Raw genomic sequence first — 52020 nt, 5'->3', positions numbered from 1 at the left:
GTCGCACGGCCTCGCGCACCGCGGCGTCCTGCGCGGCCGCGCGCAGGGCCGCGGCGCTGAGGGACTCGTCACGCTGGTACGTCGTGCATTTGGGCCCGCTCATTTCTCCCCCAGAACGTGCGGCTGCTGTGCCTGGTGCGCGGTGCGCCACTCCCGGTACCGGAGGAACGTCCAGAACACGTATCCCGCCGCGACCACCAGGGTGACCGGTGACCAGATCTCCAGCGTGACGATCACCCAGATCACGGTACCGAGGACCAGGTAGACGACGCAGCCCCCGCCGAAGGCGATCGTCCGCTTGCGCATCGGCCGCAGTCGGGTGGCCAGCGCCTCCCGCCCGCCGGACAGCCGGCGGCCGAGGTCGGCGAGGCGGGACAGCAGGGACCACCGCGGGTGGTAGACCTGCCCGAGCTTCGCCGCCAGCACCAGCTCGCAGACGAGCGGAACCCCGCAGGTCACCGTCGCTGCGGGGATGAACCGCGACAGGAACTCCTCCTCGCCGACCAGGGTCCCCAGGACCAGCGGCACCCCGACCGGCAGCGCGAACAGCAGGGCCACTGCGCCGAGGGCGCGCAGCACCGCCTCTCCGGTACCGGACAGCCGGCGTTCCTCGTCCTCCCGCCACTCGCGCTCCCGGGCCGACGCGGCGGCCTCGTTGGCGCGTCGCACCTCCTCCAGGCGGCGGGCCTCGGCGACGGCGGACGGCAGCGTGCGGACGGCCGCCAGGTGACGGACCGGATCCCCACCGTCGGCCAGCAGTGCGTCGAACCAACCGATGCCGCCCGGTACGGACGCCGCGGCGGACTCCACCCGCTGTCGTAGCGCCCGGGCCCAGTCCGGGGCGACCGCGATGGCCAGCGCCTCCACTCGGATCTCGGTGCCGACGAGTTCCTTCCGGATCCTGGGCGGCAGCGCGGTCGACTCCCGCAGTCCCTCCCACCGGGCGTTCAGATCGCGCCAACGACGGTTGACGTCGGCGAGCTGGTGGGCGCCCTCGCCGAAGGTCGCCAGGGCGGTGAGCAGGTCATGGTCGTACAACTCGTCGACGAGCTCCCGCGCGGTGCGGTGCCCGTCGTCGTCGTTCTCGTGGTCCTGGGTGGACAGGGCGTGTTCGGCGAGGGTGAGCAGATCCTCGGGAAGCATGCGCTTGCCGCGGTAGACGGGCGGCATCGTCGGGTCGAGCCAGTGCAGCAGCCGCAGCAGCTTCGCGTCCGGCGCGTCGGTTCCGGGGAGGTGGACGTCGATCAGGTCCACGAGCTCCTCGGCGCCGTCGTGCTCGGGATCGTCGAACTGGGCCAGCCAGTTGCGCAGTTGGCGCCAGCCCTGGCTGGGGTCGGCGCGTTCCCCCATGGACACGAAGAACCGGCGGGCGGCGGTCGCCCAGTCCGCCGCCAGCGCCCGGGCCAGGGCCGTCTTCTCCGTGTACCTGACGCCGTTGAACCGCAGCGGCCTGCGGCCGGTGGTGCTCGCCGGCTCAGCGCCCCCACCAGGTGAGTCCTCCGGCACCTCCGGGGTGCCGCCCTCGAGCCACCGGCGCACCTCGGCGGCACCCCACCGGCGGCCCGGATCCCTGACCAGCAGCCCGGCGCACAGCAGCCGTACCCGTTCGTCCGCCACATCCGACACGTCGACCGGTCGGGTGGCCAGATGGTGCCGGACCGCCTGCTCCGACAAGCCCTCGAACGGCACGCGGCCCGTGGCCAGTTGCCGGGCGATCACCCCGACCGCCCACCAGTCCTGAGAACCGGACACCTCGGCACTGAACAGGTACTCCGGCGCCGAATACGCCAGCGTCCCGAACACGCGCTGGGTGAACCGGGACGTCGCATCCAGTGACTTGCTCACGCCGAAGTCCGCCAACGCCAACTCCAGCGGCTCCCGCCGGCGCAGGAGCACGTTCGACGGCTTCAGATCGCCGTGCACGATCCCCGCGTCGTGCAGCTGCGCCACCGCCGCCGTCAGCTGGGAGACGACTCCGGACAGGACGGCCGGCGACACCACCGTCCCAGCCTTGACCAGGTCCTCCAACGACCCCCCGGGGAGGTACTCCGACAGCTCGAAGTCACGCCCGTCCGAGAAGCCCGTCTCGACCACGCGCACCACATGGCTGGTGTCCAGTCCCCGCAGACGCTCCCAGACCTCGGGCATGACCCGGATCCCACTGCGGTACACCTTCGCGACGAACTCACCCCCGGCCGCGTCGCGGACCAGCAGCACATCCGCCTCGCGCCCCTGGTGCGGTAACTCCCCGACCACCACGAACCGTTCGGCCAGTGCCGAGGGCAGCCGCAGCAGGGCCGCCGAACCACTACCGCCGTCACGACGCGTCACGGCGGGATCGAGAACGCCACCACCAGAAGTGGCATCGTCACGACGCGTCACATCAGATGACATAGCCGACTCTTCCAAAGCGTCACCCCCGCCTCAGAAGTCTATCCGGCTGGGGCCAACTCATAGTACTCCAGCCGTAGTTCGCGATCTTCGCGGTGGAGGGCCGTCGAGCCCCGCAGTGAGGTCGGCCTGACGGCAGGGTCGGGCGGATCGTCCGCTGCCGGCCGCCCCGGCCGGCAGGCGGCCGGTCGGGCCGGCTCGGGTCAGGCGAAGGACAGGAGCATGACCGGCGTCGTGGTGGGGTGCGCGGAGCCGCCCGCCGGTTCGACGGTGACGCCGATGCCGCGTGCCCCGTCCGGTGGCCCGGTCAGCAGGAGGACGCCGTCGCCGGTGGGCAGCAGGCCGGCCGGGCGCATCGTCCCCGCGTCGTTGAACCACAGCTCGTACGTGCTGCCCTCGGCCGGGGCGGGCATGCCGGAGGCCAGGAAGCCGGCCTGGCCGCGGCTGTTCGACCACACCACCGTGCCCACGCCGGTGCCTCCAGTGGCAGCACCGGTGGCGGTGCGGGCGTCGGGCGCGGTGAGGAGGCCGGCGAAACGGTCCTGCTGCTGCTGGAGCGCGGCGGCGCGGGCCCGTGCCTGTTCGGCCTGCTGGTTCTGCTGCACGGCCACGGCGCCGGCGCCGACGGTCAGCGCGAGACAGGCCGCCAGGGCGAGCTTTGCCCAGCTCCTGGTGAGGCGGCCGCGCCGGCGCCCCGGGGCGGGAGTGACGTTCGGGGCCTCCTGGCGCAGCGTCGGCAGCGCGGCCATCACCCGGTCCTTCAGGGCCGGTGGGGGGAGGAGGGCCTGGGCGGCGCCGAGCCGGGCGAGGGTGGCGGCGAACTCGGCGACTTCCTGGGCGCAGGCCGCGCAGTTGGCCAGGTGGCGTTCGAACTCGGCGCTCTCGGCGGGGTCGAGGGAGTGGGTGGCGTAGGCGCCGGTGAGGGTGTGCAGGTCGGCGGCGCTCATGTTCCTACCCCCAGGCAGTCGCGCAGGCGGATCAGTCCGTCGCGCATGCGGGTCTTGACGGTGCCCAGCGGGGCACCGAGGACGTCGGCGACCTGGGGGTAGGTGTAGCCGCGGTAGTACGCCAGCGTCAACGCCTCGCGTTGGAGTTCGGTGAGCGACTTCATGCATCGCCGCACCTGCTCGCGTTCCAGTCTGCTCTCGACCTGTTCGGCGACCTCGTCGAACTCGGCGGTGCCGGAGGCGGCCGCCGCGCGCCGGTCGCGGTCGGCGGCGGCCTGCGCCGAGCGGACCCGGTCCACCGCGCGCCGGTGGGCGATCGTCAGCACCCACGCCATCACCTCGCCGCGCTCGGCCCGGTAGCGGGCGGCGGTGCGCCAGACCTCCAGCAGCACCTCCTGGGCGACCTCCTCGGACTGGGCGGGGTCCCGCAGCACCCGTCGCACCAGGCCCAGCACCGGGGCGGCCACCGTGTCGTACAGCCGGGAGAAGGCGTCCTGGTCGCCGCGGGCGACTCTGGTGAGGAGCTCTTTGAGGTCCGGGCCCGGCCGTCCGGGGCCCGACAGGTGGACGACGGCGCTCATCCGACCGCTCCTCGGGGGCAACGGGCGGGCGGCGAGCCCCACGGACGGACGGCGGGCATCATGAGCCTCCCCACGACGAGGCCGGGGACGGACCACCGGCCAGGTGTACAGAACTGCGGGCACGTGGTCTTCGGTGCCGACGGGCCGTCGGATTGGTCCCGGCTGTCGCCGGTTTCGCCGCCGGTGTGCGCAGCGGAGATCGGAGCCCCCCTCCCGTCCGGGCCGTTCCTCCGGCAGGGCCCGTCTCCGGGAGCGCGGCGGCCGGAGCGGTGGCGGCCGGAGCGGTGGGTGCTGCGGACCGCTCACCACCGGGGATGGGGCCCTCGGCCCGTGGCGGAACTCGGGCCCGGCGCCGCCGCTGTCGCTGTCACGTTCGGAGCAATCCCCTCCCGGGTGTGCTCCGAAGACACAGTGAGCACAGGTCGGCGGGCCCTGAGGAGGGCCGCCCGTGACGGAGGGCGCACGTGGTGTTCGCAGTGGAAACGTGGCGGGCGGGCGTGCCCGCGGGGCGCCCCGGTGGCGCGGGAGGCGGCACGGTGGCCGTGGTCGGGGCCGGAGTCGCGGGCCTGACGGCTGCCTTCCGGCTGCACCGTGCGGGCCGTGCGGTGCAGCTGTTCGAGGCCGACGAGCGCCTCGGCGGGCACGCCCACACCCAGCGGGCCGTCGGCGCCGACGGCCGCCCGGTGGCGCTGGACACCGGGTTCCTGGTGCACAACGAGCGGACCTACCCGCATCTGGTGGCGATGTTCCGGGAGCTGGGCGTTCCCACCCGGGCGAGCGACATGAGCATGTCGGTGTGCTGCGACGGCTGCGGGCTGGAGTACGCGGGGGCGCGCGGGCCCGGCGGGCTGATCGCACGGCCGGACACGCTGCGGCGAGGCCGGTACCTGCGGATGCTGGGCGAGGTGCCCCGCTTCCACCGCCGGGCCCGCGCCCTGCTGGCCGACCCGGGGGCGGGGGAGCCGACGCTGCGCGAGTTCCTGGTGGCCGGCGGCTTCTCCCGCTACTTCACGGGCCACTTCATGACCCCGCTGGTCGCCGCCGTCTGGTCCTGCGCACCGGACGCGGCCGGCGACTACCCCGCGCGGTACCTGTTCACGTTCCTGGCCAACCACGGCCTGCTGTCCGTCACCGGATCACCGCGCTGGCGCACCGTGGTGGGTGGCTCGCAGGCCTACGTGGCCCGGATCGCCGGGCAGTTGCCCGTGGTCCACCGCGCGGCGCCGGTGCGGGCGGTGCGCCGGCACGGCGACGGCGTGGCGGTGACCACCGAGGACGGCCGTACCGCCGACGTCGACGCCGTGGTGATCGCCACCCACGCGGACCAGGCGCTCGCCCTGCTGGCCGACCCGAGCCGGGCCGAGCGGGAGGTGCTCGGCGCGTTCGGCTACTCACGCAACCCCGCCGTGCTGCACCGCGACGCCTCCCGGCTGCCCGGCGCCCCCCGGGCCCGGGCCTCCTGGAACTACCGGATGGCGCGGTGCTCGGACGGCGCCGCGGGTGTGCGGGTCAGCTACCACCTCAACCGGCTGCTCGGACTCGACACGGCCGAGGACTACCTGGTGACCCTCAACGAGGACCCGGACCACCCCGTCCCGGCCGAGCACGTCATCTCCCGCACCGTGTACGAGCACCCGGTCTACACCCGTGAGAGCGTCGCCGCCCAGGCCGGACTGCCCGCACTCACCACCGGGCGGACCGCGTTCGCCGGCGCCTACCACGGCTGGGGCTTCCACGAGGACGGCTGCCGCTCGGGCCTCACGGCCGCCCACGCCCTGCTCGGGGTGAGCACACCATGACCGCGAACCCGGCAGCCCCGGCCGACGCGGCCGCGCCACCCGTCCTGCCGGGGCCGTGGGGCGCGGCCCTGTACGAGTGCCGGATCTCCCACGTGCGCACCGGCCCGGTGCGCAACGCCTTCACCCACCGCACCTATCTGTGGCTGGTCGACCTCGACCGGCTGCCGGCCATCCCCTGGCCGCTGCGGTTGCTCGCCTCCTTCCCCGCCCGGGAACGAGGGGTGTCGCTGCGCCAGGACCTCGACCGCTACCTGCGCGGCGAGGGCATCGACCTGGCCGGCGGCCGGGTGCGGATGCTGGCCCACGCCCGCTCGCTGGGGTACGTCTTCAACCCGCTGACCCTCTACTGGTGCCGGGACGGCGCCGGCCGCCCGGTCTGCACGGTGGCAGAGGTCCACAACACCTACGGCGGCCGCCACCGCTACCTGCTGAGCCCCGACGAGCGGGGCCGGGCCGACGTGGCGAAGGAGTTCTACGTCTCGCCGTTCTTCCCCGTCGACGGCCGGTACCGGATGACGCTGCCGGAACCGGGCGAGCGCCTCGCCCTGTCCGTCCGACTGGAGCGCGAAGGCGGGCGCCCCTTCACCGCCACCGTGCGCGGCACCCGCCACCCGGCCGGTGTCACCCGGCTGCTGCGGGCCGCGGCCCGCCACCCCCTGTCGACCCTGGCGGTCAGCGCCCACATCCGCTTCCAGGGCATCCGGCTCCTGCTGCGCGGCCTGCCCGTCCATCCCCGCCCCACCCACGCCCCTCATGAGAAGGTTCCCGCCCCATGACCCTGCCAGTCCGGTTCCTCGCGCCGTCGGCGCCTGCGGCGGTCGATGCGCGGCAGTGGCCCGACGTGGCCCGCCTCCCGCACGTCCCGGCCCGCGCGGCGGTGGCCCAGCGGCTGCTGCGCCGCATCGCCCGCCGACGCGGCCTGCGCGTCGAGCTGCCGTACGGCCGTCTGCTCGCCCCCGCTCCCGCCGAAGCCCCGGTGCTGCGCCTGCACCGGCCCGGCGCCTTCTTCCACCGGATCGGGGAGAGCGGGCTGATCGGCTTCGGCGAGTCCTACCAGGCCGGCGACTGGGACTCACCCGACCTGGTCGCGCTGCTCACCGAACTGGCCACCGCCCCCGAGACGCTCGTGCCCACCGGCGCGCACTGGCTGCGCCGCCTGTACGTCAAACGGCCGCCCGCCGCCGAGTTGAGCACGCCCGGCAACGCCCGTGCGAACGTCCACCGGCACTACGACCTCTCCAACGACCTGTTCGCGCTCTTCCTCGACGCCACCATGTCCTACTCCTCGGCGATCTTCCCGACCGGACCGGGCGGAGCGCCGGCCGCCTCCTGGGACCTGTTGGCCGCAGCCCAGCACCGCAAGATCGACCGGCTCCTCGACCTGGCCGACGTGGGGCCGGGCAGCCGGGTGCTGGAGATCGGTACCGGCTGGGGCGAACTCGCGATCCGCGCCGCCACCCGCGGCGCCCGGGTGGTCAGCCTCACCCTCTCCGAGGAACAGCAGGCACTCGCGCGCCTCCGGATCGCCGACGCCGGTCTCGCGGAGCGCGTCGAGGTACGGCTGTGCGACTACCGCGCGGCCGAGGGCGAGTACGACGCGGTGGTGAGCGTGGAGATGATCGAGGCGGTCGGCCGGCCGTTCTGGCCCGTCTACTTCGCCACCATCGACCGCGTCCTGGCACCGGGCGGACGGGTGGCCGTGCAGGCGATCACCATGCCGCACGAGCGGATGCTGGCCAGCAGCGGCACCTACACCTGGATCCTCAAGTACATCTTCCCCGGCGGCCAGATCCCCTCCCTCGATGCGATCCGCCAGGCCACCAGCCGCCACACGACCCTGCGCGTGACGGCCTGCGACCCGTTCGGCCCGCACTACGCGCAGACCCTGCGGCTGTGGCGCCAACGCTTCACCGAACGGGCCGACCTGGTCGACGCCCTCGGCTTCGACCAGGTGTTCCAGCGGATGTGGGAGCTGTACCTGGCCTACTCCGAGGCCGGCTTCCGCACCGGCTACCTCGACGTCCAGCAGATCCTCCTCACCCGTCCGGAGTCCACCCGATGACCCCCGCCCAGTGTCCGGAGGTGCGCAACGCCGAGGCGCTGCGCGAGCACTACGCCCGCACCATCGACGCCTGGCACGACAACCTGCGCGACCAGCGGGCCGAACTCACCGCTCTGGTGGGCGCGGCGACGGTACGGCTGTGGCAGCTCTACCTGGCCGGCAGCTCACCGGCCTTCGCCGAGCGCAGGATGGGCGTGGACCAGATCCTCGCCGTCCGCCCCGCCGCGGACGGCACGAGCGGCGCCCCCGCGACGGCGGGCCGGTGGTACCGGGGGCAGCCGTGAACGGCACCGCCTTCGCCGTCAACCTGGCCGCCACGGCCGGTGTGGCCCTGGCCGTCCTGCTGGCCGCCTTCGTCATCGGGGTGCGTGCCGGCCGCCACCGCGGTGTCGACGTCGCCTGGGGCCTGGCCTTCACCGCCGTCGCCTGGACCGGCTGGGCGCTGTCCGCCGGGCACGGCGACGCGGGACGCCGTCTGCTGGCCACCGCCCTGGTCACCGTGTGGGGGCTGCGGCTGTCGGCGCACATCCGGTCGCGTTCGCGCGGGCACGGGGAGGACCCGCGCTACGACCGGATGCTCGCCAAGGCCCCCGCCGGACGCCGCGACGGCTACGCCCTGCGCGTGGTCTACCTGTTGCAGGCCGCGATCGTCTGGTTCGTGTCCCTGCCGGTGCAGGCCGCCCAGTACCTCACCGCGCCGCTGGGGCCGCTCACCTGGGCCACGCTCGGCCTGTGGGCGGTGGGGATGTTCTTCGAGACCGTGGGCGACTGGCAACTGGCCCGCTTCAAGGCCGATGCCGCGAACCGCGGCAAGATCATGGACCGCGGCCTGTGGGCCCTCACCCGCCACCCCAACTACTTCGGCGACGCCTGCGTCTGGTGGGCCCTGTTCCTGCTCGCGGCGGCCGACCCGGTCGGCTGGGCGTTCGTGCTCAGCCCGGTCCTGATGACCTACCTGCTGGCGTTCGGCAGCGGAAAGCCCCTGCTGGAACGCCGGCTCGGTGCCGACAAGCCGGGCTGGGACGCCTACGTCGCGCGGACCAGCGGCTTCCTGCCGCGCAGGCCACGCCGGTGAACCCGTCGCGGCGAGCGCCCGGTGGGCCGACGGCGGCGCCGACGACCGTCCGCCCCGGCACGGAGAGGCTTCATGTGCAGCGCCTGCCCGAGCGGCCCGCCGCCGCGGTCCTGCTGCTGCACGGCGGCCGCGCGGACAGCATGCGGCCGGTCTCCCGGTTCAGCCTGGCCGCGCTGCGCATGTGCTTCTTCGCGGCGGAGATCGAACACCGCACCTGGGGCGGCGAGATCCTCCTCGCGGCGGTCCGCTACCGGTACCGGGGCTGGAACGGGCACCGCGCCGATCCCGTCCGCGACGCGACCCAGGCCCTCGACGCGCTGTCCGCCCTCGCTCCGGGGGTGCCCGTGATCCTGATCGGGCACTCGATGGGAGGGCGCGCGGCCCTGGCCGCCGCAGGCCACGACACGGTGCGCGGGGTGATCGCGCTGGCGCCCTGGTGCCCGCCCGACGAGCCCGTGGCCCAGTTGCGCGGCAAGGCCGCCGTCTTCCTGCACGACGACACGGACCGCGTCACCTCCGCCGAGCAGACGCGGGCCTTCGCCCGCCGGGCGGAGGCGGCCGGAGCCGACGTCCAGGTGGTGGCGCTGACCGCGGGCGGCCACGCGATGCTCCGCGGCGCCCGCCGCTGGCACCGGCTGACCGCCGACCACACGGCCGCGATCCTGACCAGGGGCCCACACCCGGCGGACACCGCCCGCCGCCCCGGCGGCAGCGGGCGCCGGCTCGGGGCAGACGAAGGGGCCCGCCGTCACCCGGACGGGTGAATCACCGGGTTCCCGGGCCGACCGGGCAAGCCGACGGCCGGGCGGCGCCGAAGGCATGACGTACGAGCCCGCGAGCCGCGGGCTCCGGCATGGGACTGGAGCATGATGCCTGCAGAGCGCATCGACACCCGACTGCTGGAAGAACTCACCGAGCAGTCACAGGACTTGAACAGCGACGCGGCGCGGATCACGCGCGGGGCGCTGGCCGACTTCGGGCAGGCCACCGAGCCCGTCCGGCGTCGCTGGTGGCAGCGCGGCGGGTTCCTGGCCGGCGTGGCGGGCACGGCCGCGCTGCTCGGCGGTACCCGGGCCTTCGCCGACAGCGCGTCGCCGTCCGGATCCGTGGCGGACGACATCATGGCGCTGCAGACCGCCGCGTCGATCGAGAACCTGGCGGTGGCCGTCTACCGGACCGCTGCCGGGCTGCCGTTCATCAAGGACGGCAACAAGACGGTGGCCGCGTTCATCGCCAAGACGACCGAGCAGCACCAGGCCCACGCCAAGGCGTTCAACGCCGCCGCCACGCAGGCCGGCGGCAAGGCCCAGAACGACCCGGACCCGAAGTACAAGGCTGTCGTCGACCAGGCGCTGCCCACCATCAAGGGCCCGGCCGACGTGGTCAAGCTCGCCATCACCCTGGAGGACGTCGCCGCGCAGACCTACACCAAGAACGTCGGACAGGTCTCCAACCCGGACCTGCGCAGGCTCTTCGCCTCCGTCGCCCCCGTGGAGGCCCAGCACCGCGCCACCCTGCTGGCCGTGCAGGCCCTGCTGGCGGGCAACGCCCCGGACCTGATCACCATCCCGGTCGACCCGGCGAAGCTGCCCGCCGCGGCCGGCAGCGTCGGCTTCCCCGACGCCTTCTACCAGACCGACAGTGCTTCGCCGATCAGTGAAGGGGCCGTCAAGTGACCGCGCACGACTGGGAGCTCCAGATCAGCGAAGGCGAACTCGCCCGCCTCACGGCGGACATGGAGGAGGCGCACCGGACGACGCTGCCCGCGATGCGCGCGAGCGCCGTCGACCTGGGTGAGGAGATCCGCGCCCGCCGGGGCGGTGAGCCGCGCGACGCCGGGCGGCGGCGGTTCCTGCTCGGCGCCGGCGGCGCCGCGGTCGCACTCACGCTGGCGGCCTGCTCCAGCAGCAAGTCCACCACCAGTCCCCCCGCCCCTTCCGGCAGTTCCTCCATGCCGCCGTCCGGCTCCGGGTCGGGGCAGTACACCGGCGACCTGTTGGTCGTCGCCCTGGCCGTCGCGCTGGAGAACCAGGCCGTCGGTGCCTACCAGGCCGCCCTCGACGCCGCGAAGGCGGGCAAGCTCGGCACCGTCCCCCCGGCGGTGGCCGCCTTCGTCACCACCGCGATGGGCCAGCACACCGACCACGCCAAGGCGTGGAACGCCGTCCTCACCGGCGCGGGCAAGCCCGCGATCACGAACGTGCCGCTCTCCAACCAGGCCGACACCGCCGAGGCACTGGGCAAGGCCGCCAGCGTGGGCGACGTCGCCAAACTCGCCCTGATGCTGGAGGACCAGGCCGCCCAGACCTACCTCTTCGCGACCTACAACGTCACCAGCCCCGCCGGCATCGCCACCGCCGCCACCATCGCCCCCGTCGAGGCCATGCACGCCGCCATCCTCAACTACGTCCTCGGCCAGTACCCCGTCCCCGACGACTTCCTGCCCACCGACAAGGCCGCCAGCCCCACCCTGCTCACCGTCTGAGCGGCGCCCGGACCGGTGCGTGCCCGGGAGACACCCCCGAGCCCGGGCACGCACCTCCCCGCTGCCCCGGAACGGGCGGCAGATCAGGCCGAGCGGGCGGCCCGCCCGTTCACTCCACACCGCTGTGTCACCCCCGACGCCGCGACCAGTGCCATCACCGACGGACTCACCCCCGCCGACGTCAAGAACCCCTGTCCCACCACCTTCCCCCTACCTCGGCCTGCCCGACGACGGCTACCACCACCCGTCCACCTGACCGGCCGACTGCCGCGGCGCGGCGTGCACGACACCCCGTCCCGCGGCATGCCCACGGCGCCCAACTCCCGGACAGACGAGCGAGAACGAGCCCATGACCCACCCCCGCCCCCACCCCCGTGCGCCGCTGGCCGCCCCCCTCCCGCGAGGGCAGCGCCGTCCTGGAGATCGGCGGCACCCTCGGCGCCCTGATCATCCACACCGACCCGGCCGACGACCGCCGGGAGATCGAGGTCGGCCGCACCGACGACGAGACCACTCGCGCCCACGCGGCCGTCCCAGCCCGCCACCTGACAGCACACACCACCCACTGCGCCGTCGCCTCCCGGCTTCCGCCGGCCGCGGTGCGACGCCAGCCGCGGCGTTCTGCGCATCGACATCGGTGGAACGGCTGGCCGCTGGCCTCCGCTCCCTCGTGGTCACGCCCGCGCCGGTACTGGCGGCGATGGCGGAGGCCGGGGCCGCGACGGTGCGCGAGCGGTTCGGCATCGATGCGATGGCCGCGTCCCCGGCCGACGCCTACCGGGCCACGTGCCGCGAGGACCACCCTGCGGATCAGCCGCGCCACACGGAGCGAAAAGGCGGTGAGTGGGATGTCACGGAACGCAGCTGAGGTGATCGTCGTAGGGGCGGGCCTGTCGGGCCTCGCCTGCGCGTCGGACCTCACCGCCACCGGCCGCGACGTGCTGGTGGTCGAGGCCGGTGACGTCGTGGGCGGGCGGATGCGCACCGACGTGGTGCGGGGCTTCCGCCTCGACCGCGTCTGACCGCCGCACGGTGGTGACCCCCCAGCCGGACCGCAGCAGAGCCCCAGAAAACGCTGCACAAACGATTCGACTGGGCCTCCGGGACCGCATCGCCGCACCGTGGAGGCGTGACTTCGCACACCAGGATTGACAGCGGTCTGAGCTCGGCCGGCACCCGGGTGCCGGTGGCCGAGGACCTGCGTCGCCTCCTGAACCTCGCGGCCCGCGGTGACGAGGCCGCGTTCGAGGCGCTGTACCGCGCGGTCGCCGGACCGGTGTACGCAGTCGCGCAGCGGACGCTGCACAGCCCGGCCCACGCCGAGGAGGTCGCCCAGGAGGTCCTCCTGGAAGTCTGGCGTACCGCCGCCGCCTACCGGCCCGAGCGCGGGTCGGTGATGACGTGGGTGCTGACCATCGCGCACCACCGGGCGGTGGACCGTGTGCGCTCCGCGCAGGCGTCCGCCGAGCGCGATCAGCGGGCCGGCTCCCGGGAACCGTCGCAGGACGATCCGCCGGACGAGCAGGCGGTGCGCTCGCTGGAGCGGCAGCGGGTCCGGTCCGCCCTCACGCACCTGAGCACGGCCCAGCGGGAGGCAGTTGTGCTGGCCTACTACGGCGGCTACACACAGCGGGAGATCGCCCACCGGGTGGGCGTGCCGCTGGGCACCGTCAAGACCCGGATCCGCGACGGCCTCATCCGGCTCCGGACGGCGATCACGCCCGACGGCGATCGTCCCCGGCCGAGCGAGACCGCGTCTCGATTCCTCGAACTTCCCAGCTGCGGGAGGACATCATGACAGTCGACCAGCAGATCCCCACCGGCGGGCGCCCCGCACCCGCGAGCCCTCCCACCGAGACGCCCGAGTGCGAGGCGTCGACGTGCTCGGGCATCTCGACTCCGGAGTCGGTCGAACTGCACACAGCCTGGCCCGGCTGGATTCCCCTGCTGGTGATCGCCGTCCTGGTGCTGTGCTGCGTGGGGTTCGCCGTAGGGAGGATCGCCGGATGGTGACGTCGTCCGTTACTGATGACTCACGGGTGAGCCGTCGTGCTGCGGGTGTCAGCGGCCGGCGACAGTTCCCCGGGTGTGGTCTGGCTCTGCACGGTTTCCGGTCACCGGGCCGTACGCTCATCTGCGGCTGAGCCGAGTGCGGAGACGGCGTCGCCCGTGATGTGCCGGTGGTCCTTGATGCCGGTGGCATCTGATGACCGGGGCTCCAGCCGCGGCTACGAAGCGACCGGCTCGGGCCGGAAGGCCTGGTCGATGTTGTCCTCGACCCAGGCGCGGAGTGCGTTGAGCGGGACGGCGGCGCTGTGGCCGAGCGGGGTGAGGGAGTACTCGACGTGCAGGGGGACGGCGGGGTAGACCGTGCGGTCGAGGATGCCGACGTCCTCCAGGCGGCGGAGTGCCTGGGTGAGGACCTTGGGGCTGACGCCCTGGAGTTTGCGCTGGAGTTCACCGAAGCGCTGGGGGCCGTCTTCGAGGGCGCCGATGGCCAGGGCGGACCACTTGTTGGCGAGCAGGTCGAGCAGAGCGCGGCAGGGGCACTGGGCGGCGTAGACATCGTGGTGCGAGTGCTGGCCGCTCGGGCAGGTGGTCGTCATGCTCACTCTCCTCACCAGGTCACTTCCCTATGGGAAGTAAGAGACCTTGAAGGTAACTATACCCACGGGGATAGCGTCGTGGACGTCATCGAGGGCCGCCAACGGGCCCCCGAAGGTTACTGGTTCAGGGAGATTTCGCATGTCCGCAGACACGATGCGCGCGGTGGTCCAGGACGGCTTCGGCGGGCCGGAGGTGCTGACGGTACGGCAGGTGCCGCGCCCGGTTCCGCTGCCGACCGAGGTGCTGGTGCGGGTGCACGCGGCCGGGATCAACCCGGTGGACTGGAAGACCCGCGGCGGCACCGGCATGGCCGGTCTGCTCGGTGAGCCGCCGTTCACCCTCGGCTGGGACGTGTCCGGCGTGGTGGAGGAGGTCGGCTTCGGTGTGACCACGCTGAAGGTCGGCGACGAGGTGTACGGCATGCCGTGGTTCCCCCGCGTCGCGAACGCCTACGCCGAGTACGTCACCGCCCCGGCCCGCCAGTGGGCCCGCAAGCCCGCCACCCTCGACCACGTGCACGCCGCCGCCGTGCCGCTGGCCGCGCTGACGGCCTGGCAGGCCGTCAGCGACACCGCCCACATCACCGCCGGCCAGCGCGTGCTGGTCACCGCCGCGGCCGGCGGCGTCGGCCACTTCGCCATCCAGTTCGCCAAGCACCTGGGCGCCCACGTGATCGCCACCGCCAGCGCCGCCCGCCACCCCTGGCTCCGGGAACTCGGCGCCGACGAGACCGTCGATTACACCACCACCCGTTTCGAGGACGCCGTCTCCGACATCGACGTCGTCATCGAGCTGGTCGGAGATCCGGTCGACGGTTCCAGCTCCCGCTCGCTCAAGGTGCTGCGCCCCGGCGGCCTGCTGGTCACGATCCCGGCCGGCGTCTCCCCGGAACTCGCGCTGGCCGCCGAGGCCGTCGGGGTCCGAGTGACGCCGTTCCTGGTCGAGCCGGACGGCACCGCGCTGACCACGATCGCGGGGCTGATCGACGCCGGCGAGGTCGCCGTCGAGGTCGAGGAGACCTTCCCGCTGGAGCAGGCCGCTCGGGCCCACGCCCGCGGCGAGGCCGGTCGCACCCGCGGCAAGCTGGTCCTCACCGTCGCCGACTGACCGCCGCCAACTGACCGTCACCAACTGACCGTCACCGCAATCGCTTCGGAGCATCACATGTACTACGAGATCCGCCGCTACCAGGCCCAGCCGGGGCGCCGCGACGACTGGGTGCGGTACATGGAGGACGTGGTCATCCCGTTCCAGGCCTCCCTGGGCATGGACGTGACCGCCTCCTTCGTCGACGCCGAGGACGAGGACGGCTACGTCTGGGTCCGCCGCTTCGAGGACGAGGCCCAGAGCGAGGCCGTGTCTGCGGCGGTCTACCAGCACGACCGCTGGAAGAACGAGATCGGCCCGGCCGTCCACGGCCTGCTGATCCCGGAGAAGTCCGTCGTCACCAAGGTCCTCCCCACCCCCGCCTCTTCCCTGAAGTAGCGGCCGCCCCACCGCAGGCAAGGAACTCCGCCATGAGCAGCGACATCCTCCAGAAGTCCACCCCCGCCTCCTCGATCAGTCAGGCCGCCGCCGGCGCCCTGATCGCCGCCGTGCACGCCGCCGCCGCCCGGATCGGCTTCACCGCAGCCGTCGCCGTCACCGACCACGGCGGGCACCTCAAGGCGTTCGACCGGGCCGACGACGCGCCCTTCCTCACCGCCGAGGTCGCCCTCGACAAGGCCTGGACCGCAGCCGCCTTCCACACCCCCACCCACGGGTGGAACGACTACCTGGCCAACCCGAAGATCGCGCCGCTGGGCGGCCATCCCCGGCTGATGGCGGTCGGCGGCGGCTACCCGATCACCGAGAGCGGCCGCTGCGTCGGCGGCCTCGGCATCTCCGGCGGCAGCTACGAACAGGACCGGCAGGCCGCCGAGGAGGCCCTCGCCGCCCTCGGGTTCGAGCTGCCGGCCCGCTGAGACCGCGTCGGGCACCGGTGCCCCGCGTCCGCCTCCGGCCGCCGCCCGGCCCGCGCCGACAGGTCGGAGGCGGGCACGTCGATGCGGCGCTGCACGACCACTACGGCTTCGACACCGCGGTCGGCCGGGTCATCGTCACCCTGGAACTCCACGCCGATCAGCCGGCCTGACACACGGCCACCGTCTGGGGCGGCTGCCAGCCGGGCGCCCGCCGCGACGGCAGGCCTGATCTCCTCACGAGACGGCGGCCTTCCAGACCCACGAGGTGACGCGCGGCCGGTCAGCGAGCTCGCCCCGGCCGGTGGACCACAGGAGGACCTGGACAGGGTCACCAGCCGGAGCACCAGGGAACAACCGGCTGAGCACCCCGGCACACAGATCCTGCGGGGGCCGCCACGCAATCCCCAGCCCCCGGGTGATGTCATGCGTGTGAAGGAGCGTCTCGGCGACCCCCATCGCGGCGAACCCCGCAGGATCACACGGCCCCCAGTGCCAGGCGCGATCACCGGGTGCGGCTGCGGCGACCGCAGTGCTCAGCAGTCTTCCGCAAGCGGTCACCACCCCGAGCACCTCACGCGCCGGCGCATGGGCGTTGACGACGAGGTCAAAGGGCAGATAGGCCTCCGCCGGACGGGCCGCCAGCTGTCCGGCATAGGCCAGCAGGTCGTGCGCGACGTGCGCGGCAGTCTGCCGGCAACTCCACTCCAGCGCCCCTGCGCGGGCCTGCCAGTCCCCGGACTCGTGCGGGCCGAGCACCCGAACCATCTCGTCCACAGCCCGGTCGACGTCTCGACTGCCGATGCCATCCATGCCGTGATCGTCGCAGCGTCGGCAGCCAACAACAAGCGCAATCCGACCGCTGACGAAAGCCGCCCGGACGCATCCTGCCGGGGAGGTCGAAGGTGACGTCGATCAAGGGCACGGGCAGGCCGGCGGTGGCTTGGGCGCAGGCGTTGGCCGTTGTCCTGGGTGGTGACGGCCCAGGACAACGGCGGCGTCGACGCGCCGGAGCTCCCGCACCGCGGTACCGGGGCTGGCGGTGGGGAGGGCGGCCGTCAGTCCGAAGCGGGTGAACGTCTCACGTCGCATCGCCTCCCGCGTTGCTCGGCGGGTCTCGGGCGTGCTCGGTGAGGAGACGTGGGCACGGACGTCGATGGGGCCTGGTGCGGTCGCGGTCAGGCGGCGCCTGCGCGTGTGGTGAAGGTGCTCACGGCGGCGGACAGCGCCGCGAACGCGCGGGCCAGGTCGTCCTGGGTGGAGGGGACGGCTCGGCGCATCAGGACGAAGCCATGGACGTGGCCGACGGCTTCGAGGAAGGTCGTGGGCACACCAGCCGTGATGAGGGCGGCCGCGTACGCGCGGCCCTCGTCGCGGACCGGGTCCTCGCCCGCGGTGAGTACCACGGCCGGCGGCAGGCCGGCGAGGTCGCCGAGCAGCGGGGAGGCGTGCCGGTCGTGGACGTCGGCGCGGTACTGCTCGTAGTACCAGCGCCGCCCGGCCTCGGTCAGCACGCGCCCTTCGGCGAACTCGTCCTGTGACGGGTAGGTGCGCGAGGAGTCGGTGGCCGGGTAGACGGCCATCTGCGCGAGCACCGGTACGTCGGCCGGGGTGTCGCGCAGGGTCGTCGCCGTCACGATCGCGAGGGTGCCACCAGCGCTGTCGCCGCCCAGCACCAGGGAGGCTGCCGCGCGGCCGAGTTCGGCCGATTGCGAGGCGACCCAGCGGGCGGCGTCCTCGGCGTCCTCGACCGCGGCGGGGTACGGCGCCTCCGGGGCGAGCCGGTAGTCGACGAGCACCACCGGGAGGTCGAGCTGCCGGGCTGCCTCGGCGGCGAAGGCGCGGTGGGTTCCCAGGTCGCCGGTGACGAACCCCCCGCCGTGGTACCAGAGGACGACCGGTCCGGCTTCGCGGGTGGCTCGCGCATCGAGCAGGAGGCCGGCGATCGTGCCGGAGCGGGTCGGGATCGCCAGCAGCTGCTGCACCGCGATCTCGCCGACAGGCAGGTCCGCGGCGTCGACCGATGCGCGCAGTCCGGCCCGTGCCTGTTCAGGAGTCTGTGTCTCGACTCCGGGTGCACCGCGGGCGGAGATGTACGTCAGAAGAGCCGCGACGTCGGGACGGGGCATGGTCGCCTCCCAGTGATGTCAGATTATGACATCACTCAGCCTAGCAGTCGATGTCAGAATCTGACATCACTGGTATGATCACGCCGTGAGCCGATGGGAACCGGGAAGTCGCCAACGACTGCAAGCCGCCGCTCTCGACCTGTTCGTGGAACACGGCTACGCCGCCACGACGACTGCGGCCATCGCCGAGCGGGCCGGGGTGACCGACCGGACCTTCTACCGCCACTTCAAGGACAAGAGCGAAGTGCTCTTCGGTGCCGAGAGCCGGATCGAGCAGCTCCTGGTCGACGCCGTCACGGCCTCGAAGTCCCCGGCCGCTGGCGCCCTGCGCGAAGCCCTGCTCGCACTCGGCCGGGACTTCCAGCCACGCCGAACCCAGGCTGCCAGACGGGCGGCGGTCATCGAGACCGTCCCCGACCTGGCCGAGCGCGAGCTGTGGAAACTCCGCAGCTGGTCGCAGGCGCTGACCCGGGTATTCGTCGCGCGGGGCGAGAGCGCCTTCACGGCAGGCGCCCAGGTCGAAGTCGCCCTGGCCCTGTTCCGCACCGCCTTCCACCACTGGACGCACGAGGACGACCCGCCGAACCTCGACGACCTGATCCAGGACGCCTACACCGCGGTCGGGCTCAACTAGCGCTGTGGCCACATAGGTTCACCGAGGTGGCACCAGCGAACTGACTGGATACCCCACGACGGTCCGTCCGAAGATGCCAGAAGCCGTGCCGGACTCGCTCTGCCCGCAAACGGCCGCCTCGGCTCGTTGTCCGGTCAGTGGGTGAAGCGCGGGTCCGATGTGTCGTACTGGTATCCCCGGGACAGAACCCCCGCAGAGCGGAACGACGCCTTCTCGAAGAAGGTCCACCCGTTCGAGCGCGGCCGGTCCGAAGGTGCCTGCCGGCCTGCCAGAACGGGCGGGTTCCGAGAGTCCTGAGCGCCAAGCGGCTCGAACGCGCACGATCGGTGGATCCTGTCATGACCCGCGTGCGCGGGTTTCACCGTCGGACGAGCCGTCAGACGGCCTGAGGGTGCCGGCGAGGCGAGCCGGGCTTCGCTCCGGCTGAGATATCGCCATTCGTGTGGCGCAACGCGGCGCGCGTCGGCTTGTGTGAACAGGTCGCGCCGGATTGTCTGTGTCGCGTCAATCAGCATGTCCGCCGTCAGCCAGAATGTCCTCTGGCGGGATTCCAGGAGCCATCATGCGTACACGAAGCCTGTCTGTCGCGGCCGCAGCCGCCATTCTCGCCCTGGTTCAGCCGGGCATCGCCACCGCGAACGGCGACCCCAGCACCACAGTCACGTTCACCGTCACGACCGGCGCATTGTCGCTGTCGGTACCGGCGAGCGCCAGCCTCGGCTCGGGAGCACCCGGCACCACGATCAGCGCACCGATCGGCGCCTGTACCGTCACCGACGACCGCGCCCTCCTCTCGGCCTCCTGGACGGTGACCGCGGCGGAGACGGACTTCGCGAACGGATCGTCGACCATTCCCGCCACCAATGCCACCTACTCGCCCGGGACGGTGACGACGACCGGCACCATCACCGTCACCACGACGAACGTGACGCTGAGCAACTCCGCGCAGACGGTGCTCACCGGGAGCGCCGGTGTCGGAGACAACACCGCGAGCTGGGACCCGACAGTCGCCGTGAACGTGCCCGCCGGCGCCGTCGGCGGAACCTACACCGGAACGCTGACCCAGTCCGTTGCCTGACGGAGTGAAGGGTGTGCGCCGGTACTGGGTCCTCCTGCTGATGCTGGCCTTCGTGCAGGCCGCCGGGGTGATGCCGGCGGCGGGGCAGGAACCCGGGGCACCCTCCCCCCGGGACCCGGCTGCGGGCAGGAGCATCGCCATCAAGCTTCTCGACGCTCCGGAGAGCCGCCGTGCCGATCCCAGAGCGCATGCCTACATCGTCGACCATCTCGCACCCGGCTCGACCATCGAACGGCGGGTGGAGATCACCAACGAGTCGTCCACACCGATGCACGTCGACGTCTACGCCGCGGCAGCCACCATCGCGAAGGGTGAGTTCACCTTCGCGCCGGAGCGCACCCCCAACGAGCTGACCGGCTGGACGTCATTCGATGCGGCGGACCTTGAGCTGGGAGCCTCCGAAACGGCGCGGGTGCGCACCACCATCCGAGTGCCCGGGGATGCCGCCGCCGGGGAGCGATACGGCGTCATCTGGGCGCAGACGAGCGCCCCCGCGGATCGCTCGCACACCCTGACGGTGCTGGGCCGGGTAGGCGTCCGCATGTACGTCGATGTCGGTCGCGGTGACGAGCCACCCTCGGACTTCACGATCGAACGGCTCTCTCCGACCCGAGCCGGCGACGGGCGTGGAGAGGTTCACGCCCGGATCCACAACACGGGGGGTCGCGCCCTGGACATCAGCGGGACACTGTCCCTCCTCTCCGGGCCGGCCGGACAGCACGCCGGACCGTTCTCGACCGCCAAGACGGGCGCCACACTGGCTCCGGGTGACAGTGGAGAGGTGGTCGTCCCACTGGACGCAACGCTGCCGAACGGCCCGTGGGCCGGGGAGCTCACGCTCAGAAGCGGCCTGGTCCAGCACAACGCCCGCGCCACCATCACCTTCCCATCGACTCCCGGTAGCGTCGGAGCGGCCGCCGTGTCGGTCGCCCGGCCAGGGAGCTTCCCCACCTCGGTGGTCGCCTGGCTCTCAGCCCTCGTCCTCGCCGCTCTCTGCCTCCTGCTCGCCAGGTTCCTCCGGCGCCGTCGATGACGACTCCGACCATGACCCGCCCTCGCGGCCGGCTGATCTGCTCCGTGAGCGACGTATGACGGTCCTTGTCGAGCGCGTCACCGCTCCTTCTGTACCGGCGCCATCCTCGCCGGCGCGCCGACGTCGGCACACCTCTCGTCCGCCCCCAGCCGTGCGGATGCTTTAAGTAGTGTTCATGTCACTATGAGTATCCACAGCTTGTTCTCGACGGTTGGAAGCGGAGATGCCGGTGTTCAGACACGAGAGAGAGCGGGCCGGAGCAAGCCGCCGCACGGGAGGTGCGGGCGGCATGTTCCGATCCTGGCTGAGGGTGCGGGCCCGGAGGGCGGGGGCGGTCACGCTGACCGGGCTGGCCGTCCTGGCGATCGTCCTGGCCACAGCCTGGACCGCGACGGTTCAACCCGCCTACGTCGCCCAGGTCGGCGATGCGACGCCGGTGGTCGAGCCTTTCGCCGCCATTGGCCTCACCGAACCCAGTGGCACCACCACTGGCCCCGGCAGTACTGCCAGAACCAGCAGTCTCGGCAATACCGGCCTCACGTTCACGGTCATCCCGGTCAGCCTGACCATCGCCAAGAGTCACTCGGACCCCTTCATCCAGGGCGAGGACGGCGTCTACACCATCACTGTGGGTAACCTCGCGACGGCCAGCCCGACCAATGGCACCACGGTCACCGTCCACGACCGCCTCCCCGAAGGTCTTCGGGCCGACAGGATCAGCGGCGCGGGATGGACCTGCATTCCGGCCACCCTCACCTGTACGCGCAGCGACATCCTGCCTGCCGGCCACAGCTACCCACCCATCACCCTGAACGTCGATGTCTCCTGCCACGCCCGTGAGCGGGTCACCAACACCGCTACCGTCACTGGAGGAGGTGACAGCACCACCCACACCGCCACCGACCCCACCACCATCAAGCGCCACGGGCATGACGGCGACGGGCATGGCGGCCACGACGGGCATCATGACCACTGCGACGGCCACGACCACTGGTAGCACTCAACCTGCGTGGACATAGCGGGAGGTGGCGGAGGTCCTCCGTCTCTGCGGAGGACCTCCGCCACCTCACCGGTCGGGTCGCCCAGTTTGCTCGGACCGGCTGCGGCGGCGGTTCTACACCGGGGTTTCCTGTCGGTGGGTACCAGCCGTCAGCGCCCAGATGATGAAGATGTCGATGGCGATCATGACGATGGACCAGAACGGGTAGTAGGGCAGCCACATGAAATTGGCGATCATGTTTAGCCCTGCGGCAATCACACCGAGGATCCGTGCCCACATCGCACCGGTGAAGAGCAGGAAGCCCGCCACCACGATCACGATGCCGAGGATGAGGTGCAGCCAGCCCCAGCCGGTGACGTCGAACTTGTAGACGTAGTTGCCGGTGATGATGTAACGCTCGTCGTTGACGATGGCGCCGATGCCCTCGAGGATGGCCATCGTTCCGCCGAAGATCATCATGCAGGCCGCGAAGAGCGTCCAGCCGGTGGCGAAGTGCTTCCGGCTGACGTGAGCCCCCGCTGGTGCTCCGCTGACGTTGCTGGCCATGTTCGACTCCTCGGGAATTGACCTGTTACCCGTACCCGCAGGAAGCGGGGAAAGGTCCCCTTCACCAACGTCCCACGACCTCCGCGAGGCTGCTACTCGCGCCTGTCCTCGGCTCCGTTTGCCCGGGCCCAGGAGGCCATGGGCCGAAGCCGGGTCACTCTCCCTCGGACAGGGCCCTGGTCGGTCCACTCGGGTGGCTCACTGTTCATGCGATCACCCCGGCAGGTACCTACGGTCGGACCGGGGCGGCCTTCCGGCCGCCCCGGTCCGCGCACGCAGCGTAGACCGAGCCCACACCAAGGGAGACGGCAGATGTCCACCACCTCCGAGACGCCCGTTCTCGACACGCTCATGGCCATGACCGCCGATTCGCTCGAGCGGTGCGGCCTGGCGCCGGACATGCTCATCCTCACGCGGATCGCGGCGCTGGCGGCGATGGACGCACCAGCGGTCTCCTATCTCGCGCATCTCGAGCCGGCGATGCAGGAGCACATGACCGCTGCTCAACTGCAGGACGTCCTGGTGGCGATCGCGCCGATCGTCGGCACCGCCCGGGTGATGTCGGCCGCGACCCACATCACCGAGGCACTGGGGATCGCCATCGCGGTCGCCGACGCGGGGATCGAGAACCAGAACACCAGGTAGTCGCACATCCGGTCGCCGCCTCCGTGGCCCGATCGCCGTGGCCGGTGACTCCCTTCGGGCGTGGGGTCATTGGCCACTCCGGGACGGAAGCGGCCACTGACGCGGAATCAGGAAAGAGGATCGGCGCGAAGGGCTGCAAAGGGAAGATCGCTCTGGACATCCGGGAGTCGGTGCCGTACTGGGAGCCGTTCCTGGCGCCGAAGGCCCCCAAGGGTCGATGAGCGCCGACGGGATGTCCCGAGGGGATCGCCGCCCGCACCCCCGCTGGTCGCGGTGCGTTGCAGGCCACGCGTCGCCGCCGCTGGTCAGGGGGTGGCGGTGAGAGGCTGATGGCTGTGGAGGATCCCCCCGTCGAGGCCCCGGCTTCCGCGCTGTCCCGCTTCGTACTGCGCGCGGCCCTGGCCGACCCCGGTCACTTGCCCGAACTCCTGGCCAACTTCGCCGTCCACCATCTCGGGCGGCGTGCCGCCACATGGGTCGCCCGCGCACGCGAGGAGCACCCTGGGGCCGGGAATGCCGAACTGTCCGCCATGGTGATCACCCGTGGGCGGCAGGTCAGCGAGAGCGAGGGCGCGTTCGTGGGCGGCCCGTTCATGGTGCTCGTTCCGTTCGCGTTCTGCACCGCGCTGCTCACACAGAGCCGGATGATGCTGGAACTCGCGGCGGTGTCGGGGCGGGAGCCCACCGAGGGCGCGCGGGCGGCCGAGCTGCTGGTGATCCAGGGCGTGTACGGGGACGAGGAGCAGGCCGCCGCCGCACTGAAGGCCGCGGCGGCGGCGCGGCCCGACGCTCCTCCTGGCCGTATTGCCGCCCTGTTGCGGGTCGTGAAGCGGATGGCCCACCTGCTCGGCGTGGTGACGCCCGAGCGACGGCCGGTGTCGACCGTCTTCCGCGTCGGGCAGTGGGTCCTGCTCGTCGGGGTGCTTCTGATCGGCCTGGTCGCCCCGCTGGTCTGGCTGCCCTACCTCGGCTACTCCTACCACAGGGCGGGCCAGCAACTCGGCGAGCGAGCCTGGGCCTACTACCAGGGCGAGGCCACCGCCTGGCCGTCGCGGCCGGCCCGGCCCGTGCGGGCCCGACCCGCACAGGCCGCCGCCGCCCTCGGGACGCTGCTCACCCTGCTGCTGCCGATCGCCGCGGTGCTCCTCGTGGTCGCCACCGACGCGAAGCTCGTGGGCAGCCGGTACCCGCTGCTCGCGATCGTACTGGTCATGCTGTCCACCGCGGTCGGCACGATCTGGTACCTGCACCGTCGCCGTCGGCGCCGGGCGGCGGACTGACCCGCTGCCCGGCCTGTCTCGATCGACCCCCCGCTCCGTGCGTCCGTCGGGGCGGCCGGCGGGGAGGGACCGGCACAACCCAGCTGGGGCGGTCCCTCACGCGTGGGCCGCCGGGGGTGCGCCGGGGGCTGGTGGGGGTGGTGTGCGGTCGCCGCCGGGGCCGGTGTCGAGGAATTCGCGGATAGCGAAGGCGAGGGCGACGAAGAAGGTGATCCACAGGACCACGGCCCAGGTCGGGTAGGACCAGGTGGCCAGGATCACGGCGGCGACCAGCAGGATCGCTGCGCCGATCCAGCCCTTGAAGCGGTGCACGAAAGGTCCGACCGGGCCGAGCTTCATGCCGAGCGAGTACAGCGCGCCGCGCAGGGAGCCGATGATGCGCCGCCAGGCGGTGCGCACCGCGACGGCGGGCCGGGACGGTCCGATCAGGAAGGCGCCCGCGGCGGTGACCACGGCGACCGCGCCGACCGCCCGGACGGTGGCCCGCATGAAGCGGATGAGGGTGTCGTAGAGGGTGCCGGCGGCCGCCTGATTGGCGCCCGGTGGCAGGTGGTCGAGGTAGAACGCGCGGAAGACGGTGAGCACGATGCCGAGCAGCAGCATGGCCAGCGCCACCCCGACGGCGGCGCCAATCAGCGCGCGGCGGCGGTTGACGGCCAGGAACACGGCGCAGGCACCGATGAGGACGGTGATGATCGGCAACCAGGCGCCCATGATCTCCAGCAGCCGGAAGTACGTTTTGACCTTGCCGACGTCCTTCGAGGAGAAGACCACGAAGTTGGTGTGGACGTCGGGGATCTTGGCGGCCGGGCCCAGGCCGGCGTTGACGAGTTCGTCCTTCACCTTGGCGACGATCGGTGCGATGTCGATGGAGACCTGGTTGTTCTCGATGACGACCGCGCCGCCGCCCTTGCCGGTGAGCGCCTTGTCGAGGGCGGTGTGGATGGCCCGGTTGGCCTCGACCCAGAGGGTGGCGAACTGCTCGCTGGTGACGACTTTGTTGACGGCCGTGCTGACCAGTTGGGTGAGGCCGCTCTTGATCGGCGCGCTCAGGTTGTTGATCAGGTTGGCGGCGTTCTGTGGCACGCCCTGTTCGGCGGCGGCGTCGGAGAGCTGCTTGACCAGGGCGTTGACGTCGATCTGGTCGAGGACGACGGTGGTGACGCGGTTGGTGACGGCCTGCTGGATGTCGGCGTCGGTGGCGAGCGGAGCCATGGTCTGGACGTAGCGGTCGGTGTTGCCGACGAAGTCGGACGTCCAGACCGCCAGCACGGACAGCAGGGACAGCAGGGAGGTGATCACGATGAGCACCGCGGCGCCCGAGGTTCGCCACCGGTGGTGTTCCTTCTTGCGCGGGACGGCCTCCAGTGCGGCGATCCGCTCGTGCAGCCGGGTGATCTCGTCGGCGTCCCCGGCCGCCGCGACCGGGGGCCGGCCGGGTTCGGGCGGTGTTGCGGGACGGCCGGGGGGAGGCGGCGGTACCGGGGGCTGCTCGGGGGGACCTGCCTTGCCGGGCCCCTCGCCGCCGGCGGGTTCGCTTGAGCCGGGCTCGGGTGGGGTCGCCGCCATTGCTCCTCCTCGGGTGGGCGGCCGGCCGTCGGCTGCCGCATGCCGTTCCAGGAGAAGCGCCGAGCGGCGCGCGTACCACCGGGAGTCGGCGGTGCGGGTGGGTGCACCCGGCTGACAGGGTGACAGCACACACGTCGGTGCATGATGGCGCCGCCCCCTGCCCGCCGCCCCCGCCATGGCCGAGGGCGTGGTCCGTGTGCCGCGATGCCGTTCACCCGCGTGGCGTTTCCGCCGTGACGGACGCCGCCGGCATCCCGATGATCGGAGGGACGCCTGCCGCCCCTGAGGGGCAGGCATCGCCGGCGCCCGGCTCCCGGGGCGGGCCGAGTGCCGAGGAGGCGATACGCATGCCAGCCGACCCTCCCGCGCCTGTCGAGCCGGCGGTGCCCGCGATGGCGTCGCAGGATCCGTTGGCGATCGTCCGCAACCGCAGCTACGTCGCGTTGCTGGTGATGGCGGCGGTGCTGGGCGTTCCGATCTCGGCCGCCGCGTACGGCTTCCTCGCCCTCGTCTCCGAACTCCAGTCCCTGGTCTACAACGACCTGCCCAAGGGCCTCGGCTTCAAGACCACCCCCAACTGGTGGGCCATCCCCGTGCTCGCCGTCTCCGGCGTCCTGGTCGCCCTCACCATCCAGTACCTACCCGGCCGGGGCGGGCACGAGCCGGCCGACGGGCTCAAGACCGGTGGCATCCCATCCCCGGCCACGGTGCCAGGGGTCGCCCTCGCCGCGATCGCCTCGCTCAGCCTCGGCGTCGTCCTCGGCCCGGAGGCCCCCCTGATCGCGCTCGGCGGCGGCCTGGCCGTCGGCGCGATCCGACTGCTCAAACGCGACGCCCCTCCCAACGCGCTCGCCGTCATCGGCGCGGCGGGCAGCTTCGCGGCGATCAGCGAACTCCTCGGATCGCCCGTCCTCGGTGCGTTCCTGCTGATGGAGGCCTCCGGCCTGGCCGGGCCGATGCTTGGCGTCGTCCTGGTGCCCGGCCTGCTCGCCGCCGGCATCGGCTCGCTGATCTTCACCGGCCTGGACTCCTGGACCGGCCTGGGCACCTACTCCCTGTCACTGACTCACGTACCACCCGCCGACCGGCCCACCCTCGCCGCGTTCGGTTGGGCAGTCCTCGCAGGCCTGGCCGCCCCGGTCCTCGGCGAGGCGATCCGCCGCTTGGCCCTGCGCCTGAGAACACACGTCGAGCCGCGAAGGGTGCCGATCACCGCGCTGATCGGCGTCCTCATCGGAGGACTCGCCCTGCTCTACGCCAGCATCACCGACAAACCGATCTCCGGAGTGCTGTTCTCGGGCGAGAGCACCATCGGCCCCCTCCTGGCCGACCAGGCCAGCTACTCCGTCGGCACACTGCTACTGCTGGTCGTGTTCAAGTCGCTCGCCTACAGCGCGTCGCTCAGCGCCTTCCGCGGCGGCCCGGTCTTCCCGTCCCTGTTCGTGGGCGGCGCGGGCGGCCTGGCCATGTCCCACCTGCCCGGCCTCGACACCACCACGGGCTTCGCCATCGGGGTGGGCGCGCTGGGCGTCGCCATGCTCAGACTCCCGATGACCTGCGTCCTGCTGGCCACCCTGCTGCTCGGCTCCCAGGGGCTCACCGCGATGCCACTGGTGATCGTCGCGGTGGTCGTCGCCTACGTAGGGACCCTGCGCCTCGCACGGCGGAGCGCCCCGGCCACCGCCGAACCCGAGCCCACCGGGGCTCCCGCCTCGTGACGCGATCGGTCCACGGCCCGCTTCCCGGTGGCCGTCAGCCCGAGGAACCCGGCCCGGCGGTGCCGTCGTCGGTGCCCGCACCGCCGGGAGGCGGGACGATGTCGGAGAAGGCCGGCCGGTTGCCCCGGCCGAGCCCTCCGTTGACGGCACCCAAAATCACGCGTGCGGCGATGCCGACGAACACCAGGTCCCCGAGCATCTGCACGACGACCAGCACTCGGGGCTCCGTGCCATGAGGTAGTAGGCGGCTGCGAACAGAAGGATGAACAGCGGGACGCTCGTGGCCAGCTACATCGCCCTGTAGTGGGTGGAGCGCAGCCTGAAGGACGATCTACAGGGCTCGCCGGCCCGTCGGCTGGGACGCCTACTTCGAGAAGATCATGTCACCGCCTTGTAACAGTCAGTGATGATCAAGGAGCGGCACAGGATCGGGCCCACCGGCCGGGACCGCGCGGCGAAACCCCGGACGGGCATCGCTCCGGGTGAGAGGTTCGCCTGTTCGGCTCAGCGAGGATGACGGCCAGGAGACGGCGCCCGGAGACCTTTCTACCGTTGGACCCCGGGAGGCTGAATCCCCGCGGAGCCCGGCCGAGGACCTCTCGCCCGTCGGCCACCGCTCACGCCGAACCCGGCAGTCGACTTCCACCGTGACCACGCAGGGTCCGGGTCGAAGGAGATGAAGGACATGTACACCACGCGCACCGCCCGCACGCCCGCGACACCCGCACTGAACGGGTGCCGGACATCACGCCGCCGCTTTCGGGCACGGATTGGGCTCGCCGCGACCGCCACGGCCCTGTCGCTGCTGCCGATCGCCCCGTCCGCCGCCAGCGCGGCACCCCACCTCCCGCTCACACAGATCGTGCGGGAGGCCAAGGTGAAGGCGCAGCAGGAGCACCCCGGCTCGCAGTTCTACGACGCGGACGCCGTCCTGCTGACACCCACGACCAACCCCAATGACGTCCAGGCCTGGTGGATCCGCTTCCGGGCCAAGGACTCGGAGCCGTCCTTCGAGTACAAGTACTCGACCACCGGTCAGTACCAGAGCACGCAGCCGTGGAGCGTCCCGATCGGGATCCAGGCCATCTCCCCGTTCACCATGACGGAGGTCCAGGCCCACGATCTGGCCGTCAAGGCCGGGCACACCGGCGCGTTCAAGCCCCTGTACCTCAATGAGCCCGTCGTGCAGAACCCGCACCCCACCTACTACTTCTGCATTCCCAGCGAGGGCAGGACGGTGGCGGTGGACACCGTGACGGGCCACGTCACCACGCCGTGGTCGTGCTAGGGCCTGTGTGATGTTGTGATCAATACTGCGATTTCGCGCCGGCCTGAAGGCGCGATCCGGTAGAAGCCGTCCGTGACGCGCAGGCAAATCACCGACAGTCAGTGGGCGTTCATCGGCCCGTACCTGCCGATCGGCAGGTACGGGCCGTACCCCGAGAGACTGAGGGATCAGTTCGAGGGAATGATCTGGCGGTTCCGCTCCAGCGCCCAGTGGCGGGAGATGCCCTCCGAGTTCGGTCCGTGGCCGACTGCTCCACTGCTTGATCGCCAGCGAGACCACGGCCGCCGCCACCAGGATGATCTGCATGTAGCTGCGGTACTGGTCCAGGAAGCGCAGCAGGGCCGGCCTCGCCCCCTCCTCCGGCAGAGCGTTCGGGCCGCGCGCCGCCAGCAGTTCGGCTGCTCGCGCGGCCGGGAGGCCGACATCCGGAACCACGCCGAGGGCGCGCGCCACCTCCTCCGGTGAGCGCGCGTACCAGTCGGTCCGCTCCGGCGGCTCGGCTCGCGCAGGGTCTGGTTCGACCGTCACTTTCTTCCAGCCTCCGCTCCGGATGTGACAGCTCTGCCGACTGCCCCGCGCGCTCCGTGCCGTGTGCGGTCACGGAGCGCTGCTGCTTGTCGCCGGCTGGGTCGTCTCACTGCTCGTCACCCCCGTCGGGGAGGCCGTGTTCGGCCTTGTACGGGTCGGCCGGCGCACCCTCGGGCGCCTCCTCCTCCAGGTCCCGCCTGGTGGCCAGGAGATCCCGGCGGGCTTGGTCGCCGACCACCGGGTAGTGGGGGTCGATCTTGATGAGTGTGTGTGCGAGTACCGCCCCGGCGCAGATACGCGCGAACCACTTCCGGTCCGCCGGCACGACGTACCACGGCGCCCACGGGGTGCTGGTGGCCGAGAGCATCTCGGAGAACGCCTCCTGGTAGTCGTCCCAGTAGCGGCGCTCCCGGACGTCGGCGGCGGAGAACTTCCAGTTCTTATCCGGGAGGTCGATGCGCTTGAGGAAGCGGGTACGCTGCTCCTCCTTGGAGAGGTTCAGGAAGATCTTCACCACCGTGAACCCGTTGTCGGTGAGGTAGCGCTCCCAGTCGTTGATCTCGCGGTAGCGCCGGTCCCAGATACTCGCCCCGAGGGCGGATTCCGGCAGGCGCTGCCGGTTGAGGTTCTCCGGGTGCACCCGTACGACGAGGACCTCCTCGTAGTGCGAGCGGTTGAAGATCGCGATCTCTCCGCGTGCGGGGAGCTTGCGTGCGTAGCGCCACAGGTAGTCATGGTCGAGTTCCTCGGTGGACGGCACCTTGAAGCTGGTGACATGGACGCCCTGGGGGTTGACGCCGCTCATGACGTGGCGGATGGTGCCGTCCTTGCCTCCGGCGTCGAGCGCCTGCAGGCAGAGCAGTACCCCGTGGGTGTCCTGAGCGGCCAGCCGCGCCTGGTATTCGGCCAGCAGCGACACGCCGGTCTGTAGCAGTTCGATGCCCTCGCGCTTCTTCATCCCCGCCTTGTACCGGGGGTCGAAGTCGCACAGGTCCACCTGAGACCCCGGCTTCACCCGCAGCGGTTTGATGAACTTCGCGATGCGCTTGGCTCGCTTGTCTGCCATTTCGGACCATCTCTCTTCCCGCCGCCGTCACGGCCACGACTGCCGGGCGCCGGGGGCTGTTCTTCGCCCACTCCGGGCCTCGCCCCCGTGACTGGCCGCGTCGTGGCTCCGGCCGCGCCCGGGCGTGTATCCGAGCGTGTGCGGCCGGGCCCGGGACTGCAACTCGGTCCACGGCACAGTGCATTGATCGGCGTAACACGTGTGCCCCAGCGGCTGGCAGGCCATCAGGCCGCCGGGCGGGGGCGTCACGCATCCGCATCGTCAGCGGTTCCTCCGTACCAGGACCGGTATGCCGCCACGGCCATGGGCAGCGTGGGGAAGACCCGGTCCTCGCCGATGGACTCGGTGAGTCCGTAGGCGTCCAACTCGTCGCGCAGGTCCTGCTTGACCCGCGCCACGGCGAAGACGATGCCGCGGTGGACCAGCTCGTCCCGGAGGGCCTCCAGCGAGTCCAGCCCGGTGATGTCCACCTCGACGTTCGCCTCGGCGTTCAACACGAACCAGCGCACCGGCTCCGGCTGCTCGTCGACGACGGCCAGCGCGCGCCGTCGGAAGTCCTCGGCATTGGCGAAGAAGAGCGGCGAGTCGTATCGGTAGATCAGCAGTCCGGGGATGGTACGGGCCTCGGGGTAGTCGTCGATGTCGTGCATGCCGGCAACCCCGGGCACCAAGCCCTGCACCGCGTCGTGCGGCCGCGCCACCCGGGTGAGCAGCTCCGCCACCGACAGCCCGACGGCCACCAGCACGCCGTAGAGGATGTCCAGGGTCAGAACGCCGACCAGGCACCCGAGGCCGAGCAGCAGTTCCCGGCGTCGGAACGAGGCCAGCCGTCGGAAGCCCGCGATGTCGATCATCCGGACCGCGGCGAAGACGACCAGGCAGCCCAGCACGGCCGACGGCGTGTGGGCGAGGGCCGGGCCGAGGAACAGCAGAACGCCGACGACGACTGCGTCCGCCGCCAGTCCGTACAGCTGGCAGTGGGCGCCCGCCGACTTGGCCAGGCTGGTTCGGCTGGCGCTGCTGCTGACCGGGAACCCGTGCAGGACGCCGGTGCCGAAGTTCACCACGCCGAGCGCCAGAAGCTCCTGGTTGGCGTCCAACCGCTCGCCGCTGCCGCGGGACTCGAAGGCACGCGCCGTCAGGATCACGTCCGTGTAGCCCACCAGGAGCACTCCGACGGCGGGCAGCACCAGCTTCTTGAACTCACCCATGGACGGGAACGAGAAGTCCGGAAGCCCGGTCGGGATCTCTCCGATGACGGCGATGCCGTGTGCTTCCAGGTCGAAGGCGGCGACCACCGCCGTGGCCAGGACGAGCGTCAGCAGCGGGACCGGCACGCCACGCGGCAGGAACGCTGCGACGAGGAAAAGGAACAGCAGCGTCACCACGCTGAAGACCACCGTCGCGAGATGGGCCTGGGAGATGTTCCGCAGGAAGGAGACCAGCTGCGGGAAGAAGCGGGTGCCCTCGGTCTCGACGCCGGTGAGCTTGGTCAGCTGGTCCACCATCATGATCAGTGCGACCCCGGCGAGGTAGCCGATCAGGACGGGCTGCGAGAGCAGGTCCGCGACGAAGCCCAGCCGGGCGATCCAGGCCAGCACGAACATCATCCCGACCACGACCGCGAGCGCCGCCGCGAGGACGGCGTAGTGCTCCGGGTTCCCGGCCGCCAGCGGCCCGACCACGCTGGCCGTCATCAGGGCGGTCGTCGACTCGGGCCCGACCGACAGAAGCCGGGACGAGCCGAGGAAGGCGTAGACGACGAGAGCGGGCAGGATGGCCCACAGCCCGGCCACCGGGTCCAGGCCCGCGACGGTCGCATTCGCCATGACCTGCGGCACCAGGTAGGCGGCGACCGTGACACCGGCCAGCAGGTCCGCGCGCAGCCAGCTGCGCCGGTACGACCGGAGCAGCGCCAGGCCCGGGAGGAGCCGCGCGACACGACGCCGACCGCTTGCGACCGAGTCGGTCGGCGGACTCATTGGCTCTCCTTCCGCTCGAGCGGCGACGGGGATTCAGCGTCCGTCAGGAGCCGACGCCGGGCCGGAGATGGGCCCTGGCAACCGGGCAGCCGGTACGGACGCTTTCGAGGTGGCAGCCCGGTTCGACGGCGCCGACTCAGCCGGCCTCGGGCTCCTCGGAGAACGCCTCCCGCAGTCGGGACTCCTCCTCCGCAGAGAGGTTCGTCTGGATCAGTTCCGCGTCCCGGCCCTCGAAGGCGAGCCTGACCCGGTCGAACACGGCGTCGGAGCTGAGCACGAACAGCGCGGAAGTCCCGGGAGTGACGGTCTCACGCACCTGCCTGACGAAGTCGTCGTCGATACCGCTGGCCTGGGCGAGCGAGCCCCCGAGGGCACCGAAGGCTGCGCCGACGGCCATGCCGAGGATCGGCACGAGGAAGATCAGGCCGAAAAGCATCCCCCAGAACGCCCCGCCGAGGGCGCCGGTCCCGGTGAGATTGGCCAGGTGATGTGTCTTGGGCTTCCTGGCGCCCACGGGCCAGGTCACCACCGCACCGTCCTGCACCGTGATGAGCTCGTGCTTGTGCAGGTCCTTGAGGGTGTCCAGGCCGGCTTCGGCTCCGGTCGGGGTGGGGAACCGCCACACCGTCAGGGTTGCCATCACGGTCTCCGATCTCTTGGCGGGCTTGCGTCCGCGCCCTTCATCGTCAGAGCCCGGAGGGGCCGCCGCCATGCGCGAAGCCCGAAAGGGTGAGTGGCGGGAGCGTCGGCGGTCCGGAGCCCGACCGGCGGCGGTCAGGGATATCGGGCGCGCGGCGGCAACGGGCTCGTGGTGGGGTCATGCAGTCGGACTATGTTTCGATCGGTCAGTCCCTCCTGGCCACCTGGACCGGCGCCTGCTCGATATGCGGCCAACCCGCCCCAGAACCCGAACCACACCACCGCACCTCATGGGACTCGACGGGCTGTGAGGGAGACTACGGTCCGTAGCCGCCGGTAGGTGAGCACTATTCTCACCGGAGCCAGTTGAGCTCTTCTTGTCGGACCGTGCCCCTGCTGGTCGGCCGGGAGGCCTGACTTCTGATGGGATGGCGTGCCCGCCGGGTGGTCGGGCGTGAGCACTGGATCCATTAGGGCGCGAGCCGTGCCTTCCGCAGGCTGCGCATCATGACTGGAGGAGGGCGAAGGGGCGGAAGCTGGCGTTGTTCATCGGTGACGACTGGGCCGAAGATCAAGCCCGGGACCTGGACTACCACCCCGCTCTGCGCCAGCTCGGCAACCGCCTCGTCGGCATCCTCCACGGCCGCCTCAAGACCCGCACCCTCTACGACGAGGCCACCGCCTGGTCACACCACGCAACCCTCTCAGCAGCAGCTTGACACCGTTACGGCATGGGATGTCTGACAAAGCCCTACTAGGCGGTTCCCGACCATGGAGTTCATCGGCTGCCGGGGCTTCGCGGTCACCGCAGCGAGCGGATCGCCGGACTGGTGGCGACCAGGCCGGCACAGACCAGGACGGCGCTGCCGCAGAGCAGGAACAGCGTCGTCGTGCCGTACGGGAGCAGGGCGCCGGCCAGCACGTAGGAGAACGGTTCGAACGCCACGGTGGCCAGCACGACGAGGCTGAGCACCCGTCCGAGCAGGTGCTCGGGCACGCGCTCCTGCAGGGTGGCCACGACGACCACGCCGAGGAACCCGGAGCCGAGGCCGACGAGGGAGACGACCGCCGTCGCGGCGGCGACGTCGCCGGCGGCGGAGAGCCCGACCATGCCCGCGCCGATCGCCGCGACACCGGCGACCACGGCCCGGCCGCGCCGGGCCGGCGGCCGCCACCCGGCCACCAGGGAGCCGGCCACCGAGCCGGCGCCGAAGCCGGAGAGTACGACGCCCAGGGCGCCCGCGCCGCCGAGGCGTTGGTCGGCGAGCACCGCGCCGCCCACGAGCACGGGGCCCACCACCGCGATGTTGATCAGGGCGATGGCGGCCAGCAGCCCGCGCACCAGTGGGTCCCGCCAGGCGTACCCCAGGCCCGCGTGCAGGGCGCGGGCGCTGCTGAACGCCTCACCGTCGACGGCGCCCGGCACCGAACCTCCGCGCCGTACCGCCCGGACAAGCGTGCCGAGGGCGACGGCGGCCAGCGCGGCCATCGCCACGATCCCGCCGAGCGTCGCGGTGAAGCCGACCGCGGCGACGCACCCGGCGGCCGCCGCCGGGCCGACCAGATCGCCCGTGGACTCCGCGCCCTGCACCAGCCCGTTGACCCGGGCCAGCTTCTCGGTCGGCACGAGGGCGGGAAGCAGCGCCAGCGCTGCGGGGAAGTACGCGGCGTCGGCGGCGCCGAACAGCCCGCCGAGCACCGCGACCGTCGGCACCGAGGGCGAGGCGCCGGCGACCGACGCGGCGAGGGCGAGCAGGACGGCGACCCGGAGCCAGGCGGCGCCGGCCACCACCCGGGCGGGACCGAGGCGGTCGACCAGTACGCCCCCGGGCGGCAGGAGCAGCACGCGCGGCAGTGCGACGGCCACGAGCACGAGCCCGGTGGCGAAGCCGGGTTCCGACCGTTCCAGCACGTAGAGCGTGAGCCAGACGATGAACAGCGCGTCGACCACGGCCGCCAGCGCCTGGCCCACGATCAGGCGGCGCAGGTGCGCAGCGCCGAGCGGTTCGCGAGGATGACCGCGTGGCTCACCGATCAGCACCGTGAACACCTCCGCTCTCAGGTTCAGACCGGGCGCGCCGGCTGTGGCTAGGCGATGTGGGTACCCCCGTCGACCGTCAGGGTGGCGCCGGTGATGTAGGACGCGGCGTCGGAGACGAGGAAGACCAGGGCTGCGGCCAGTTCCTCCGGCCGCCCGATCCGGCCCGAGAGCACCCGCGGCATCATCGCCTCCAGGTAGCCCTCGGCGTAGCCGTCGGTCATCGCGGAGGGGAAGAGGCCCGGCGCGAGGGCGTTCACTCGGATGCCCCGGCCGGGGGTCCACTGCTGGGCGAGGTCGCGGGTGAGCCCGAGCAGCCCGGCCTTCGACGCCGAGTAGGCGGCCTGTGGCAGACCGCCGGTGACCAGCGCGAGGATGCTCGACACGTTGACGATGGCACCGCCGGGCGGCATCACCCGGCTCGCGGCCTGGGCCATCCAGTAACAGCCGTGCAGATTGGTGTCGATGACCTCGCGGAACTGCTCCGGCGTCTCCTCCGTCGCGGGCTGTTCCCGGCTGATCCCGGCGTTGTTGACCAGGATGTCCACCCGCCCGAACGCGCGCACGGCCGCGTCGACCAGTGCGCGGCAGTCCGCCGGCTCGGCGACGTCGGTGCGCACGGCGAGGGCTCGGCGGCCGAGCTGCTCGACGGCCGCGCGCACGGCTTCCAGCCGGTCGGCGCGCCGCGCCCCGAGCACCACGTCGGCGCCGGCCTCGGCCAGCGCGGTGGCGAAGGCGACACCCAGCCCGGAGGAGGCGCCGGTGACCACGGCGACGCGACCGTCCAGCCGGAAGCGGTCGAGGACGCTCACGGCCGCCCGGCCTACGGTCGCCGGTGGTCGGCGAGGTAGTCGACCACGTCGCCGACGGTCCGCAGCCCCGCGGTCCGGTCGTCGGGGATCGTCAGCTCGAACCTGTCCTCGACGGCCACGGTGATCTCCACCATCGCCAGGGAGTCGACGTCGAGGTCGTCGGTGAACGACGTCTCGGCGCTCACCTCGGCGGGGGCGACGCCGAGGACCTCCTCGACGATCGCGACGACGGTGTTGAGGATGTCGGTGGTGTCCACCAGGAGTTCCTCCCTCTTGGGACGGGGCCGGGGTGAGCCGGCCACCGGGTGTGCTCTGCAGGTCGGTTGGCGGGTGTCGGCGGGGACGTCAGAGACCGAGGCGCCGCCGGTAGGTGAGGAGGGTGCGCAGGAAGCCGTCCAGCTGCTCCTCGGTGTGGCCCGCGTGCGGGAACAGTCGCAGCAGGGCCTGGTTGCGGGAGACGGCCGGGTAGGAGAAGACCGGGACGAGGTAGCCGTCCTCGACGAACCACTCCCGCATCTGCAGGGCGGCGGCGTCGTTGCCGACCGGCACCGAGAGCATGTACGACTCGGTCGGCGTCGTCGGCGTGCCGGCCTCGCGCATCTGCCGGCGCAGGCGGGCGGCGTGCGCCAGGTAGTCGTCGACGATCCCGGGGTTGTCGGCGAGGACGGCGATCGTACGCTCGGCGGTGTAGGCGGTCGGCGGCTGGATGGCGGCGGTGAACATCGAGGTGCCGGAGAGCAGTTCGAAGGCGTCGATGGCCGCCGCCGGCCCGGCGATCGCGCCGCCCTCCAGGCCGACGGCCTTCGACAGGGACACCATGACGAAGTCGGCCCGCTCCCGGATCGCGGCCGCCTCCCGGGCGTAGGGACGGTTCTCCGGCCCGTAGACCATGAAGCCGTTCGCGTCGTCGATCATGCTGACGGCGCCGTGCCGGTCGCACTCGTCGAGGATCTCCACGATCGGCCCCATGGTGCCGTCGGCCGAGTAGATGCTCTCCGCGATCACCACGGTCTTGCGGGCGCGGACCCGGTCCAGGATGCGGGCCAGGTCCCCGACGTCGTTGTGCCGGAACGCGTGGACGGTGCGGCCGAAGCCGAGCCCCTGGAGGCCCTTCCAGATGCTCCAGTGGACGTCCCGGTCGACGACGAAGACGGTGTCGCGGTTGCGCACCTCGATCCCGGTGTCGAAGTGTGCGGAACTGCTCATCGCGTGGACGAACCCGATGTTGGCCAGCAGTCCGGTGGCGAAGCTGATGGCCCGTTCCTTGCCGGTGTGGCGGGCGATCGTCTCCTCCAGCACCTGGTGCGGGCGGCAGATCCCCTGGGTCATCCTGGATCCGCTGGTGCTCAGCCCGTGGGCGAGCGCCCCCTCCGCGAAGTGCCGCCGCACCGGGACGTGGCGGTCCAGGTCGAGGAAGCTGATGCTGGCGAAGTTCACCAGCTCGCGGCCGTTGCGGACGATGGTCGGCCCGACCGGGCCGTCCACCACCGGCGGGCGGTACGCCGTGTCGTGGGTGTTCGCCTCGACGAAGGCGTCGAAGGCCCACGGGGCCAGGCGGTCGGCGGAGGGTGCGGCGGCGCGGGGCCTGGTCATGGCGGGGTCTCTCCTCCACGGTGGGCGCGGGGTGGCAAGGGCTCCAGGGCTGTGGCGAGCCGCCCGAGCGAGGCCCGGCCGGCCAGCTCGTCCGAGGCGATCCCGGTGAAGCCGGACCGGTGGAGCAGCGCCAGCAGCCGGGGGACGCCGACCAGGGTCACTCCGTGGTCGGCGAGGCAGCGGTTCAAGTCCACGGCGTCGGGGCCGACCGAACTGCTCGGTGCGACGGTGGCCACGGCGGCGGCCAGGGCCCGTTCGGCGCCCGTCGCGGGCGGGCGCGCAGGGATCCGCGGCGTGCCGGTGTCGGTGGTGGTGGACCGGTCGGCCGTCGACAGCAGGTAGCGGCCCGGGGCGATCAGGCCGGGCACCTCGTCCAGGTGGTCCAGGACGTGGCGGTGCAGGTCGGCGGGGGTGACACCGCGGTCGGTGCGAGCGCGGGCGACGAGGTGCGGCTCGTCGCCGTCCCCGCCGGGCGCCACCGTCACGTCGAGCACGCCGGGATGGCCACGCACCACCTCCTCGACCACGGCCGGGCGCACCCACCCCTGCGGGGCGCGCCACCAGCCGGGGGCGGCCGGTGCGGGCGGGCCCGCCGGGACCGGGCACTCGGCACCGTCTGCGACCGCGCGCAGGAGCGCGCACACCCGGACGGGCAGCGCGGCGGCCTGCCCGGCGTCCAGCAGGTGGTCCCCGACCATGACGTCGAGGGTGACGGCGCCCCCGTCGAGGGCGAGATCGACGTAGAGCGTGTCGCAGGGCTCGTCGGGCGCGCTGCTGATCCAGCAGTCGGACGGCGCGCTCAGCCCGGGGACCAGGTAGTCACGCGGCCACGAGTAGCAGTTGTACTCGATGGCGGGCACGGACACGACGCCGCGGCGACGGTCCAACCGCGCCTGGGCGGCGACCAGTTCGGCGGGGCGCCAGTGACCGTACCGGTACCCCGCGGCGGAGGCGGCGGCGACCGAGGCGATCACCGCACCGAACGCCGCGCCCGGGCGGAGGGCGATCTGCACCGGCACCGTCAGGGCCCGGACACCGACGCTGTGCCGATGGGCGGCCCGGGCCCGGTTGGACACCACCACCGAGGCGAGGAACCGGTGTTCGCCGGTACGGGTGGCGACGTCGTGGGCCAGCGCGGCGAGCACGACGACCTCCGGGCTGGCCCGATGGCGCCGGGCGACGCGGACGAGGTCGTCGTACGCGGCCACCGAGCGGTGCTGGAGGCGGTGGCGCCCTGAACCGCGGTCGGCCCCGCCGAACGGCGCCAGCACGCCGGTCGGGTTGCTCGCGAGCCGCGCGAGCCACTCGCGCTCCGCCGCGCGGGCCCGGTCCGGGGACTGGGCGGCGACCGTGTCGAGCGGGTGCACGCCGGTGTTCGTCGGTGCGCCGGTACCGCGCAGTCGCTCGTGCAGCTGGCCGAGCACCACCGCCAGCGCCCAACCGTCGATCAGCACGTGGTGGGCGGCCATCAGGACCGCGCGCGGCTTCCCCGCTTCGAGCAGCACCCTGGCGAACCAGGGTGGATTCCGCTCGGGATCGATCGGACGGGCGGCCAGCGCCGCAGTGGCGGCCGCCAGGGTGTCGGCGTCGACGACGGGGACGTCGAGCCGGTCGACCGGCAGCGGCGCCCAGTCCGCGCGGTGGACGTGCTGGACCGGACGGAGCGGGTCGACGGTGCTGCGCAGCGCCTCGTGGCGGGCGGTGAGGGAGGTGAGCGCCGCGTGGACGTCGGCGACGGTCGCCGGGGGCGGGACGTGGCAGTGGTCGGCGAGCGGTGTCGGGTTGACCCGACGCGACGGGGGGATGGTGCGTTCGAACCAGTGCCACTGCTGGACCCAGGTCAGCGGTCCGCTGCGGATGGCGGTGGCGGGGCGCGAACTCGGCTCCGGGACGTGGTTCACGGTCGCCGCCTCACACGGCTCGGACCACGAGGGCGGCATTGTGGCCGCCGAAGCCGAACGAGGTGCTGAGCGCGATCCGCATCCGCTCGTGGTGCTGCGCCCGGTGCGGGACGAAGTTGATGTCCGGGTCGATGGGGTCGTCGCAGTTGACGGTCGGCGGGACGTCGCCCGTGCGGAGGGCCTGGATCGACACCACGAGCTCGACCGCTCCGGCGGCGCCGATCATGTGCCCGGTCATCGACTTGGTGGAGCTGACCGGGATCCGGGTGACACGGTCGCCCAGCACCTTGCGCAGGACGGCCGCCTCGGTGGCGTCGTTCAGCAGCGTTCCGGTGCCGTGAGCGTTGACGTAGTCCACGTCCGCTCCCGTGATGCCCGCGTCGCGCAGCGCCGCCTCGACGGCGAGGCACGCGCCCCGGCCCGCGGGGTGCGGGGCGGTCCAGTGATGGGCGTCGGAACTCGCCCCGTAGCCCGCGAGTTCGGCCAGCGCCGTCGCTCCTCGCCGCTCGGCCACCTCGGCGGCCTCCAACACCACCACGGCGGCTCCCTCGCTCATCACGAACCCGTCCCGCCGCGCGTCGAACGGCCGGCACGCCGCGGCCGGGTCGTCGTTGCGCTTGGACAGCGCGCGGGCGTTGCCGCTGCCCGCGAGGTCGACGGTGGTGACGCAGGCGTCGGCGCCGCCGGCGAGGACGATGTCGGCCTCCCCGTGGCCGATCATGCGCATCCCCGCGCCGACCGCGTCCGCGCCGCTGGCGCACGCCGTGCTCTGGGCCCGGCTGGGCCCCTGGGTGCCGAGCCGCATGCTGATCTCGCAGGCGGCGCTGTCCATGGCGGTGGTGACCTGGGTGAACGGGCTGATGCCCCGCGGCCCCCGGTCGCGCAGCGTGTTCGCGGCGCGGTAGATCGAGCCGACCGGGCCGTAGCCGCTGCCGATGACCACGGCGACCCGCGGCGCCAGGACGTCGTCGACGACGAGCCCGGCGTGCGCGCACGCCTCCAGCGCCGCGGCGAGGGCGTACTGCGCGTACGGGTCGGCGCGGCGGCTGACCATCGGCGGCATGTAGCGGCCGGGCGCGAAGCCGCGGACCTGTCCGCCGATCCGGACGTCCAGACCGGGCACGGCGATCGCGTCCACGGTGGCGATGCCGCTGCGCCCGGCCAGCAGCGCCGTCCACGTTTCGTCGACGCTGTGGCCGAGCGGCGTCACCGCGCCGTACCCGGTGACCACCACCCGGCGCCGGGACGGGCTGCGCCCGGCGTCGCTCCGCTCCTTCCTCACGTCCGTCACTGGGGAACCACCTCGGCGTCGCGGAGGGCCGGCAGGATGTCGTCGGGTGCGACCGGCACCATCAGCACAGCGGTGCCGCCCCGGGCGCAGAACTTTCGCGCGGCGTGGATCTCCCCGGTCAGCGCGGCCTTGTCGCGCAGCACCCGGTAGTGGAGGTCCGACCCGTCCACGGCGGGCGGCGGCGCGCCGGGGCGGGTGAAGGGGTGGCGTTCGGCGTCGAGCCCGAGGCGGGAACGTTGGGCGTCCAGCCAGCCGTAGCCGCCGTTGCACAACACCACGTACAGCACGCCGCCGTGGGCCGCAGCGGTGACGGCGATGTCCGCGCGGGCCGCGAGGAACGCGCCGTCCCCGACGAACGCGGTGACCTCGTGGTCGGGGGCGGCCCGCTTGACCCCGATGGCCGCGGCCGCGCCGAAACCCAGCGGGGTCTGCTCGGACGGCACGACGGACCCGCCGCCGACGTGGAACGGGAAGCCGTAGGACCACATGTCCTGCAGCCCGTTCTCCTGCACCAGGACGCGGAGTTCGCCGGAGGTGGCGTCGAGCGCGGCGAGCAGCTCGGCGATCCGGATCCCCGGCAGCGCCGCCGCGCGGGCCAGTTCGGCCTCCACCGCCAGCGACATGGCCGTACGGGCATCGGCGATCCGCTTCCCCCACTGCTCGGTGGCCCGGCCGTCCTCGTCCAGCGCCCGCGACCAGCCGAGCACGGCGTGCCGGGCGTCGCCGAGCACGCGCGGGCCGGCGAACTCGGCGGACAGCCCGGCCGGATCCACGTTGACCTGTACCACCGGGACCGGCGGCCAGGGTGTGCCGCCGTCGACGACCGTCTCCTCCAGTCGCCCGGCGAGGGACACCACCAGGTCGCAGGAGGACCACAACGCGCGGGCGGGACCGGCGGCGTAGAGGCCGGCCAGGCCGCAGAACAGCGGGTGGTGCTCGTCGACGGCACCGCGGCCGGAGGCCGTGGTGAAGAGTGCCGCGCCGAGGCGTTCGGCGAAGCGTTCGACCACGCCACCGCCGTTGCGGTGCCGCATCCCGCCGCCCACCAGCAGCACCGGACGCCGGCTCCTGCGGATCGCCGCCAGGGCCCGTCCCGGCGCCACGGGCACGGAGTCGGGGAGCAGCGGTTCGGGCAGCGTCGGCGGCGGCCCGGTGACGGTGATCGACGCCGTGCGGACGTCGTCGGGGATCTCCAGGTACACCGGCCCGGGGGGCGGGCCGACGGCTCGGGTCAGCGCCGTCACCGTCGCGGGGACGACCCGGTCCGGATGCCCGACCCGGTGGGCCCACCGCACGAGCGGTGCGGTGACGGCGACCTGGTCGAGTTCCTGGAAGCCGCCGCTGCCCCGGCGGCGTTCGGGCCCACCGGCGGCCAGCACGAGCACCGGCGCGCCGGACTCCCGCGCCTCCAGCAGGCCCGTGGCGGCGTGGGTGACGGCCGGGCCCTTGCCGAGTGCGCAGACGGCGGGCCGACCGGACTGCAGCGCGTAGCCGGTCGCCATGTACATCGCGTTGCGCTGGTCACGGCAGGGGACGAGGTCGAGGCCGGCGGCGTCGAGGGCGCGGAGCAACTCCAGGTCGTCGCCGGGGAGTCCGAAGCAGGTGTCCACGCCGTTCGCCACCAGCAGGGAGACGATCGCGGACCACGCGTCGGGGTACCGCTTGCTCACCTTGCTCACCTCAGTCCCCGATCGCCGCGGCAGGGGCGGCAGGGGCGGCAGTCGACAGGTTCCGCGCCACGGCCTGCGACATGAGCAGCGGTTCGGCGTGCCGCTCGCCGCCGTAGGAGACGTAGTTCGCCCTGATCCCGAACCCGCCGAACGGGCGGTTGCCGTCCTCGGCGTCGAGCAGCGTGTGGTTGACGCAGATCCGGTGCCGCTTGGCCAGGACGTCCACCGTCTCCGGGTCGTTCCCGTAGAGCATCGCTCCCAGCGCGCGCTCGCTGAAGTAGGGGGTCGCCAGCCGTTCCCGCAGCAGCCGCGCGCTGGGGTAGGCCACGACGTTGAACACCGGGGCGAACATCTCGGCGAGCGGGATCTTGTCGTGGAAGCCCCACAGCAGCACGGTCGGCTCGATCCTGCGGGACGGCAGGTCGAGGCGCCCGCCGTGCCGAATGCGGTGGGTGTGCCGCACCAGGTAGTCCGAGCAGTTCACCAGCGCCGAGTCGGAGAAGATCGGGCCGTAGTCGGCGACGGGGTCGCCGTTCTGCCCGAAGCGCAGCGAGGTCAGCTTGGCGGACAGCAGGTCGACGAATTCCTCGGTGCGGCGCTTCGGCGTGAACACGACGTCGGGACCGAAACAGTCCTGGCCCGAGTTGTAGAGCCGGATCCTCGTGAGGTCGTGCACGGCGCGGGTGAAGTCGGCGTCGGGTGCGATCACGAAGGGGTTGATGCCGCGGCCGAAGAACAGGAAGAGCTGGTCCTCTGCCAGCCCTTCGCGGACGGTCTCGGCATTGGCGTAGTCGCCGGTGAAGACGATCAGGTCCGCCTCGCGCACCGGTCCCGTCACGAACTTTCGCTGGCTTAGCTCGGAAAGGTCGATCGGCAGGCCGTGCACCGATGCCAGCAGATCGTGCAGGCGTTGCATCTGGCTTTTCGTCTCGGAGGACGGGCGAAAGGTGATTCTCTCGCTGTAAAGGGAGGCTATGAGCATGTAGAGCGCGTAGGAATAGAGCGGAATGTTGGAGGGCATGAAGACCGCGGCCCGGGGCACGTGACAGGGCCGGACCCGGCGGATCTCCTCCTCCGCCCCGTCCAGGGTGGCGAGGAACGAACGGATCTCCGCCTCGGCGGTGTGGAGGGGCGAGGTCTCGGTGAGGATCCTCAGCACCTCGTCCTCGTGGTCGGCCACGTACCGGCGCACCGCGCGCACCGCGCCGACCCGGTCGGCGAAGGGGACGCGGTAGCCCGTCGCGTCGACGGTCGAGGCGGGCGCGGTGACGTCGGGGGTCGTGCGGTTCGAGGCGGAGAGCGAGGTCATGGCGATGGTCTCCAGGGCGGCCCGGTCGGGCTTTCCGGTGTTCGTGAGGGGCAGCGAGGGCAGCACGAGGATGTGGTCGGGCTGCTCGTAGCGGGCGAGCGCGGGGCGCAACAGTCGTTTCCAGTGCGCGGGTTCGTGCCCGTCCGGGTCCGCGATCACGAACACCAGGCGGCTGCCCAGGCGTGCGTCGGGGACGGCGACGACCTGCGTCTGTGCGCCGGCCTCCTCGGCCTGTTCGGCGAGCTGGTCGGGATAGAGGGTGTGACCGTCGCGGTGCACGGCGTGCTTGCGCCCGATCGGGAAGACCCGGCCGGCGCCGTCGAGCAGGCCGATGTCGCCGGTGCGGTGCACGGGGCTCGAAACCGGGACGATCTCGCCGTCCTCGCCGAGCCGGCCGGTCATCAACCCGTCGCTGCGGACCACGAGTTCGCCGAGTCGGCCGGGGGGAAGCGGCCGGCCCCGGTCGTCGTGGACCTCGACGACCACCCCGGGCAGGGGCGTGCCGCAGCCGACCGGATCGCCGGGCGGTGCGAGCGCGATGTTCCCCACCTCGGTCGCCCCGTACCCGTCGAGCAGGTGCCGCCCGGTGCGGGCGTGGAACCGGGCGGCCAGCGTGCGCCCCAGCGGCGCGCCGCCCACGCACCAGGCCCGTACCGCCCCCAGCGCGTCCGCGAGGGCGGGGCGGCGGTCGAGCAGGTTGAGCAGGCTGTAGTAGGTCGACGGCGCGCCGTCGACGACGGAGAGGCCGTGCTCGACGCCGATCGCGAACGCCCGGTCCAGCCGCGTCGTCGGCCCGTAGACCACCAGCGTGCCGCCGCCCAGCCACCAGCAGAGCACCAGCGACAAGCCGTACTGGTGGGAGTACGGCAGGACGGGCAGGAAGACCTCGTCCGGTCGGTACCCCATGCGCTCCGCACTGAGCGCGAGGTTGTCCAGGATCGAACGGCCGGAGCGGACGATGCCTTTGGGGCTGCCCGTCGTGCCCGACGACCACGAGATCGCGGCGTCCCGGCGCCGGGCCCAGCGCGCGAGATCCGGCCCGGCCGTCGCGTCCGACATGCCGAGCGGCGCCACGGTGTCGCCCCCACCCTCGCCGACGTCGAGCACCACGCGCGCCTGGGCGCGGATCCGCGACCGCTGGGCCGGTGCGGCCCGGTGATCGGCCAGGACCACCGAGGCGTCGAGGTGGACGAGTGCGAGCAGAACGACGACCCATTCCAGGGAATTGGCCCCGCTCATCATCACCCGTGAACCGGGTCCGACACCGCGGTGGGAAAGGGATTCGGTGGCGCCGAACATCCGGGACACGATTTCGTCGGTCTCCCAGACGCGCCCCTCGGGCGAGATCAATCTCCTGGAAACGGGCACCGTGCACTCCTCAATACCAGGCGGTTCGAGGTGACTATCCCATACCCGGGGAACGGTGTCGAGGGGTGCGAGAAAATACCACTGCGTGTACGGGATAACTGTGTACGAAGTGGCGGAAGGGAAATGTGGGGAGTGGGATTCATCAATAGAATTCATTTGATCCGATAATTGAATGGGTGGTCACTCAGGCCTTTGGGGCGTCCGGCGCGAGGATGTTCTCGTTGGTGCGGCCGGCGGCGAAGTCGTCGATGCTGCGGAGCGTGGCGTCGACGATCCGGCCGACCGCCGTCGCCGTGAAGTAGTCGGCGCGTTCGACGTAGGCGGCGATGCAGCCGTCGGCGAGGCCGGGGGTGGTGACGATGAGGTCGATCCTCCAGCGGAACGACGCCATTTGGAAAAAGGTCCAGGAACACCGCTACCGCGGCCTGCTGCCGAAAGTTCGCCTCCAACACACCTTCTCCGCCCCGCGATCAACGTGATCAGACTCGACGCCCACTGGACCGCCCAGCCCCGCGACCACACCCGGAGCAGCAACCTCACCCGCCGCAGCTACCGACTCACGGCCGGACCAAAGCGAATTGAGCAACAGAGTCCTTCAGAGCTCGAACACCTGCCGGTCCGCCGGCATTCATGAGCCTGGTTCGGCGCGGCGGGCGAGCAGCCGGTAGGCGTTGGACAGTCCGGTGCGGCCCGCGATGCGGGCGATCAGGCGGTCGAGCAGGGCGGCCAGCAGGAGGACGGGCGCGCCGGCCAGGAGGATCGCGGTCCGCAGCGCCCGGCTCGGGCGGCTCGGCGGGCTGCCGGGCAGCCAGGGTGCGTCCTCGCGCGGTGCGATCTCGTCCAGCAGGAGCCAGCAGGCGGCCAGCAGGTCGATCGGGTCGTGCGGTTCGCGGTGCTGTTCGAACAGGACGGTGAAGCCCAGCTCGCCCAGGCGGCGGCGCAGGTTGGCCACCGGCACGAGATGCAGGTGCTGGGGTTGTAGCCAGGGCAGCCACCAGCGGCCGAGCAGCCGGGCGTAGCGGCTCCCGGGGTCGGGCACCTCGATCAGGAGCAGGCCGTTCGGGCGCAACGCCTGTCGGGCGGCGGCGAGTTCGCGGGCCGGGTCGGTGCTGTGCTCCAGGTAGTGGAACATGCTGACGACGTCGTACTGCCCGGCGAGTTCGGGCGCCAGCGCGGGGAAGGAGCCCCGGAAACCGCGGCGCAGTCGGCCGCGCCGCTCGGCCAGCTCGACGCCCTCGGTGAGATCCAGGCCGTCGAAGGCGGTGTCGGGGAAGAGCCCGCGGGCGGTCTCGCAGAAGTGTCCGTGGCCGGTGCCGACGTCCAGCCAGCTGCCGGGGGCGGGGGCGAACGCGGTGACGGACCGCGCGCGGCCGCGGTAGGCGGCCGCCCGGGTGCCGAACATGCCGCCGAGGCGCTGCTCGCCGAGGCCGTCGTAGAAGTCACGGTAGTAGAACTCCAGGCCCGCGCTGCTGAGTCGGGGGTTCTGGAAGACGTGCCCGCAGTCCTGGCAGGCGTCCAGCACGAAGCGGCCCGGCTTGTGCTGGAGCAGGTCGGTGGTGCGCAGCCGGACGGTCAGCCGGGCGGACTCGCACCACGGGCAGGTGGTGCGGCGCGGTTCGAAGAACCGGCCGGTGCCGTCGGCCAGTTCGGCCTGGTAGGCGGGACGCCGGGCGGCGACCTGCGCGCCGCGGTCCGCGGGCCCGGTTTCGGCGGTGGTCAACGCGCTCTCCTCTCCGACGCCTGCGGGACCTCGCGGAGCAGCCGTTCCACCTGGGTGGCGGCGCGGGCCGCGCCGCCGGCCGCCCGGAAGGAAGCGGCGATACGCCGGGCGGCGGCGAGGTGCCCGGGGTCGTCCAGCACCATGTCCACGGCCTGGCCGAGGCGGTCCGCGCTGCTGCGGCCGAAGCGCACCCGCACACCGGCGCCGGCCGCCACCACCTGGCCGGCGACTACCGGCTGGTCGTCCCGGATCGGCGCGACCACCAGCGGCACGCCATGCCACAGTGCCTCGCAGACCGTGTTGTGTCCGGCATGGCAGACCACGGCCGAGCAGTGCGCCAGCAGCTGGAGCTGCGGCACGAACGGCAGCACCAGGACGTTCGGGTCGGCCGCCGGCTCGCCGAGGACGCCGCCAGGGTCGACGATCACCGCCTGGAGGCGGTCGGACCGGGCCCGCAAGGCCGTCTGACCATCAGCCAGGAAGGCTGCGCCGACGTCGGTGTTGGCCGTGCCGAGGGTGACCAGCACGGTGGCCCGGTCCGGGGCCAGCCACTCCCACGGGAACGCTGTGGAGGCTGGGCGTCCGGCGATCGAGGGGCCGACGAAGCAGACCTGGCGGTCTGCCTGCGGGCCGGCCAACTCGGCTGTGGTGAAGGCGAGGACGAGGCGCGGGGAGAAGCGCGGATCGGCGGCGCTGGCCGGGTCGCCGAGGCGGTGGCGCAGGTCGGTCAGCAGGCCGGAGATCCAGGCCTTGACCAGCGGCATGCCGTCCAGCGCGCCGGTGAACTCGGCGGAGGTGGTCGCCGAGGTGGCCCACGGCAGGCCGAGCCGCTCGGCGACCAGCGCGCCGGCCAGCGCCTGCTGGTCGACCACCAGGAGGTCGGGCTCGAAGTCGGCCACCGCCGAAGCCACTCCGGGAGCCATTGCCTCGGCGAGCGGGACCAGGAAGTCTTCCCAGAGGAACTTCAGCGCCGCCGTGCCGCGCAGCTCCGGCGGCCGTCGCACGGCGCTGCCGGGCTCTGCTCCGGGAGCGACCGCACAGGGGAACACCTCGGCCGCCGGCCCGGCGAGCGGGCGGACCAGCTCCGGCAGTCCGGCCCAGGCGACCGTGTGCCCGCGGGCGGCGAGCTCGGCCGCGACGCCCACGGTCGGGTTGACGTGCCCGACCAGCGGCGGGACGACGAACAGCACCCGGCTCACACCAGGCTCCTCTTGGCCACCGGGGGTTGCAGCCGCTGCCCGGCCTGCGGGCCGCGCAGCGCGACGCCGTGCCCGGCGAACCAGGAAAGCGTCAACTCGCGTACCACATCCGGGGCTTCGATGAGGATGGAGTGCTCCTGGCCCGGCACCACGACGCTGCGGCAGTCGGGCAGCAGGGCGTCCAGCCAGGCGGCCTGGTCGGCCAGGTCGGACTCGCTGCCGTAGACGGCCAGGACCGGGCAGTGGATCGCCCGCAGTTCCGCTTCGGCGGGCAGCCGGCTCGCCGGGATGTCCCGGGCCAGCGAGGTGCCGGCCAGCAGCGCCCCGGCCGAGCGGGCCAGCCGGGCGGTGTGCGCGCCGCGCTGGGTGGCGACCCAGGCGAGGGTGTCCTCGTCGCGCAGGTGCTGCTCGGAGCGCCGCAGGATGCCGTCCAGCTTGCCGGCCCACCCGGGTGAGGCCGGCTCCGACTCGATCGCGAGGATGCCGGCCACCTGGGACGGCCGGCGGGAGGCCAGGCCGAAGGCCACCGTGCCGCCGAAGGAGTTGCCGACCAGGTGCACCCGGTCGGTGACGGCCAGCCGGTCCAGCAGCCGCTCCAGATCGCCGACGAACTGCTCCAGCCGGTAGCCGGCGGGCGGCCGGGCGGTGCGGCCGTGGCCGCGCTGGTCGTACATCAGCACCTCGACGCCGGCCGCGGCGAGGGCGGGAGCGAGGGTGAAGTAGAAGCTGGCGAGGCTGTCCGTGAGCAGCCCGTGCAGCAGGACGGCCGTGGCGGCGGGCGGACGGCCGTCCTGCGGGCCGAGCCGCTGTACGTGGCAGCGCAGGCCGTCGAGGTCGACGAAGGTCATGGTCAGGCCCGTTCTCCGGGCTGGAGTCGGTCGACCACGTACTCGACCAGGCGGCCGACGGTCAGGCCGATGATCTCGTCGAGTTCCATGCCCGCGACGAACTCGGCGAAGTTGATCCGGTCGCCCCAGCGCTCCCGCAGCTGTCCGGCCAGTGTGACCAGGTCGATGCTCTCCAGGCCGAGGTCCTCGGTGAACCGCGTCTGCATGGTGACCTCCGCGTCGTCCAGGCCACAATCGTCGAGCACCACGGTCAGCATGCCGGCGAGCTCGGCCAGGACCTCCGGCTCGGTGGGCGGGCGCAGGCCCGTGGGCTGTTCGCTGATGGTCACTTGGCTCGGTTCCCTTCAGGATGCTCGGGGTGGTGGGAATGGTCGAGGTCGTCGGTGGTCCAGGCCACCACGTACTGCCGGGGCGGCAGGTCGGGTGGGCTGCTGAGGCGGGCGCAGCGCACCCGGTGGGTGCGGGGGCCGTCGGGCCCGTCGGCGGCGACGAGCAGTGCGGACGGTTCCGCGGCGACCACCGTGAAGTCGCGCGGCCGGCCGCTGAGTCCGGTCCGCTCGGCCTTGGCCGCGGCCTCCTTCGCGGCCCAGAACCGGGTGAACCACAGGGCCTCGGGCTCGCCGTCGCCGGCCCGGCAGGCGGCCAGCAGCTCCAACTCCGCCCGGCCGAGCGCGACCTGGAGCGTCTCGGCCGGGCGCGGAGTGACTTCCTCGATGTCGATGCCGACGCGGGGTGCGCCAGCGGGCCGGGCCGGTCTGGCGACGGCCACCGCGATCTCCGGGCGGTGGGCCAGCGAGACCTCCAGCTCGGGCAGTCGCAGGCCGTGCAGGCCGCGGACCAGGGGCCAGCCGGACGGGTCGTTGAGTACCTCGATCTCGGCGGGGAACGGCCGGCGCCCGTCCTCGGCCCACAGCAGGCGTCGGATCGCGTCCTTCGCCGCGATCCGGCCCAGCAGCCAGGCCCGGCGCGTCCGGGGCGGCTGCTGCTCGTAGCGGGCGCGCTCGGCGGAGCCCAGGTGGTTGCGCATGATCAGGTCGCGGGAGGCGAGGTCCGGCCAGCGCTCGTGCAGCAGCACCCAGCCGCCGGGTTGCGGCCGGGAGAGCGTCGCGCGCTCCACGAAGCGTTCGGTCGGTCTGGTGTCGGGATGGCTGTCGAAGCGCCGGTCCTGCCAGCCCTGCACCTGCGCCCAGACCCGGCCGCCGGACTGAAGTTGCACCTCGGCTTCGAGGGTTTCGTCGGTCAGGGCGGTGATCCGGATGTGGCAGGGGAGCCGGGTGCCGGGCTCGGGTGGCGGCCCGTAGAAGCACAGTCGGCGGATGCCGACCGGGAAGACCACGGAACGGTCGGTGCGGGTGGCCATGATCCAGTAGCCGAGCAGCTGGCCGACGTTGTCGAGCAGCGCGCCCGGGGCGGCGGGTACCGTGATCACGCCGCGGACGTGGTTCTCGCCGATCGCGGTCAGTTCGGTCACGCCCTGGAACGCCGGGCCATGGAACATCCAGCGCTCCTGGTAGAGCCCGGCGGCGGTGAGGTCCGGGGTTCGTTCGGCGGTGGGTTGCACCGGCCAGGGGGCGGGCGGCTGATCGTACCGATGCGTCAGTTCGACCGTTCCGTCGGCGAATTTGCCGAAGGAGGCGGCGAGGCGGCCCGGCCCGGCGTCCTTGAGGGTGATCTCCACGTCCAGCGGCGTGGCGGCCGGTACCCACTGCTCGAACCGCAGGTCGGACAGCGCGGCGGTGACCCGCTCTGGGGCGGCCCGCTCGGCGGCGTCCATCAGGTGCTGGATGATCGTGGTGGCGGGGACCACTGGCCAGCGGTCCGACACCTCGGGCCAGCCCGGCCGTTGGCGGAAGAAGCAGTGGTCCAGCAAGTACGGCATGGTGTCCACGGAGATCCGCAGCCTGCCGGCCCGGGGCGGTTCGGTCCGGGGTGTCGCGCGTGCCGGGGCGGGGCTGAACCGCCGCCGCGCGCCGATCAGTTCGGCCGCCGTCCGCTCGGTCTCCCTTAGCAGCGCGCCGAGTTCGGCCGCCACCGGGAAGCGGGCCGCGAGCGCGGCCAGTTCGCCGACCGGCGGCGTGGACACTGTCCCCGTGGCGGAACCCAGTTCGGATCGCAGGGCGGTGAGCGCGGTCGGGTCCAGCGAGACCAGCGCGCTGTCGAGGTCGACCGGTACGGCCGGGTGCGGGCGCTGCTCGGGGGCGGTGGGCAGCAGGGCGGCGGCGTCCGGCGAGGCGCCGTCCGCCCAGAGCGCCGCGGCGACCCGGCGCAGTTGCGCCAGCCCGTCCCGGTGCGGGGAGTTGGCGGTGACGACCAGGTGTTCGCGCTCGCCCAGGGTGTCGCCCACCAGTGAGCCCAGCTGCCCGGTGCCGACCTGGACGAAGGCTCGGAACCCGGCCTCGTACATCGCCTCGACCAGCGGTCGGAACCGAACCGGCTCCAGCAGGTGACGCAGGAACAGCGCACGCACCTCGGCCTCACCGGCCGGGAAGGGCGCCGCGGTCGTCCCCGACCACACCGTCACGGTGGGCCGGTGGAGTTCGAAGCGCTCGGCGGCCTCCCGGATCGGCGCAAGGTACGGCCCCAGCATCGGGGTATGGAAGCCCGACTGGAACGGCAGCACCTGGCCGAGGATGCCGCGGGCGCGGAAGTGCCGGACCAGCTCGGCGACCGGCTGCTCCGGGCCGCAGACGATCGCCTGCTGCGGCGCGTTGTCGTGCGACAGCACCACCTCCGCCAGGCCCTCCACCGTCGCCAGCGCGTCGAGCACCTTGGCCGCCGAGGTGCCGAGGGCGGCGAAGGCGAGGCCGGGAACGTGCAGCGAGGCGGGGTCGAAGGTGTTCAGGAAGGAGTCCACCGCGGCGCCGGATTGCAGCCCGGCGCAGATCATCGCCGTCCACTCGCCGACGCTGTGCCCGGCGACGCCGTCCGGCCGCACGCCGATCCGGCGCAGCGCGGCGTCCAGCAGCCGGCCGACACCGACCACGCCGGCGCCGTGCCGGGCGACGTCGCCCACATGCGCGGTGTCGGCGCCGAGTGGGCGGGGCAGGCCGAAGTGGTCGGCCACCTCCGTCACCCGGGGGGTGAACTCGCCCTCCAGTCCGGGGAAGAGGAACGCCACCCGCCCGGTCGCGTGCTCCCCGAGCAGGGGGCGCGGTGCGAACCAGACGTCGTTGCGCCCGCGCCAGGCCCGGCCGCGGCTCACCGCCCGCCGGGCCAGCGCCAGCCGCT

The 52020-nt window shown here is 72.5% G+C and carries 50 protein-coding genes and 3 pseudogenes; 26 read left to right on the top strand and 27 right to left on the bottom strand.

The window, feature by feature from the left end; translation table 11 throughout:
* Window positions 1–99: 99 nt before the first annotated feature.
* The 3 genes from BG452_RS27230 to sigK form a co-directional block, all read right to left on the bottom strand.
* Window positions 100–2331 (bottom strand): serine/threonine-protein kinase, encoded by a 2232-nt coding sequence (locus tag BG452_RS27230; RefSeq protein ID WP_188306995.1) that lies wholly within the window; start codon window positions 2329–2331, stop codon window positions 100–102.
* Between the two features lie 263 nt (window positions 2332–2594).
* Window positions 2595–3338: an anti-sigma factor domain-containing protein gene (locus BG452_RS27225; RefSeq protein WP_188306994.1), complete on the bottom strand. Its 744-nt coding sequence runs from the start codon at window positions 3336–3338 to the stop codon at window positions 2595–2597.
* Window positions 3335–3919: an ECF RNA polymerase sigma factor SigK gene (gene sigK, locus BG452_RS27220; RefSeq protein WP_188306993.1), complete on the bottom strand. Its 585-nt coding sequence runs from the start codon at window positions 3917–3919 to the stop codon at window positions 3335–3337. Before sigK ends, BG452_RS27225 begins: the two co-directional genes overlap by 4 nt.
* Window positions 3920–4455: 536 nt before the next feature.
* Between sigK and BG452_RS27215 the strand changes: the two genes are divergently transcribed.
* From BG452_RS27215 to BG452_RS27160, 12 genes are all read left to right on the top strand, one after another.
* A complete protein-coding gene (locus BG452_RS27215) occupies window positions 4456–5718 on the top strand; it encodes an NAD(P)/FAD-dependent oxidoreductase (protein WP_188306992.1) in 1263 nt (420 codons plus the stop codon).
* Window positions 5715–6494 (top strand): DUF1365 domain-containing protein, encoded by a 780-nt coding sequence (locus tag BG452_RS27210; protein WP_188306991.1) that lies wholly within the window; start codon window positions 5715–5717, stop codon window positions 6492–6494. The genes BG452_RS27215 and BG452_RS27210 overlap by 4 nt, the downstream gene beginning before the upstream one ends.
* On the top strand, window positions 6491–7780 hold the full coding sequence (locus BG452_RS27205) for an SAM-dependent methyltransferase (protein WP_188306990.1): 1290 nt from the start codon (window positions 6491–6493) through the stop codon (window positions 7778–7780). Before BG452_RS27210 ends, BG452_RS27205 begins: the two co-directional genes overlap by 4 nt.
* The gene (locus tag BG452_RS27200; RefSeq protein ID WP_188306989.1) at window positions 7777–8064 is read left to right on the top strand and encodes a class I SAM-dependent methyltransferase; all 288 of its coding nucleotides are present in this window, start codon (window positions 7777–7779) and stop codon (window positions 8062–8064) included. The genes BG452_RS27205 and BG452_RS27200 overlap by 4 nt, the downstream gene beginning before the upstream one ends.
* Entirely contained in the window at window positions 8061–8855 is a 795-nt protein-coding gene (locus BG452_RS27195; protein ID WP_188306988.1) for a DUF1295 domain-containing protein, read from the top strand. The genes BG452_RS27200 and BG452_RS27195 overlap by 4 nt, the downstream gene beginning before the upstream one ends.
* A 74-nt stretch (window positions 8856–8929) precedes the next feature.
* Window positions 8930–9619 carry an alpha/beta fold hydrolase gene (locus BG452_RS27190; protein WP_317621250.1) on the top strand — a complete coding sequence of 230 codons (690 nt, stop codon included), beginning with the start codon at window positions 8930–8932 and terminating at the stop codon, window positions 9617–9619.
* Window positions 9620–9721: 102 nt separating this feature from the next.
* Window positions 9722–10531 carry a ferritin-like domain-containing protein gene (locus tag BG452_RS27185; RefSeq protein ID WP_188306987.1) on the top strand — a complete coding sequence of 270 codons (810 nt, stop codon included), beginning with the start codon at window positions 9722–9724 and terminating at the stop codon, window positions 10529–10531.
* A complete protein-coding gene (locus tag BG452_RS27180) occupies window positions 10528–11340 on the top strand; it encodes a ferritin-like domain-containing protein (RefSeq protein WP_317621249.1) in 813 nt (270 codons plus the stop codon). The genes BG452_RS27185 and BG452_RS27180 overlap by 4 nt, the downstream gene beginning before the upstream one ends.
* Window positions 11341–11977: 637 nt before the next feature.
* The gene (locus BG452_RS27175; protein ID WP_188307006.1) at window positions 11978–12208 is read left to right on the top strand and encodes a hypothetical protein; all 231 of its coding nucleotides are present in this window, start codon (window positions 11978–11980) and stop codon (window positions 12206–12208) included.
* 1 nt (window position 12209) lies between these two features.
* Window positions 12210–12362, top strand: coding sequence for an FAD-dependent oxidoreductase (locus BG452_RS27170; RefSeq protein WP_317621248.1), 153 nt, complete (start codon window positions 12210–12212; stop codon window positions 12360–12362).
* 107 nt (window positions 12363–12469) lie between these two features.
* Entirely contained in the window at window positions 12470–13138 is a 669-nt protein-coding gene (locus BG452_RS27165) for a sigma-70 family RNA polymerase sigma factor (protein ID WP_317621247.1), read from the top strand.
* Window positions 13135–13353: a DUF6480 family protein gene (locus BG452_RS27160; protein ID WP_188306985.1), complete on the top strand. Its 219-nt coding sequence runs from the start codon at window positions 13135–13137 to the stop codon at window positions 13351–13353. The genes BG452_RS27165 and BG452_RS27160 overlap by 4 nt, the downstream gene beginning before the upstream one ends.
* Window positions 13354–13568: 215 nt before the next feature.
* Here the strand turns inward: BG452_RS27160 and BG452_RS27155 are convergent, their stop codons facing one another.
* Complete coding sequence (locus tag BG452_RS27155; RefSeq protein WP_188306984.1) at window positions 13569–13946, bottom strand: winged helix-turn-helix transcriptional regulator; 378 nt, start codon at window positions 13944–13946, stop codon at window positions 13569–13571.
* 139 nt (window positions 13947–14085) lie between these two features.
* Between BG452_RS27155 and BG452_RS27150 the strand changes: the two genes are divergently transcribed.
* From BG452_RS27150 to BG452_RS27135, 4 genes are read left to right on the top strand one after another with little or no spacing between them, the layout of a single operon-like run.
* On the top strand, window positions 14086–15054 hold the full coding sequence (locus tag BG452_RS27150; RefSeq protein WP_188306983.1) for an NADP-dependent oxidoreductase: 969 nt from the start codon (window positions 14086–14088) through the stop codon (window positions 15052–15054).
* A gap of 57 nt (window positions 15055–15111) precedes the next feature.
* Window positions 15112–15432, top strand: coding sequence for an NIPSNAP family protein (locus BG452_RS27145; RefSeq protein WP_188306982.1), 321 nt, complete (start codon window positions 15112–15114; stop codon window positions 15430–15432).
* 32 nt (window positions 15433–15464) lie between these two features.
* Window positions 15465–15911, top strand: coding sequence for a GlcG/HbpS family heme-binding protein (locus BG452_RS27140; RefSeq protein WP_188306981.1), 447 nt, complete (start codon window positions 15465–15467; stop codon window positions 15909–15911).
* A 17-nt stretch (window positions 15912–15928) separates the two neighbouring features.
* The gene (locus BG452_RS27135) at window positions 15929–16081 is read left to right on the top strand and encodes a hypothetical protein (protein WP_188306980.1); all 153 of its coding nucleotides are present in this window, start codon (window positions 15929–15931) and stop codon (window positions 16079–16081) included.
* A 64-nt stretch (window positions 16082–16145) separates the two neighbouring features.
* On the opposite strand, the gene BG452_RS27130 is transcribed toward BG452_RS27135, so the two are convergent.
* The gene (locus tag BG452_RS27130) at window positions 16146–16721 is read right to left on the bottom strand and encodes a maleylpyruvate isomerase N-terminal domain-containing protein (protein WP_223242780.1); all 576 of its coding nucleotides are present in this window, start codon (window positions 16719–16721) and stop codon (window positions 16146–16148) included.
* Window positions 16722–17086: 365 nt separating this feature from the next.
* A complete protein-coding gene (locus BG452_RS27125; protein ID WP_188306979.1) occupies window positions 17087–18037 on the bottom strand; it encodes an alpha/beta hydrolase in 951 nt (316 codons plus the stop codon).
* Between the two features lie 85 nt (window positions 18038–18122).
* Between BG452_RS27125 and BG452_RS27120 the strand changes: the two genes are divergently transcribed.
* From BG452_RS27120 to BG452_RS27105, 4 genes are all read left to right on the top strand, one after another.
* A complete protein-coding gene (locus tag BG452_RS27120; RefSeq protein ID WP_188306978.1) occupies window positions 18123–18671 on the top strand; it encodes a TetR/AcrR family transcriptional regulator in 549 nt (182 codons plus the stop codon).
* Between the two features lie 532 nt (window positions 18672–19203).
* Window positions 19204–19749, top strand: coding sequence for a hypothetical protein (locus BG452_RS27115; RefSeq protein ID WP_188306977.1), 546 nt, complete (start codon window positions 19204–19206; stop codon window positions 19747–19749).
* A 40-nt stretch (window positions 19750–19789) separates the two neighbouring features.
* Entirely contained in the window at window positions 19790–20782 is a 993-nt protein-coding gene (locus tag BG452_RS27110) for a peptidase (protein ID WP_223242779.1), read from the top strand.
* A gap of 289 nt (window positions 20783–21071) precedes the next feature.
* On the top strand, window positions 21072–21779 hold the full coding sequence (locus BG452_RS27105; RefSeq protein ID WP_188306976.1) for a DUF11 domain-containing protein: 708 nt from the start codon (window positions 21072–21074) through the stop codon (window positions 21777–21779).
* Between the two features lie 117 nt (window positions 21780–21896).
* On the opposite strand, the gene BG452_RS27100 is transcribed toward BG452_RS27105, so the two are convergent.
* Window positions 21897–22328, bottom strand: coding sequence for a hypothetical protein (locus BG452_RS27100; RefSeq protein ID WP_188306975.1), 432 nt, complete (start codon window positions 22326–22328; stop codon window positions 21897–21899).
* Between the two features lie 312 nt (window positions 22329–22640).
* On the opposite strand from BG452_RS27100, the gene BG452_RS27095 reads away from it, so the two are divergent.
* Both BG452_RS27095 and BG452_RS27090 read left to right on the top strand, forming a co-directional pair.
* Entirely contained in the window at window positions 22641–22973 is a 333-nt protein-coding gene (locus BG452_RS27095) for a carboxymuconolactone decarboxylase (RefSeq protein WP_188306974.1), read from the top strand.
* A gap of 335 nt (window positions 22974–23308) precedes the next feature.
* Window positions 23309–24253 (top strand): hypothetical protein, encoded by a 945-nt coding sequence (locus BG452_RS27090; protein ID WP_188306973.1) that lies wholly within the window; start codon window positions 23309–23311, stop codon window positions 24251–24253.
* Window positions 24254–24349: 96 nt separating this feature from the next.
* Here BG452_RS27090 and BG452_RS27085 read toward each other — a convergent pair whose 3' ends face one another.
* Window positions 24350–25822, bottom strand: a complete 1473-nt coding sequence (locus tag BG452_RS27085; protein ID WP_223242778.1) for a hypothetical protein — start codon at window positions 25820–25822, stop codon at window positions 24350–24352.
* A 347-nt stretch (window positions 25823–26169) separates the two neighbouring features.
* Here BG452_RS27085 and BG452_RS27080 point away from each other — a divergent pair, with 347 nt between their 5' ends.
* The gene (locus BG452_RS27080) at window positions 26170–27540 is read left to right on the top strand and encodes a chloride channel protein (RefSeq protein ID WP_188306972.1); all 1371 of its coding nucleotides are present in this window, start codon (window positions 26170–26172) and stop codon (window positions 27538–27540) included.
* 34 nt (window positions 27541–27574) lie between these two features.
* Here BG452_RS27080 and BG452_RS27075 read toward each other — a convergent pair whose 3' ends face one another.
* Window positions 27575–27757, bottom strand: a complete 183-nt coding sequence (locus BG452_RS27075) for a hypothetical protein (protein WP_188306971.1) — start codon at window positions 27755–27757, stop codon at window positions 27575–27577.
* 468 nt (window positions 27758–28225) lie between these two features.
* On the opposite strand from BG452_RS27075, the gene BG452_RS27070 reads away from it, so the two are divergent.
* Together BG452_RS27070 and BG452_RS27065 are read left to right on the top strand one after the other, a co-directional pair.
* The gene (locus BG452_RS27070; RefSeq protein ID WP_188306970.1) at window positions 28226–28828 is read left to right on the top strand and encodes a hypothetical protein; all 603 of its coding nucleotides are present in this window, start codon (window positions 28226–28228) and stop codon (window positions 28826–28828) included.
* 72 nt (window positions 28829–28900) lie between these two features.
* Window positions 28901–29077, top strand: a pseudogene (locus BG452_RS27065) (transposase); the annotation flags it as partial.
* A gap of 33 nt (window positions 29078–29110) precedes the next feature.
* On the opposite strand, the pseudogene BG452_RS27060 reads toward BG452_RS27065, so the two are convergent.
* From BG452_RS27060 to BG452_RS27045, 4 genes and pseudogenes are all read right to left on the bottom strand, one after another.
* Window positions 29111–29356: pseudogene (locus BG452_RS27060) on the bottom strand (cation-transporting P-type ATPase); the annotation flags it as partial.
* 106 nt (window positions 29357–29462) lie between these two features.
* The gene (locus BG452_RS27055; protein WP_188306969.1) at window positions 29463–30422 is read right to left on the bottom strand and encodes a polyphosphate kinase 2 family protein; all 960 of its coding nucleotides are present in this window, start codon (window positions 30420–30422) and stop codon (window positions 29463–29465) included.
* A gap of 245 nt (window positions 30423–30667) precedes the next feature.
* Window positions 30668–32404 carry a SulP family inorganic anion transporter gene (locus BG452_RS27050; protein WP_188306968.1) on the bottom strand — a complete coding sequence of 579 codons (1737 nt, stop codon included), beginning with the start codon at window positions 32402–32404 and terminating at the stop codon, window positions 30668–30670.
* Between the two features lie 136 nt (window positions 32405–32540).
* A complete protein-coding gene (locus BG452_RS27045; protein ID WP_188306967.1) occupies window positions 32541–33044 on the bottom strand; it encodes a DUF1269 domain-containing protein in 504 nt (167 codons plus the stop codon).
* 589 nt (window positions 33045–33633) lie between these two features.
* On the opposite strand from BG452_RS27045, the pseudogene BG452_RS27040 reads away from it, so the two are divergent.
* Window positions 33634–33762, top strand: a pseudogene (locus tag BG452_RS27040) (IS110 family transposase); the annotation flags it as partial.
* Between the two features lie 83 nt (window positions 33763–33845).
* Here the strand turns inward: BG452_RS27040 and BG452_RS27035 are convergent.
* The 14 genes from BG452_RS27035 to BG452_RS26970 form a co-directional block, all read right to left on the bottom strand.
* Window positions 33846–35084, bottom strand: coding sequence for an MFS transporter (locus BG452_RS27035; RefSeq protein ID WP_188306966.1), 1239 nt, complete (start codon window positions 35082–35084; stop codon window positions 33846–33848).
* Window positions 35085–35131: 47 nt separating this feature from the next.
* Window positions 35132–35893, bottom strand: a complete 762-nt coding sequence (locus BG452_RS27030) for an SDR family NAD(P)-dependent oxidoreductase (RefSeq protein ID WP_188306965.1) — start codon at window positions 35891–35893, stop codon at window positions 35132–35134.
* Between the two features lie 11 nt (window positions 35894–35904).
* Window positions 35905–36153 carry an acyl carrier protein gene (locus tag BG452_RS27025; RefSeq protein WP_188306999.1) on the bottom strand — a complete coding sequence of 83 codons (249 nt, stop codon included), beginning with the start codon at window positions 36151–36153 and terminating at the stop codon, window positions 35905–35907.
* Between the two features lie 85 nt (window positions 36154–36238).
* A complete protein-coding gene (locus tag BG452_RS27020) occupies window positions 36239–37486 on the bottom strand; it encodes an aminotransferase class I/II-fold pyridoxal phosphate-dependent enzyme (protein WP_188306964.1) in 1248 nt (415 codons plus the stop codon).
* Complete coding sequence (locus BG452_RS27015; protein ID WP_317621246.1) at window positions 37483–39387, bottom strand: condensation domain-containing protein; 1905 nt, start codon at window positions 39385–39387, stop codon at window positions 37483–37485. The genes BG452_RS27020 and BG452_RS27015 overlap by 4 nt, the downstream gene beginning before the upstream one ends.
* 10 nt (window positions 39388–39397) lie before the next feature.
* A complete protein-coding gene (gene fabF, locus BG452_RS27010) occupies window positions 39398–40678 on the bottom strand; it encodes a beta-ketoacyl-ACP synthase II (protein WP_317621245.1) in 1281 nt (426 codons plus the stop codon).
* Window positions 40675–42348, bottom strand: coding sequence for a thiamine pyrophosphate-binding protein (locus BG452_RS27005; RefSeq protein WP_188306962.1), 1674 nt, complete (start codon window positions 42346–42348; stop codon window positions 40675–40677). The genes fabF and BG452_RS27005 overlap by 4 nt, the downstream gene beginning before the upstream one ends.
* Before the next feature lie 10 nt (window positions 42349–42358).
* The gene (locus BG452_RS27000; protein ID WP_223242777.1) at window positions 42359–45181 is read right to left on the bottom strand and encodes an aldehyde dehydrogenase family protein; all 2823 of its coding nucleotides are present in this window, start codon (window positions 45179–45181) and stop codon (window positions 42359–42361) included.
* 28 nt (window positions 45182–45209) lie between these two features.
* Entirely contained in the window at window positions 45210–45416 is a 207-nt protein-coding gene (locus tag BG452_RS26995; protein ID WP_188306961.1) for a hypothetical protein, read from the bottom strand.
* Between the two features lie 237 nt (window positions 45417–45653).
* Window positions 45654–46745, bottom strand: a complete 1092-nt coding sequence (locus BG452_RS26990; RefSeq protein WP_188306960.1) for a class I SAM-dependent methyltransferase — start codon at window positions 46743–46745, stop codon at window positions 45654–45656.
* Window positions 46742–47944, bottom strand: coding sequence for a glycosyltransferase (locus BG452_RS26985; RefSeq protein ID WP_188306959.1), 1203 nt, complete (start codon window positions 47942–47944; stop codon window positions 46742–46744). Before BG452_RS26985 ends, BG452_RS26990 begins: the two co-directional genes overlap by 4 nt.
* Window positions 47941–48792 carry an alpha/beta fold hydrolase gene (locus BG452_RS26980; protein WP_188306958.1) on the bottom strand — a complete coding sequence of 284 codons (852 nt, stop codon included), beginning with the start codon at window positions 48790–48792 and terminating at the stop codon, window positions 47941–47943. Before BG452_RS26980 ends, BG452_RS26985 begins: the two co-directional genes overlap by 4 nt.
* A gap of 2 nt (window positions 48793–48794) precedes the next feature.
* The gene (locus BG452_RS26975) at window positions 48795–49049 is read right to left on the bottom strand and encodes an acyl carrier protein (RefSeq protein ID WP_188306996.1); all 255 of its coding nucleotides are present in this window, start codon (window positions 49047–49049) and stop codon (window positions 48795–48797) included.
* 68 nt (window positions 49050–49117) lie between these two features.
* Window positions 49118–52020: acyltransferase domain-containing protein (locus tag BG452_RS26970; RefSeq protein WP_188306957.1), on the bottom strand; the 2903-nt coding region annotated here is incomplete at its 5' end.

It is taken from the genome of Streptomyces sp. CBMA123 (genome assembly GCF_014596465.1).
In the GTDB taxonomy this organism is placed as follows: Bacteria; Actinomycetota; Actinomycetes; order Streptomycetales; family Streptomycetaceae; genus Kitasatospora.
This window is presented reverse-complemented; position numbering and strand designations above follow the sequence as displayed.

Coding starts and splice junctions, on each gene's coding strand:
- BG452_RS27225 (WP_188306994.1), bottom strand. CDS start 3,338: ATGAGCGCCGCCGACCTGCACACCCTCACCGGCGCCTACGCCACCCAC.
- sigK (WP_188306993.1), bottom strand. CDS start 3,919: ATGAGCGCCGTCGTCCACCTGTCGGGCCCCGGACGGCCGGGCCCGGAC.
- BG452_RS27210 (WP_188306991.1), top strand. CDS start 5,715: ATGACCGCGAACCCGGCAGCCCCGGCCGACGCGGCCGCGCCACCCGTC.
- BG452_RS27205 (WP_188306990.1), top strand. CDS start 6,491: ATGACCCTGCCAGTCCGGTTCCTCGCGCCGTCGGCGCCTGCGGCGGTC.
- BG452_RS27200 (WP_188306989.1), top strand. CDS start 7,777: ATGACCCCCGCCCAGTGTCCGGAGGTGCGCAACGCCGAGGCGCTGCGC.
- BG452_RS27185 (WP_188306987.1), top strand. CDS start 9,722: ATGATGCCTGCAGAGCGCATCGACACCCGACTGCTGGAAGAACTCACC.
- BG452_RS27160 (WP_188306985.1), top strand. CDS start 13,135: ATGACAGTCGACCAGCAGATCCCCACCGGCGGGCGCCCCGCACCCGCG.
- BG452_RS27155 (WP_188306984.1), bottom strand. CDS start 13,946: ATGACGACCACCTGCCCGAGCGGCCAGCACTCGCACCACGATGTCTAC.
- BG452_RS27150 (WP_188306983.1), top strand. CDS start 14,086: ATGTCCGCAGACACGATGCGCGCGGTGGTCCAGGACGGCTTCGGCGGG.
- BG452_RS27145 (WP_188306982.1), top strand. CDS start 15,112: ATGTACTACGAGATCCGCCGCTACCAGGCCCAGCCGGGGCGCCGCGAC.
- BG452_RS27140 (WP_188306981.1), top strand. CDS start 15,465: ATGAGCAGCGACATCCTCCAGAAGTCCACCCCCGCCTCCTCGATCAGT.
- BG452_RS27130 (WP_223242780.1), bottom strand. CDS start 16,721: ATGGATGGCATCGGCAGTCGAGACGTCGACCGGGCTGTGGACGAGATG.
- BG452_RS27125 (WP_188306979.1), bottom strand. CDS start 18,037: ATGCCCCGTCCCGACGTCGCGGCTCTTCTGACGTACATCTCCGCCCGC.
- BG452_RS27115 (WP_188306977.1), top strand. CDS start 19,204: ATGTCCTCTGGCGGGATTCCAGGAGCCATCATGCGTACACGAAGCCTG.
- BG452_RS27110 (WP_223242779.1), top strand. CDS start 19,790: ATGCTGGCCTTCGTGCAGGCCGCCGGGGTGATGCCGGCGGCGGGGCAG.
- BG452_RS27105 (WP_188306976.1), top strand. CDS start 21,072: ATGTTCCGATCCTGGCTGAGGGTGCGGGCCCGGAGGGCGGGGGCGGTC.
- BG452_RS27100 (WP_188306975.1), bottom strand. CDS start 22,328: ATGGCCAGCAACGTCAGCGGAGCACCAGCGGGGGCTCACGTCAGCCGG.
- BG452_RS27095 (WP_188306974.1), top strand. CDS start 22,641: ATGTCCACCACCTCCGAGACGCCCGTTCTCGACACGCTCATGGCCATG.
- BG452_RS27085 (WP_223242778.1), bottom strand. CDS start 25,822: ATGGCGGCGACCCCACCCGAGCCCGGCTCAAGCGAACCCGCCGGCGGC.
- BG452_RS27080 (WP_188306972.1), top strand. CDS start 26,170: ATGCCAGCCGACCCTCCCGCGCCTGTCGAGCCGGCGGTGCCCGCGATG.
- BG452_RS27070 (WP_188306970.1), top strand. CDS start 28,226: ATGTACACCACGCGCACCGCCCGCACGCCCGCGACACCCGCACTGAAC.
- BG452_RS27055 (WP_188306969.1), bottom strand. CDS start 30,422: ATGGCAGACAAGCGAGCCAAGCGCATCGCGAAGTTCATCAAACCGCTG.
- BG452_RS27050 (WP_188306968.1), bottom strand. CDS start 32,404: ATGAGTCCGCCGACCGACTCGGTCGCAAGCGGTCGGCGTCGTGTCGCG.
- BG452_RS27045 (WP_188306967.1), bottom strand. CDS start 33,044: ATGGCAACCCTGACGGTGTGGCGGTTCCCCACCCCGACCGGAGCCGAA.
- BG452_RS27020 (WP_188306964.1), bottom strand. CDS start 37,486: ATGACCAGGCCCCGCGCCGCCGCACCCTCCGCCGACCGCCTGGCCCCG.
- BG452_RS27000 (WP_223242777.1), bottom strand. CDS start 45,181: ATGAATTCTATTGATGAATCCCACTCCCCACATTTCCCTTCCGCCACT.
- BG452_RS26995 (WP_188306961.1), bottom strand. CDS start 45,416: ATGGCGTCGTTCCGCTGGAGGATCGACCTCATCGTCACCACCCCCGGC.
- BG452_RS26980 (WP_188306958.1), bottom strand. CDS start 48,792: ATGACCTTCGTCGACCTCGACGGCCTGCGCTGCCACGTACAGCGGCTC.
- BG452_RS26975 (WP_188306996.1), bottom strand. CDS start 49,049: ATGCTGACCGTGGTGCTCGACGATTGTGGCCTGGACGACGCGGAGGTC.